The following is a 57,671-nucleotide window of genomic DNA, read 5'->3' on the forward strand; positions in this document are numbered from 1 at the left end:
CCGGCGAATACCTCGCCTTCACCGACACCCGCTCCGACGGGATGCGGCACCTCAAGCGGCTCGCAGACGCCGGCACGAGCTACGTCCACCTGCTGCCCGCCTTCGACATCGGCACCGTCCCCGAGAAGAAGTCCGATCAGCGGAAACCGGCCTGCGACCTGTCCGTGTACGCCCCCGACTCCGAGGAACAGCAGGCCTGCGTCGCCAAGACCGCGGCGCGGGACGGCTTCAACTGGGGCTACGACCCGCTGCACTACACCGTCCCGGAGGGCAGTTACGCCTCCGACCCGAACGGCACCCGGCGCACCGTCGAGTTCCGGCAGATGGTCCAGGGGCTGAACGGCGCGGGCCTGCGGACCGTCATGGACGTCGTCTACAACCACACCGTCGCCTCCGGCCAGGACGACAAGTCCGTACTCGACCGGATCGTGCCCGGCTACTACCAGCGGCTGCTGGACGACGGCACCGTCGCCACCTCCACCTGCTGCGCCAACACCGCTCCCGAGAACACCATGATGGGCAAGCTCGTCGTGGACTCGGTCGTCACCTGGGCCAAGGAGTACAAGGTCGACGGTTTCCGCTTCGACCTCATGGGCCACCACCCGAAGGCCAACATCCTCGCCGTCCGCAAGGCGCTGGACGCGCTGACCCCGGCGAAGGACGGCGTCGACGGGAAGAAGATCATCCTGTACGGGGAGGGCTGGAACTTCGGCGAGATCGCCGACGACGCCCGCTTCGTCCAGGCCACCCAGAAGAACATGGCCGGCACCGGCATCGCCACCTTCTCCGACCGGGCCCGCGACGCCGTCCGCGGCGGCAGCCCCTTCGACGAGGACCCGGGCGTGCAGGGCTTCGCCACCGGCCTCTACACCGACCCCAACACCTCGACCGCCAACGGCACCCGGGCCGAACAGAAGGCCCGGCTGCTCCATTACCAGGACCTGATCAAGGTCGGCCTCACCGGCAACCTCGCCGACTACACCTTCACCGACTCCTCGGGGAAGACCGTCAAGGGGTCCGGCGTCGACTACAACGGCGCCCCCGCCGGATACGCCGCGGTCCCCGGCGACGCCCTCGCCTACGCGGACGCCCACGACAACGAGTCGTTGTACGACGCACTCGCCTTCAAGCTCCCGGCGGGCACCCCGGCCGCGGACCGGGCCCGCATGCAGGTGCTGGCGATGGCGACGGCCACCCTCTCGCAGGGCCCCTCGCTCTCCCAGGCGGGCACCGACCTGCTGCGCTCCAAGTCCCTGGACCGCAACTCGTACGACAGCGGCGACTGGTTCAACGCCCTGCACTGGGACTGCCGCGACGGCAACGGCTTCGGCCGCGGGCTGCCGCCGGCCGCCGACAACGCGTCCAAGTGGTCCTACGCACGGCCGCTGCTGGCGGACGCCGCGCTCAGGCCGGGGTGCGCCCAGATCGACGGCGCATCGGCGGCCTACCGGGACCTGCTCACCATCCGTGCGACGGAGAAGGACTTCGATCTCGCCACCACCGCACAGGTGCAGTCCGCCCTGTCCTTCCCGCTCTCCGGGAAGGACGAGACGCCCGGGGTGATCACCATGCGGCTCGGCAGGCTGGTGGTCGTCCTCAACGCGGCCCCCGGTACCGAGACCCAGCGGATCGCCGGTCTGGCGGGGGAGCGGTACTCCCTGCATCCCGTCCAGGTCGCGGGCGCGGACCCTACCGTGAAGAAGTCCTCCTACGAGCGGAGTTCGGGAAGCTTCACCGTCCCGGGCCGCACAGTGGCGGTGTTTGCGCTGAGCTGAGCCAAAACGGGCTACGTTGGGAGGCAGCAGCCGTCCGGGAGTGCCGCAGTACCGCACTTCCGGGCGCGCCCTCCCACCCCCGGCCGGTCCAGGCCCCCTTTCCGGTACGTCAGGTGTCCTCCCATGCCTGAACCGTACGGAACCAGGGGCCGGGACCGGCCGGTCCATCTGTTTTCGGCGACGGTGACCATGGCGAGCAACATTCCCGAGGAGACAACGAGCTTTGTCGGACGGAAAGCGGAACTTGCCCGGCTCGAACACACCCTCGCCACGCACCGGCTGACCACCCTCACCGGCAGCGGCGGCGTCGGCAAGACCAGGCTCGCCGTCCGTGCGGCCCGGCAGGCGGCGCCCGCACACCGCGACGGAGCCTGGTGGGCGGACCTTTCCCCGCTCCACGACGACGGACTGCTCATCGCGACCGTCTCCGACGCCGTCGGGCTCTCCGACCACACCCGGCGCATGCCCATCGACGCGCTGTGCGAATGGCTCACCGACAAGGAACTGCTGCTGGTCCTCGACTCGTGCGAGCACCTGCGCCCCGCGTGTGCGCATCTGCTCGGCGAGATCCTCACCACGTCACCGGGTCTCACCGTGCTGGCGACCAGCCGGCAGCCCCTGGGCATCAGGGGCGAACGGCTCGTCGAGGTGCGACCGCTGCCCGTCGAGGGCGCCGGTGACGCACTGACCCTGTTCCGGGACCGGGCGGCCTCGGCGGCTCCGCGGCTGGCCCTCGACGCGCCGGGCAACGCCGAGGCGGCCGAGGAGATCTGCCGCCGCCTCGAAGGCATTCCGCTCGCCATCGAACTCGCGGCGGGAGCCCTCGGCCGGGACACCGTCGAGCAGGTGGCCGTGCGGATCGGCTCCCGCTTCGACGTACCGGCCGACGCGTCGATCCGGCAGCCGCGCCACCGCACCCTGCGTACCGCCATCGGCTGGAGCCATGAGCTGTGCACCCCGTTGGAACGGCTGCTCTGGGCGCGGCTGACCGTGCTGCGCGGCGACTTCGACGAGGCCACGGCCCGGGAGGTCTGCGCCGAGGGGCCGCTCACCGCGGACGGTGTGACCGAGGCGCTGAACGGCCTGGTCGCCAAGTCCGTCGTCGGACGGGACGGCGCACGCCACCGGATGCTCGGCGCCATCCGCGAGTACGGACGGATGTGGCTCGCCGAACTCGGCGAGGAACGGGCCGCCGCCGACCGGCACGCCGCCTGTTTCCTCGGCCTGGCCCGCCACGCCCACCAGGGCTGGACCGGCGACGACCAGATCTTCTGGTACCACCGCATCGCCGAGTCGCACGCCGACCTGTGCGCCGCCCTCGACCACCTGCTGGCCCACGACACCGCGACCGCCCAGGAGATGGCGGGCCGGATCGGCTTCTTCTGGTGCTGCTGCGGTCATCTGCCGCAGACCCGTGAGTACGCGCAGCGCGCCCTGGACGTCGGCCCGGCCGAGGGCCCCCACCGCACCCGCGCCCTGTGGGTGCTGGGCATCACCGTCATGCTCCAGGGCGACTACCCGGCCGCCCGGCGCCTGGGCAGGGAGTGCACCCGGTCGGCGGCCCGCGACGGGACCGACGAAGGCATTCTCGCCGCCGCCTATCTGTGCGGGCTCACCCATCTGATGACCGGCCGCCCCGAGGCGGGTCTGCGCCAGGTCGCCCGGGTGCTGCGCATCACCGGCGCCGCCACCCCGCTCGAATCGGCCTACCGGCTGCGCTGCCACCTCATCACGGTCTTCGCGCTGACCAGCCTGGGGCGGCTGGACGAGGCGGTGAAGGCGGCCATGACCCTGCGCTCGGCCTGCGAGGCCCAGGACGAGTGCTGGACCCGCAGCTATGTCGACTATCAACTCGCCCTGATCGCCCTGCTGCGGGGAGACGCCGAATCCTCCGCCTCCTACGCCCGCTCGATGCTCGCGGGCAAGCACCGCATGCGCGACCGCTTCGGCATCGCGCTCGGCCTGGACATCCTGGCCGCGGCGATCGCCGCCCAGGGCGCGGGCGCCCGCGCCGCCCAGGTGTACGGCACGGGGCAGGTCTACTGGCGCATGGTCGGCCACCCACAGCGCGGCACCCCGGAACTGGGCCCGTTGCGCGAGGCGTGCGAACGCCAGGCCCGCGCGGCCGTCGGCGACGCCGCCTACCAGCGCGCCTTCGACCGGGGCCGGACGGACAACGCGGAGGTCGGCCTGGCGGCCGCGCTCCAGGGCGAACTGCTCGGCTGAGGGCCGTCCCGTCCGGGGCTACGGGAGTCGCTGCACGGGAACGGCCGGCACGGCGGGCGCCAGCGCGGAGAGCCGGTTCAGCAGCTCCCCGAACGGCCCGTCCGCCGGTTCCTGTCCGAGGACCCGCAGCACGACGCCCGCCATCTCCGTGTCGTACGCGGCACTCACCGCGGCCAGCGCCGCGAAGTCGTGCACCAGCTGCAACTCCAGCTCCGCGCGCGCGATCCGCCGCCCGTCGAGCCAGATCAGCGCCGTCGACTCGGCCAGCGACACCCACGACCGCACGACCAACTCCAGCCGCGCCGGGGGATCCTCGACCCCCAGATGGGCCAGGATCTGCTCGTACGCCGCCTGTCGCACCCCGTCGATCATCGCGTCGGCCGTCGACGACCCGACCGCGGGTCCGCCCCGCATCAACGCCGAGAACCCGGGCCCGTGCTCCTCGACGAAGTCGAAGAACCTGCCCATCACCCTCAACAGCCGTTCCCCGAGAGGACCTTCGCGCGGCTCCACGAACCGCGCCGCCAGCTCGTCGGCCGCCCGTCGCAGCGCCGCCTCGTACAGGCTCTGCTTTCCCGGGAAGTAGTGGTAGACCAACGGCCGCGAGATCCCGGCAGCGGCCGCGATCTCGTCGATCGACACCTCGTCCGGGGAACGGTGACTGAACAGCTCCAGCGCGACACCGATCAGCTGCTGCCTGCGCTCCTCGACGCCCATCCTGCGCCGCACCCCGGTCGTCATGGTGGACAGCGTACCGAGTGGGGCTGTGGGGGAGGGGTGGCGGGCCGGGGCGGCCCACCGCGCTGGGCGACATCCGGCCATCCGCCGTCACAGGTCCAGTACCAGCCTCTCCCCCCGGCACCGCGACACGCAGATCAGCATCGAATCGTCCCGTTCCGAGTCCGTCAGGAGTTCGTCGCGGTGGTCGATCTCGCCCTCCAGGACGCGCTGTTGGCACGTTCCGCAGAAGCCCTGCTCGCAGGAGTACGAGACGTGACGAAGCTCCTCGCGCACCGCGGCCAGCACCGACTGGTCCGGCGCCACCCGGACCGTGCGGCCGGAGCGCCGCAGTTCGACCTCAAAAGGGCCGGAGTCGGTGGACGACGTGGTCGCCGCCGTGAAGCGTTCCAGATGCAGGGTGCGGCCGGGCGGGAGGGCCGCTGCGACCGCGTCCATCAGCGGCTCCGGGCCGCAGCAGTGGACGGCTGTGCCCTCGACCGTGTTTGCCAGGGCCGCGGCCGTGTCCGGGTGACCCGCCTCGTCGGCGGGGACGATCGTCACCCGGCCGCCCTCCGCGCCCAGTTTCTCGATCTCGTCGAGGAAGGGCATCGAGGCACGGGACCGGCCGCCGTACAGCAGTCGCCACTCGGCGCCCGAGGCGGCCACGGACCGCAGCATCGGCAGGATCGGGGTGATGCCGATGCCGCCGGCGACGAAGAGGTACGCGGGGGCCTCGGCGAGGGGGAAGCGGTTGCGGGGGGCGCGGACCTCGACCTCCATGCCCTCGTGGAAGTCGGTGTGCACCTCGCGGGAGCCGCCCCGGCCGTCCTCGACCAGGCGGGTCGCGATCGTGTACGTGTCGCGGTCGGACGGGTCCCCGCAGAGGGAGTACTGGCGGACCAGGCCGGAGGGAAGGAGGAGATCGAGATGCGCGCCCGGTTGCCAGGCGGGCAGGTCGGAACCCTCCAGGCGGAGCCGGACCACACCCTCGGCGGGGCTGGTCCGCTCCGTGATCAGCAGCCGGCGGGTGGTGGTGGGGCTGCGGTCGGAGTGGCCCGAGACCGGGTTCTCCAGGGCCGGAAGCGGCCAGAGCGGGGAGTTTTGGATGCGCTTGCGCATGGCCCGCTTCGCGAGCAGCGCGGCGCCGGTGACGAGGACGACGGTGCGCAGGCGGGGCAGGGGGAGCGGCATGGTCAGCTGGTTCCCGTCATACGGGCCTCGGCGGCCGTGGCCGCGGGCGACTGGGCGAGATAGTCGACGGCCTGGGCGGTGCTGCCCTCCTGCGAGGGATGGTAGGCCTGGCTCAGGTAACGGGGGATGGAGCGCAGCAGATCACCGGTCGCGGGCAGGGTGCCACGCCTGCCGCTGATGTAGAACTCCTTGAACGAGGCCTTGCCGTGGAGCAGGGTCGGGTCGTTCTCCATGAAGAAACGCGTGCCGCGCTGCCAGAAGAAGAGCAGGGCGGTGAACGCCGTGGCCCAGGTCCGAACCCGCCGCCGGTAGCTGCCGTCGACATGCATGAACACGTCGAACGCGACCGAGCGGTGCTCGACCTCCTCCGCGCCGTGCCAGCGCAGCAGGTCCAGCATCGTCGGATCGGCGCCGCGCCGGTCCAGTTCGTCGGCGTTCAGCACCCAGTCGCCCAGGAAGGCGGTGTAGTGCTCGATCGCGGCGATCGTCGCCACCCGTTCCATCAGCCACCATCTGCGCGCCCGGCCCGGCGGCAGCGTCCGGTCGCCCAGCAGCTTCTCGAAGAACCAGTCGACCTGCGCGGTGTACGGCGTCGGATCGAGACCGAGCTGCTTCAGACGCGGCAGGACGTCGTCGTGCGCCTGGGAGTGCACGGCCTCCTGGCCGATGAACCCGATGACGTCCTGGCGCAGTTGCTCGTCATGGATGTACGGCAGCACCTGCCGGTACACATGGATGAACCATCGCTCCCCGGCGGGCAGCAGCAGGTGGAGCACATTGATGGTGTGCGTGGTGAACGGATCGCCCGGCACCCAGTGCAGGGGGGTCTTCTCCCAGGCGAAGGAGACCTTGCGGGCCATGAGCTGCGTCCGCTCCGACGCGACCGGCGCTGGCTGCGTGTTAGACATGGTGTCAATGTACTGATGGGTAAGCCGCGGGAACAGAGGCGTGCGTGGAAATCTCCGGAGCTCCCGGGGGTTCGGGCCGTCAGCGCAGGGCGCCCGTCCGGCCGCCGTCCGCCAGTGTCCCGTTCAGCCGGGCCCGGTCGCCCGCCCCTGCGGGCACGGCGAGGAACCGGCCGTCGGACCTCCCCTCCACCCCGCCCGACGTGGTCAGCGAGACGAACTGCTCGCTGCCCGCGGCCAGTACGTACCAGTGGCCACCGTGCGACTTCCACAACACCCCGGCCAGCACCCGTGGTTCGCGCGTTCCGCACGCCGGTGAGTCCTCGGCGCGGGCCGCGACCGCTCCGGGCGGCCCGCCCGTCGCCACGGACGGGGCCGACGGGGCCTGGAACTGGGCGAGCACCCGGCTCCCGGCACCCCGCCAGGTCTCCGCCCTGGTGCACAGCCAGCGCGCCGAGCCGTTGCCCTCCGGCAGCGGCTGCTCGGCGTACTGCCAGGAGTTCACCGTTCGCACACCGTGCGAACGGACCGCCGGCAGCAGGCAGGCGGTCCGCGCCCAGCTGTCCCGCTCCGCCCGCCCGTCGACATCGTGCGGTGCCGACGGTGGCCCCGACGTCAGCCGGGCGGGAGTCAGCTCGCCGAGGTCCGTCATCAGACGGGTCGTCGAGCCGTCCCGCAGTTCGATCGCGTCCCAGACGCGACAGCTCCGGGCCATGACCGTGCTCCTCAGCGCGGCGGTCACGCCGTCGGCGGTGCGGTGCAGGGGCCGCGCGCCGCCGCCCGGAGCGAGCAGATCCCGTACGGACACCGCACGCACCCAGGGCGCGGTGAGATAGCGGATCCGGTCGCCCGTACGGCCCGCGACCAGGGCGCCCGCCGAGGCCCTGTCGGCACTGTCGACCCGGGCGAAGTCGAGGGCCGCGCCCGCGGCCGGAGCGGTGTCGCGCGGTTCCGCGTACCGCACGACGCGCAGCCCGTCGTAGAACAGCACCACCGTCGCCCGGCCCACCCCGCCCGCATACAGCAACTGGGGGGCGCCCATCGGCGGCCCCGTGGGAGTGCCCGTGGTCGCCGACACGCGCACCCCGCCGTCCGGTCGCGCCCATGCGGTGAGCGCGCGGCGCAGCAGCCGGAGGTCCCGGGCGCGGTCGCCCCGGGTGGGCCAGGAGGTGAAGTCGGTACGGGGCGAGCGCCGCCAGTACGTCGCCGGCACCCTGCCCAACGCGCCGGGATCCAGGGACTGCGCGGCGGAGACCTGACGGGGGCGCGGCGACCCGGGCGACGTGTCGCGTCCCCAGCCGCCGCCCGGCAGCCCCAGCAGTGCCGCACACACCAGCAGCGCGGCGACGGCCGCCACCGCCGCCCTCGCGCGTCGGCGACGGCGCGGCAGATCCGGCGGGCGGGCCTGGAGCGAACAGGGATCGAACTCCGGGGACGCGAGGAGCGCGTACGGTGCCGACACGCCGTCCGCCTCCGCGAGCGCCGCATGCGGGTGCGCCACCCCGGTGGCGGCCAGCACCCGCCGCACCTCGTCGTCGGCCAGCCGCTCCAGGCCGCGCAGGACATGGGCGGCGCGCCCGGGACCGGACAGTGCCGACAGGGCGTGCTCCAGGGCGAGTTCGTCCGACCCGCCCGAGTGCGGGAACAGCCGCAGCCCCCACACCAGCGGGAGGAACGGCGGCAGCCGGACGCGGTGCCATGGACGGCCCGCCGTCAGCGCCGCACGCAGCACCCGCTCGCGGACCCGGGCGTAGGGCGGGTCCGGCGCCGGGCCGCCGGGCCGACGCGGCAGCGGAACGCCGCCCTCGGCCGCACCGCCTTCCCGGCGCACCGACAACAGCGACCGCTGGGCCAGTGTGTGAGCCGCCAGAACGCGGCGATGGCTGCCGAGCGACGGCGGCAGCACGAGATAGCCGAGCCGGACCAGTCGCGGATAGTGCGCGACGAGCGCGGCCTGCTCCGCCCCGGCGGGGGCGGCTGCGGAAGGTACCTCGGGCAGTGGGCGCACGATCGGCAGAACGAGCGAATCGTGCGATGGTCACCCCGGTGCGTCACGGTGTGCCCCGGAGCATGGGTGCGCGCGGTGTCCGGGCACGGTTCACGAGAGCCGCCATCCACTGAACTCGACCGTGCCGCGCAGCCCGCTCCCGCCGTTCGTCGCGCTCATGAACATCCCCACGTCCTGCAGCGCCGCCGCTCCCGGCACCGAGACCGTGGCCACCGTCCGCCAGGTCACCCCGCCGTCGGTGGAACAGGAACCGGTGCAGGCGCCCCCGGTCCGGGTCAGCCGGAGCAGCACCGGGGCCTTGATCCCGGTGATCCGCTGGTACGCGTCGAGCGTGCCGTCGCCGTTCGTGTCGTACGACAGCACCACACCGTTGGACGGCGTCACCGCCAGATTCAGGAACCCGGCGGAGCCCGGTGTCGCGAGGCCGTCGCGCACCACGATGCCGGACCGTGCCCAGCCCCCGGTGTTCTCCTGCGCGTCGACCCGCACGGTCACGGACGACCCGTCGGCCCACGCCCCCTCCCGGTACGCCGTGCCGAACTGCGCGGTGCCCTTCCACAGGTCCTGGCCCGCGCCGTTGATCGCGTACCGCTCGCCCAGTTGCCCGAAGACCGCCGCGTTGACCGTGTACGTGCGCCAGCCGGCCTCCAGGGGAGCCGCCATGTACACCGCGCCGCGCTGCCGATCGGTCACCCGTTCCTCGCCGCGTGGTCCGTACGCGGTGCGCAGCTCGTACGGCATCGGCACCAGCGGTGCGGTCATCGGCTCGGACGGGGCGGTCACCCGCCAGCCGACCGAGCCCGAACCGCCGGCCGCGACCTCCTCGACGAAGGTGTCGCCCGTCGCACGGGCGTCAAGGCCTGTGAGCGCGAAGTCGATCCGCCCGGTGGGCCGCAGTCCGTTCAGATTGCGGAAGGCGGCCGTCACCGTGCCGGAGCCGCCCGGGGTGAACGCCACCGGATCGGCGAGGACCGTGACGGTCCCCTGGTACGGCGCGGTGGACAGGACGTCGAAGACCCGCCGGGCCGTGCGATGGGCATCGCCCGTCGGCCGCACCGGGAAGCCCGTGCTCCGCCGGGTCCACTCCTCCTCGCCCACGTACCAGTCGAAGGGCTTCGCCGCTCTGCCCTCGTCGAGCGCGTCGGCCAGTTCGTCCAGGTACGCCCGCCACTGCGGGAGATGAACCTCGCTCATCAGCCCCTGCCAGTCGCGGTTGGCGTAGTTGCTGAGATTGTCGGCGGCCGTCCGGTCCGCCCAGGTGGTGATCAGGGTGCGCGCCGTCCGTTCCAGTCGCACCGCCTCCGCCGGGCTCGTCGCCAGCCGTTTGGCGTCCTCCAGCCACGGCCCCAGCAGAAAGGCCCGGTGACAGCCGGACATCGCATCCGTCAGCCGCATCAGCCTCAGCCAGAGAGCGGCGAGCGCGCGGAATCCGTCCCCGTCCCCGTCCGCGTGGGCGGCCCGGAGTCGCGGCAGCAGGGTCCGGGAGCGGTCGGCGAGCGCCTGCCGGGCCAGGTCGGTGAGGTCGTGGCGGTAGGTGTCCGAGTCGCGCAGGGACGGATGCACGTCGAGGAGTGCCGCGAACGCCCGGTCGAATCCGGCCGGGTCGAAGGCGGTGCCGACCGACGCGGTGATGCTCGGGCGACGGGAGAAGAGGGAGTCGACGGGGCGCCCGTCCGTGCTCGTCAGCCGGTACGCCGTGGCGGCCAGTGCGGCGAAGGCCGCCTCGGCGGACCGGTCGCGGCCGCCGTAACGGACCTGTGGGTACTCCCGGAACCAGGCCTCCCGGTCGATCTTCCCGGTCCGCCAGGCCAACTCGCTGAACAGCTCGAACGCGGCCGGATCGCGTTCGGTCGCCTCCGGCATGTACGCCGTACCGGCCAGTGCGCTGCCCGGCTTGTCGCGCCAGGCCGTGAACTTCTCCGTCCAGCGGTCGGTGTTCGCGCCGATCGTCGTACGGCCGCCGAAGTTCGGAATGGTGCCGAAGGCGTAGGGAGCGCCGCCCCAGTCCTTCTCCCGGTCGGTGACCGTGTCCAGATCGGAGAGACCGTCGACGATCAGGATCCGGTCGGTGTCGATCGCCTCCAACAGGGCCGGCCGCGGATTGGCCTGCCAGCCGAGGATGAGCCAGGTCGAGGCGGGGCGCGCGGTCCGCAGGGCCGATTCGACGGCGCGGGCGGCGTCCGGCACGGGGACGTCACCGGCGGTGCCGCCCTCGTGCAGCAGGTCCATCTTGAAGTGGTCCGCCGGGCCGAACAGCTCCTCCTGGTGGCGGTAGAAGGCGGCGGCCACCTCGGCGAAGACGGGTGTGCGCGGGTCGAGCCAGTCGGGGCGGCGCAGCCCGTTCCAGGTGCCCTGCGGGACGACGCGGGCCCCAGGGTTGCGGGCCACGAAGCCGTCCGGAACCGTGCCGAAGTAGCCGGGGAACACCGGTGCCATGCCCAGTTCCCGCATCCGGTCGGCGATGTGCCGGCCGAGTTCGGCACGTCGGCCGATCAGCTCGGGGCCGAGCGGTCCGCCGTAACCGCTCATGTTCTGGAGCAGCCACCACGGCTGGTGGGACGGTGCCGGCAGCCAGGCGCGGGCCTCGGCGTCGGTGTAGCCGAAGTCCTGGAGCAGGCGGTGGTAGACGGCCTCCTGCCCGGCGGTGACCAGGACCTCGTTGCAGCCGTGCAGGGCGAGGACGTCGATCATTCGTTCCCAGCGGGGCCAGTCGGCGTACGGGGCGGTGTAGCCGTCGTGGGTGTCGTTGAGGGCGAACCGGTGCGGCACGGTCGCGGACCGTTCGACGGGAGCGCGGGGGGCGGGGAGCCGGTGGGGGAGGTCGGTGCGGCTGCCGGCCCATGAAACGACCCGGTGGCAGGTGTACTTGAGATACCAGTGCGCCCCGGTGAGGGCGGCGGCCGGGGTGGTGGCGGCGATCTCGATCCGGCCGGTGGCGCCGGTGACCCGGAAGCGGTCGGGGCCGTCGACGCCCGGGAGCGCGCGGATGCGGAACTGGTCCGCGTGGTCCGGCAGCAGACGGCTCAGGGCCTCGCGTGCGGGGGCGAGGCCCCGGGAGGCGCGCGGTGGGGCGGACGGTGCGGCCCGCGCGCCGGCACGGGAGGGTGCGGCGGCACCGATCGCGGCGGCGGCGCCGACGGCTCCGGCGGTGCCCAGCAGCGTACGTCTCGACGGTCGGGAGGAGCTGAAGGGCAGGGAAGGTTCCGGCATGGTCCGCACTCCTCGGTGTTGTTCATGGTGGTGCATGCGACAACAGGGCTGTGCGGTGGGCAACTTAACGACGGGGAAAGGGGCGGGCAACGGGGCGTGCGGCGGTTCGCCCCGATCCAGCCGTTCGGCCGCCGCAACCGGGTGGGAGGGCCGCAGTCACCGCCCCTCCCGTCCCGCCCCGGGGCGGGAGGCCGCCAACGATCAGGCGAAGGCGGCCATTTGGGGATCCGGCGACGCCCCCGTCATCCGGTTGCCCAGCGTCGACATCGTGTACGCACCGATGCCCAGGACCACTTCCAGGGCGTTGCGGGTGGTGTACCCGTGGGCCAGGAACGCCTGGAGCGTCCCGTCGTCCACGGCTCCGGCCGTCGCGATCACGGACAGGGTGAACTGCCTCATCGCCTCCAGTCGTTCGTCCGGGACCACGCGCTGCTCGCGCAGCGCGGCGAGCACCTCGGGGGCGGCGTCGAGGGCGGTGAGCTTCGCGCTGTGCATCGCCACGCAGACGTGGCACTCGTTGCGGACCGCCATCGTCATGATCAGGGCCTCGCGGGAGAGCGGGTCCAGGGTGGTCGACTCGAAGAGTGCGCTGATCTTCAGGAAGCCGTCGAGCAGTTCGGGGGACGAGGCGAGCAGGGCGACCGCGGAGGGCAGGTAGCCCTGTTTCCGCGACACCGCCTCCATGGTGCGGCGGGCGGCGGGCGGGGCGGATTCGAGGGTGTGGACGGGGAACGCGGACGCGGGCATGGGTGACCTCTCGTGGTGGGTTCTCACCGTGGGTGCTCACGTTAAACTCGACAACGTGATTGACGAAAAAGTAAACCAGGTTGTCGAGTTTCGCAATGGCTGAGCCGAGGGCCGGGGCGGCGGCCCGGTCGTCCGCGAGTGCCGGGGCGGGCTTCGAGCTGCCCCTGCTGATGTTCGCCGGGTTCCGGTCGATCATCGATGAGTTGCACCGTGAGCTCGCCGAGCGGGGGCATCCCGACGTGCGGCCCGCGCACGGATTCGCGCTCCAGGCCGTCGGCCGTGACGGGGCGACGGCCAGTGAGGTCGGCCGACGGCTCGGGGTCTCCAAGCAGGCCGCGGGCAAGACCGTCGAGAAGCTGGAGGGGCTCGGCTATGTGGAGCGCGTCGATGACCCCCGCGACGGCCGTCGCAAGCTGGTCCGGCTGACCGCGCGGGGCGTCGACGTCCTGGTCGCGTCGGCCGAGGGCTTCGACCGGCTGCGTGCCGAGTGGGTCCGGGTGCTCGGCGAGGGCCGGGTGCGCGCGCTGGAGGACGATCTGCGCACGATGGCGCCCGCGGGCGTGTTCCGGCTGGACGTGCCGGGGTGGTTCGGTGACTGAGGCGGGCGCCGGTGCCGGGGGTCCGGGCGTGCCGGGCCGGTTCGGTGACCGGGGTGGGCCGGGGTGTCGGACTCCGGTCCGGCTCACGCTTGGACTTTAGGGGCGAGAGATAGGACGTATGTTGTGTACACCCTTCCCGTGAGTCGATCTGTGCGGCAACATGCGCACGTCGACACCCAAGAGATCCGACCAATGCTGGTCGGGAATGGGAGGGAACCATGGCACGACGCACCCGTGTGCTCAGTGCGCTCGCACTGGCGGCGGCCGCCGCGCTCGTCCCCGTACAGGCCATCGCGCAGCAGCCCGTGGACCAGCGGTCGGCGCCACCGGGCACCCCGTGCACCGCGCCCGTGAAGCCCGCCTCGCAGATGACTGTCGAGTCCTGCGACAGCCCGGACCGGATCATCGAGAAGGCCGCGAACATCGTTCCCACCCGCGGCCAACTCGCCTGGCAGCAGCGGGAGGTCACCGCCTTCACGCACTTCGGGATGAACACGTTCACCGGCCGCGAGTGGGGCTCCGGCACGGAGGACGAGAAGCTCTTCGCCCCCACGGCCATCGACGCCGACCAGTGGATGCGCGCCTACAAGGCTGCCGGCGTCGAGCAGGTCATGCTCACCGCCAAGCACCACGACGGCTTCGTGCTCTACCCGAGCCGGTACACCGACCACTCGGTCGCGCTCAGCCCCGGCAGCCCCGATGTCGTGGCCGCGTACGTGAAGGCCGCCCGCAAGGCGGGCCTGAAGGTCGGGCTCTACCTCTCGCCCTCCGACGGCGCCGAACTCCCGCACGCCTGGCACGCGCAGTGGGTCGACACGATCCGCAAGAAGCAGGCCGAGGGCAAGCCGCTCAGCCTGCCCGAGCGCATGGCCCTGGAGGACGGCGACCGCGCCCCGGCCGGTGAGGGCCGCTTCGGAAACGGCAGCGCGGTCACGCGGCGCACCATCCCCACCCTCGTCCCCGGCGACGACCGGGCCGCCGCGGTCGAGCGCGGCAAGCTGCCCACCTTCGAGGTGATGGCCGACGACTACGACGCGTACTACCTCAACCAGCTCTACGAACTCTTCACCCAGTACGGGCCGATCGAGGAACTCTGGCTCGACGGCGCCAACCCCTGGTCCGGCTCCGGCATCACGCAGAAGTACAACGTCAAGCAGTGGTTCGACATGGTCAAGGAGCTTTCGCCGAACACCGTCGTCTTCCAGGGCCCGCAGGGCGTGCGCTGGGTCGGCAACGAGAGCGGCGTCGCCCGTGAGACCGAGTGGAGCGTCACCCCGCACACCACCGACCCGTGGACGGGGCTCGGCAGCCTCCCCAACGACTCGACCGACCCCGACATCGGCTCCCGGGCCAGGATCCTCGACCCGGCCGTCAACTACCTGCAGTGGTACCCGGCCGAGGCCGACGTCTCGATCAGGCCCGGCTGGTTCCACCACCCGAACGAGAAGCCCAAGTCCCCGGCCCAGCTGATGAACCTGTACGAGAAGAGCGTCGGCCGCAACGCCTCCCTGCTGCTCAACGTCCCGCCGAACAAGGACGGCCGGATCGACGACGCCGACGTCGCGTCGCTGACCGCCTTCGGTTCCGACGTACGACGGATCTACGGCACCGACGTGCGCAAGCAGGGCCCGGCCCCGTACACCTTCGACCGGGTCGCCGTCCGTGAGGACGTCCGGCGCGGGCAGCGGGTGGAGAAGTTCGCCGTGGAGGCCCGGATCGACGGGACCTGGCAGCGGATCGCCGAGGGCACGACGATCGGCCACCGCCGCATCCTGCCCCTGGCCGCGCCGGTCACCGCCACCTCGGTACGGGTGAAGGTGCTGGAGTCCCGGGCGGCACCGCATCTGGGCGCGACGACACTGCACCTGACCACGGCGCCGTGACCGCCGGGGCCGCGCACCCCACGGGGGCTGCGCGGCCCACGGCCACGGGCCCGGTTCAGCCCCGGTCGAGATAGGCGAGCACCGCGAGAACGCGGCGGTTGTCGTCGTCGGACGGCGGAAGGCCGAGCTTCCCGAAGATGTTCGAGGTGTGCTTGGCCACCGCCCGTTCCGTGATCACCATCTGCGAGGCGATCGCCGCGTTCGAACGGCCCTGCGCCATCAGCTCCATGACCTCCAGCTCACGCGGGGTCAGCCCGCCCATCGGCTTGTCCTGCGAGCGCCGCGACAGCAGCTGCGAGATCACCTGCGGGTCCATCGCGGTGCCGCCGGCGGCGACCCTGCGCACCGCGTCGATGAACTGGTCGGCGTCGAAGACCCGGTCCTTGAGCAGGTAGCCGATGCCGCCGTCGCCGTCCGCCAGCAACTCGCGCGCGTACAACTGCTCCACGTGCTGCGAGAGCACGAGCACCGGCAGCCCGGGCCTCGCCCGCCGGGCCGCCAGCGCGCACTGCAGGCCCTCGTCCGTGTGCGACGGCGGAAGCCGGACGTCGACGACCGCGACGTCCGGCGCCGACTCGGCCAGGGCCCGGGTCAGTTCGGGCCCGGTCTCCACCGCCGCCGCGATCTCGAAGTCGTACGCCTCCAGCAGCCGGACCAGGCCGTCGCGCAACAGGAAGAGATCTTCGGCTAGGACAACTCGCAAGGGATCTCCATGGTCACCATGGTGGGACCGCCCGCGGGGCTGCTGACGGCCATGATGCCGTCGAATGTACCGAGTCGGCGTTCGATTCCGCTCAGACCCGAGCCGGACCCGACCGCGGCACCGCCGCTGCCGTTGTCCGTGACGGTGACCCGCAGCGTCGCGTCCGAGTGGTGGATGTCCACCCAGACCCGGTCGGCCCCCGAGTGCTTGGCGGTGTTGGTCAGTGTCTCGCTCACCGCGAAGTACGCCGCCGACTCGACCGCGGCGTCCGCCCGTCCGCTCAGCTCCACCCGGACCTCCGAATCGATCGGCAGCCGCAGCGCCAACGCCTTGACCGCGTCGCCCAGTCCGCGCTCGGCGAGGACCGGCGGGTGGATGCCGCGGACCAGATCGCGCAGCTCGGTGAGGGCTTCGGCCGACGACTCGCGAGCCATGGCGAGGAGCTTCTTCGCCTGCTCCGGGTCCTTCTCGATGAGCGCCTCCACGGCGCCCAGGTTCATCCCCATGGCGACCAGCCGGGCCTGCGCCCCGTCGTGCAGGTCCCGCTCGATGCGCCGCAGTTCGGAGGCGGCGGTGTCCACGGCCTCGTGCCGCGTCTCGGTCAGCCGGTCGATGCGCCGGGCCAGCTCCTGTTCCTGGGTGGGAGCCAGCATCGCGCGGGCGATCACGAAGTGCAGCCGCAGCAGCGGTTGGCCGACCAGCAGACCGATCGCGAAGAACACCACACCGAGCGCTGCGGCGGCAAGGCCCGTCGCCTGGCTGTCGACCGGCACGAACGCGTACCAGTAACGGTCGTCGGTGAAGACCCGCCACAACCCGGCCGCCAGGACGAGACCCTCCACCGGGTACACCAGCAGCGCGGAGGCCAGGACCGCCACCACGTAGCCGGCGGTCATGTCGACCAGCAGCCACTGGATGTCACGCCAGGTCGCCGGATCCTTCAGCAACAGCGTGGTCCGCTCCACCTGCCCGGTGAAGCCGGTGCGTACATCCTTCGGGAAAGGACGGTACGGGACCGGGATGCGGACGTCGCACCAGGTGACCGCGAGCAGCCTGCGGCGGTTGGCGTGCTTGCGCACCAGCTCCAGCACGTAGGGGGTGGTGACCAGGCCGATGCCCAGCGGGATGAAGACGATGGAGAGCACGGCCCACACGAAGAGGGTGATCGACCCGAACAGGCTGGCGATCGACACCACGACGCCCCGCCAGGCTGCCAGCATCGCGCCCCGTGTCCGGGTCCGTATCGCGTTCATCTCGGTCCGTCTCCCCTCGCCGGGCCCTCGTGCCGGACCCGTCCGAGGACAGTCTCACCCGGCCGGCTCCCCGGGGGTCAGCCGTTTCGCCACCCGGGCGGGGGTGTACCCAGCACCACCCCGAACCCTTCGCCCTACGGCTCCGTGAGAGGGGGGCCCGACGGCTGGGGCGGCCGGCCGGCCGTTCCTAGATTCATCGGCGTCCGTCAGCGACGCGTCCGGCGTCGGCTGCCATCGACTTCGATCCGACTTCTGGGGGCGAACACGCCATGAGGAGCAACCTCGCGGCACGCATCGGTGGGTGGAGCGCACACCACCGCAAGACCGCCATTCTCGGCTGGCTGCTCTTCGTCGTGCTCGCCACGGCCATCGGCGGGGCATCCGGTCTGGTCGAGATGTCCGACGCGGAGAACGCCGCGGGCGACTCGGCCCGGGCCGAGCGCATTCTCGACGACGCCGGGCTCGGGCAGCCGGCCGGTGAACTGGTCATGGTGTCGACCGCGAAGGCGGACGACTGGCGGGGAGCCGCCCGTGAGGTCGCCGCGGCCCTCGAAAGGACCGGCGAGGTGACGAACGTCGCGGCGCCGATCCCCTCCAAGGACGGCAAGGACGCGCTGATCACCTTCGACATGAAGGGGGACGCGGCGACGGCGCCGGACAGGGTGCAGCCCGTGCTCGATGCCGTGTCCGGCGTCCGGGCGGACCACCCCGGCCTCACCATCCACCAGTTCGGCGAGGCCAGCGCGGGGAAATGGCTCGGCGACCTGCTGTCCGAGGACTTCAGGAAGGCCGAGTTCATCGCCGTGCCCCTGGCCCTGGGCATTCTGCTGGTCGCCTTCGGGGCGGTCGTCGCGGCGCTGCTCCCGGTCGGGCTGGCACTGACCGCCTGCATGGCCGCCTTCGGACTGCTCTCGCTCGCCAGCCACCAACTGCACCTGTTCCAGACCACGTACTCCGTGATGTTCCTGATGGGCTTCGCCGTCGGCGTCGACTACTGCCTCTTCTACCTGCGGCGCGAGCGCGACGAGCGGGCGGCGGGGCGCGATGCCGAAACGGCCCTGCGGATCGCGGCGGCGACCAGCGGCCGGGCCGTGCTCGTCTCCGGACTCACGGTCATGGTCGCGATGGCCGGCATGTTCCTGTCCGGCCTGATGCTGTTCAAGGGCTTCGCGCTCGCCACGATCATCGTGGTCTTCATCGCGATGCTGGGCTCGGTGACGGTGCTTCCCGCACTGCTGTCCTGGCTCGGCGACCGGACCGACGCCGGACGGGTGCCGTTCCTCGGGGGCCGGGGAAACCGGCGCGCGCGCACCAGCGGCGGATTCGCCGGCACGGTGCTGAAACCGGTCCTGTCGCGGCCGAAGACCTTCGCGGCGGCCTCGGTCGTCGTACTGCTCGCCCTCGCCGCGCCCGCCCTGGGCATGAAGACCGAACAGCTTGGCCTGGAGAAGCAGTTCGGCTCCGACTCGCAGCTCTCGGTCGCCTACCGGCAGATCGACGAGAACTTCCCCGGCGGCCCCGCCCCGGCACGCGTCGTGGTCAAGGCCGACCACATCGGGACACCCGCGCTGCGCAAGGCGTTCGGCGGCTTCGACAAGGTCACCGTCCACACGGCGCAGAACGTCGCCGAGATCGAGGTACCGCTCCCCGGCGGCGAGGCGGACCTCTCCGAGCTGCGCGAGAAGCGGTTGCCCGCCGCGTTCGACGGGACGGGGGCGCAGGTGTACGTGACCGGGGAGACCGCCGGGTCCGTGGACTTCAACGACCAGCTGAAGCGCGGCATCGTCCCGGTCTTCGCCTTCATCACGGCCGTGACCTTCCTGCTGATGCTGTTCTGCTTCCGCTCGTACGTCATCGCCGTGACCTCGATCGTGCTCAACCTGCTCTCCGTGGCCGCCGCGTACGGAGTGATGGTCGCCGTCTTCCAGCACGGCTGGGGGGCCTCGCTGATCGGGTCGGAGGGGGTCGGCGCGGTCGAGGCCTGGATACCGCTGTTCGTCCTGGTCGTCCTGTTCGGACTCTCCATGGACTACCACGTGTTCGTGGTCTCCCGGATCCGTGAGGCCCGTGACCGCGGTCTGTGCACCCGGGCCGCCATCGACGAGGGCATCCGGCGGACGGCGGGCGCGGTGACCGGTGCCGCCATGATCATGGTCGCGGTGTTCGCGGTCTTCGGGACGCTGTCGATGCAGGACATGCAGCAGATGGGCGTCGGCCTCGCCGTCGCGGTACTGCTGGACGCCACGATCGTGCGGATGGTCCTGCTGCCCTCCGTGATGGCCCTGCTGGGGGAGCGGAACTGGCGCAACTCGGGCGGGCCGGCCCGGCTGCCGGACCCGGAGCACGGCGAGCCGGGGACGGACACGCCCGAGGCACTGGCGACGTCGGGGACGCACGGCTGACCGACGGCCCCGGCCTGCTCACCATCGGCCGGGGCGGCTGCGGCAGGTACCTCCGGCAGTGTTCGCACGTTCAACAGAAAGGAGCGAACAACAGGCAGGAGCCAAGGGTGCGATGGTCACCTCGGCGCATGTGTGCCGCCTGGACCGGGGCCGCCCCGGTCCAGGCGGCACTGTGGACACCACCCGCCCGCTCGACCGGTGCGCCATACCCGCAAAAACTCGGCGGAAGGGCACCGTTCCTTGGCCCCGATCGGGACAATTCGACAACTCTCCGCAGGTGGAGCAGCATGGCTAAGCGGGAGGTGTAAAGATCGCTGGCCCTCAGCAATGGCGGCGCGGCCGGTCGACGGGCGCCGGGTAAACCGACCCCTACGCGATCCCAAAGCCATGAGTTCCTATGATCTCGCTTTCTCTGCGCCGCCCACCAGGCTCGGGCCGTCCGTGAGCATCTCTCTTCTCGGCGGTTTCGACATCGTGGTCGGCGATGAACCGGTGACCGTCCCGGTCGGCTCGAAGCGACTTCTGGCGTTCATCGCGCTCAACTACCGGGCCGCTGTCCCTCGGGCTCTGGTCGCCGGGAGTCTTTGGCCCGAAGCATCCGAGCAAGGCGCGAACACGAACCTGCGGTCGGCACTGTCCCGCCTGCAGGGCCTCGGGAAGCAGGCACTGAACATCTGCCCCGCCGAGTTGCGCCTCGCGCGGGAGGTCACCGTCGATCTGTACCGAGCCCGGTCGTTGGCCCAGCGCATACTCGATCCCCGTGCCCCGGCCGAGGAGCTCGACCTCAACGCGGCGACCGTCGACCAACTCTCCGTCGATCTGCTGCCCGGCTGGTACGACGAGTGGATGCTGCCGGAGGCGGAACAATGGCGGCAACTTCGACTCCACGCCCTTGAGGCCCTGACGGGAGTCTTCATCGACACGAAGGAGTTCGCCGGGGCCGTGACGGCAGCCCATGCGGCCGTCCAAGCGGATCCGCTGCGGGAGAGCAGCCAGGCTTCGCTGATCCGCGCCCACCTGGCGGAGGACAATCGGTCCGAGGCGCTGTGCGACTTCGAACGCTACGAGCAGCACCTCCACGAGGAGTTGGGGCTTCGGCCCACACCGCGTTTGCGTCGGCTCGTGTCCGAACTGCAGCGGACGCGCCCGGGCGACGGATCCCTGTAGCCGTGACTGCGTGAGGGGCTGTGCACGTCGGCGTACGAGCCGACGTGCACAGCCGCGTACTTGAACGGGGTCTTGTGAGATCTTCGTGCTGAGGTCGACAGCGCTCTGCGTTCACGCCAGGAGGATGCGCTCGCGAGGGAGCGGGAGGCCGGTGCGGCCGCAGCCCCGGCGCTTGAGGATCCTGGCTCAAGGCACCCGGCCTCCGCACTGGCCGGAGCCCCAGGTACGGGACCGCCCCGCCCCGGCGGTGATCGCTTCGAAGTGGCCGCGCGAACCACCGGCTGTAGGTGCTGCGGTCATGGCGCACGGCCTGCCCCTCGACCTGTTCGGCGAACGTCCGCCGTACACAGCCGGGGCGGTCTCGGTACAGGCGCCGTACCGACAGGCCGATCACCACCGGACGGCCACCGACCGCGAGATCAGCCACCGTCCGGGCGTACCGGCTGTTCACCCGCGACGAGACGCAGTCGCAGTCCGGACAGGCCGGCTCCATGTGATCGCCGGTACGGGCGGTGATACGAACCGGGCCGCCCACCACGGGCACCGCTGCACCGACGCCGCACTCAGGCGCGGATGCGCGATTCCGAGAAGGTCATCACGCCTGTCGGCCATTCCAGGTGCTGTGACGGAGCGGCACCGGTGTGCAGGAGTTGTCGGCCGTCCCCACGAAAATCTTGCAAGACCCATTGAGTTCGTCGTGGCGTGGAGTTTGGCTGCAGGGAAAACGGCCGAACCCGATCTGGGAGCCCGCGTGGGGAAGTGGTGCAGAGGCCCGGCCGGACAGGGCGAGTGCCTGGCTGCTCCGGATCACGCGAAGCGAGATTTCGTCGCTGAGGAACCCGATGTCGTCCCGGGTGGGTGACACGACGGAGAGCGTCGCGGCTGTGAGGCGTTCGACGCAGCTCTCGGGTCACGTACGTCCACCGTCACACCTTCCCCGGTCGGCCGGGACCCGGGCCGAGGCCCGGGTCGGGACAACGTGAGTACCGGACCGGCCTCGCCGCGGAGCTGGTTGCATCGGAACGACTCCACAGTTCGAGTGGACGGACCTATCACGGAAGCGGCGAACCCGCCACTGCCCAGTGGCGGGTTCGCGTTGTCGGGTCTGGTCGGTATGTGGCGTGGTCAGCGCGCGACAGAGGTCACGTCTGTGCGCCTTGCTGGAGGACGTTGCCGTTGCCGCCGGTCTGTGCGCCTTGCTGGAGGACGTTGCCGTTCCCGCCGGTCTGCGCGCCTTGCTGGAGGACGTTTCCGTTGCCGGGGCCGGTCTGTGCGCCTTGCTGGAGGACGTTGCCGTTGCCGCCGGTCTGTGCGCCTTGCTGGAGGACGTTGCCGTTCCCGCCGGTCTGCGCGCCTTGCTGGAGGACGTTTCCGTTGCCGGGGCCGGTCTGTGCGCCTTGCTGGAGGACGTTGCCGCCTCCGCGCCCGGTCTGTGCGCCCTGCTGGAGGACGTTGCCGTTGCCGCCGGTCTGTGCGCCCTGCTGGAGGACGTTGCCGTTGCCGCCGGTCTGTGCGCCTTGCTGGAGGACGTTGCCGCCTCCACGGCCGGTCTGTGCGCCCTGCTGGAGGACGTTTCCGCCTCCGCGCCCGGTCTGTGCGCCCTGCTGGAGGACGTTGCCGCCTCCACGGCCGGTCTGTGCGCCCTGCTGGAGGACGTTGCTGTTGCCGCGCCCGGTCTGTGCGCCTTGCTGGAGGACGTTGCCGCCTCCACGGCCGGTCTGTGCGCCCTGCTGGAGGACGTTTCCGCCTCCACGGCCGGTCTGTGCGCCCTGCTGGAGGACGTTGCCGCCTCCACGGCCGGTCTGCGCGCCCTGCTGGAGCACGTTTCCGGAGCAGAACTGTGGCTGGAAGCGGGAGCAGACCGCGGACGGAGCCTTTGGCTGGGCCTGGGGCGCCGCTGCGGCGCTCGTCGCGCCTACGCCGCCGACGACTGCCGCGGCCAAGCACGACGCGCCGATCATGCGGGGAATTCCTTGCCGAATGCTTCTCATCATGGTGGATTCCTTGCGTGTGTAAGCGGGTTTGCGCTTGCCCTGCACCAGCCAGCGTGGGGTGCCGGGCATCACCGCGGCGTGACGTCGGCGTGACCGGGCTCGGCTGAGGCAGCCAGTGGGCACGCCCCGCAGGCGACCACTGGCGCCCCAGCCCTGGCCAAGGCTTTCCCTGCGGACGGCTGTCCGAGGGCAGGAATCCGACCGAGCGTTGTGCTTGGCTGCGTACGGTGACGGGCCTCAGGGGGCGTACTTGTAGCCGACGCGCCGCACCGTCTGGATCGTCCGGCGGTGCTCGGTGCCCAGCTTGCGGCGCAGCCGGGCGACATGGACGTCCACGGTGCGTCCATCGCCCACATGCCCGTAGCCCCAGACCGTGGTCACCAACTGATCGCGGGTGTGCACCCGGTGCGGGTGCGCGACGAGGTGGGCGAGCAGCTCGAACTCCAGGAAGGTGAGGTCGAGCGTGTTCCCGTCGACCGCGGCGACGCGCTGTACGGGGTCGATGCGCACCGGACCCGCGACCGGCTCCTCCACCGGTGACGGCACCACGTACTGGGCGGCCGCGGCGGTGGCCGCGGTGACGGCCGACTGCTGGTCGGCCGGTACGAGCACCAGGTAGCCGATCATCGGCGGGCGGCCCGGCAGTGCCGGAAGGGTGTGCTGGGGGGCGGGCAGCCAGGTGGCACCCGGCGGCAGGAAATCGGCCACATCGGCCAACTGGACGACCTCGTCGGGGGCGACGGCGCGCAGCCGGTGGCGGTTGGGGGAGAGCGGGCGGGCGGAGGCGGTGGCCGCAGCGGTCGCCGGAGGCGCCGCGGTGGCAGCGGCGGAGAAGGTATCGGTGTTCGCCATGGGGGTCAGCTCTTTCGCGCGAAGGAGTCGTCGAGGGACGGACTTACTGGCGCGCGGACCGAAGGCCGGGGTGAGCGGCTTTAGAGGGCCTGCGCGTTCAACGCGCGGCAACACACCCGGTCGAAGTCGTGATGCTGACGGGACGGCCAGAACGGTTCGAGGTCGCTGCGACCTGTCGAGGTGTACTGGATGCTGGCCATGGCCCCATTGAACCAGAGAACGTGACGGCGCAGCAGGCTTCTCTCAGCCGTCGATACGGACCCTCGGCGTTATGTTCCTCACCTGCCCCGGGGGCGGGCCCGCGGGGCAGGTGAGGAACTGAGGGGGGCGTCCGACCGGCCGGACGCCCCCCTCAGTGCTGACGACGGTCGAGGATCAGACCTGGTCGGCCTTCTCCAGCGCGGTGCAGCAGGTGTCGACGATCAGCCGCGTGACGACGTACGGGTCGACGTTGGCGTTCGGGCGGCGGTCCTCGATGTAGCCCTTCCGGTCCTGCTCGACCTGCCACGGGATGCGGACCGAGGCGCCCCGGTCGGAGACGCCGTAGCTGTACTCGTTCCACGGGGCGGTCTCGTGCAGACCGGTCAGACGGTCGTCGATGCCCGCGCCGTAGTTCTTGACGTGGTCCATCGGCTTCGAGCCCTCGCCCAGCGACTCGCATGCGGTGATGATCGCGGCATAGCCCTCAGGTCCTTCGCGCATCGCCTTGGTGGAGAAGTTGGTGTGCGCACCCGCTCCGTTCCAGTCGCCCTTGACCGGCTTCGGGGCGAGGGTCGCGGAGACGCCGAAGTCCTCGGCGGTGCGGTACAGCAGCCAGCGGGCGACCCACAGCTGGTCGGAGACCTCCAGCGGGGACAGCGGGCCGACCTGGAACTCCCATTGGCCGGGCATCACTTCGGCGTTGATGCCGGAGATGCCGAGGCCCGCCTTCAGGCAGTTGTCAAGGTGCTTCTCGACGATGTCGCGGCCGAAGATCTCGTCGGCACCGACCCCGCAGTAGTAGCCGCCCTGAGCGGCCGGGAAGCCGCCCTCGGGGAAGCCGAGCGGGCGGTGGCCGTCGAAGAAGGTGTACTCCTGCTCGATGCCGAAGATCGGCTGCTGGCCGGCGAACCGCTCGGCCGACGGACGGAGCTCGGCACGGGTGTTGGACTCGTGCGGCGTCATGTCGATGTCGAAGACCTCGCACAGGACGAGGATGTCGTCGCCGCCGCGGATCGGGTCCGGACACGTGAAGACCGGCTTCAGCACCCGGTCGGAGGCGTGGCCCTCGGCCTGGTTGGTGCTCGAACCGTCGAAGCCCCAGATCGGCAGCTCCGCCACGTCCTGCGACGGACTCCCGGCCATGATCTTCGTCTTCGAACGGAGCTTGGCGGTCGGCTCGGTGCCGTCGATCCAGATGTACTCAGCCTTGAACGTCACGGAAGCCATCCTTCGCGGGTGTTGCGGTGCTGCGGTCCGGTCTCTGCAGCGCAGCTTCGCAAGACGCGATTTCCCGTCCGTTGCCCGAACGTGAACCCCGTGTTACCGAGGTTTTGCGCTACGCGCGGGCTCTGAGCAGCGTCTCGAAACCGGCGGCGCGGATCCGGCGCACCAGTTCCTCCTCGCTGGTGCCCAGTGCCTCGGCCGCCCGCGCGAGCCGCCAGTCGGCGTCCGAGAGCCGGTGCAGCAGATGCCCGCGCCTGATCTGGGCCTCGGACAGCCGGAACGTCTTCAGATACGCGATCTGCCCCTTGTGGTCGGTGATCGTCTCGCCGATGTGGCGGCCCTCCCCGTTACGGAGGAACGGCGGCAGGAACCGCCACAGTGTGAACGAACCCATCCGGTACACCCGCTCGAAGGTGTACGGGGTGTCCAGCAGCTCACGCGCGAACAGCGTGTCGTGCGCCTCGGCCCACTCCCGTTCCTGCGCCAGAGCCGCCGCCCGCAGACCGGCGAGCGTTCCCGGCCGCGGACCGTCGGGAACGCTCGCCGTGAACTCCGGGACCGGCGCGCCGTACAGCGCGTACTGGTGGACCAGCTCCCCGTACAGATCCTCGATCAGCGAAGGATGCAGCAGACGGTAGTCGTCCGGATGCGGCGTCACGAAGGCGGCGGCGAGCGCGTCGGCCGCGTACACCATCACCCCGCACTGGCCGGGATGGATCTCGAAGGCCCGCAGCGCGTCACCGAGCCCGCGCACCGACCACCCGAGGTACGCGTCCTCGGCGCGCGGCGAGAGCCCGTCGCGCAGCGCCTGGCGCGACCACTCCTCCCAGGCGACGACGGGGCCACCGAAGTGCAGGGCGAGATAGCCCTCCAGCGCGAGGTGCAACGGCAGGAAGCGCAGCCGGTCACCCGGCTGCCGCTTGGCCATCCGGTGGTGGTGTCGCTGGAGCCGGGCGGTCCGGGGCGGCGGGTTCCCGGCCGGGGCGCCCGGCCCGGCGCCGAGCTGCGTACCGTACGCGGCGGACTGCGCGCCCTCGCCGGACCAGTCGGCGACGAAGCCGTGCGGGATGTACGAGGTGTAGCGCGTGCGCGGACCGACGTCCACGACGCCGTCCTCGTACCCCGTGTGGAGCACCCGGTGCAGGCGGAGTCCCTCGACCGGCACCTCACGCACCAGCGGCACCAGCCGGATGCCGCCCCACACCTGCGCGGGGCGGGCGGCGAGCCCGGACAGTTCGAGCCTGTTCACGCCGCGACCCCCCTGTGCTCACCGGTGAAGCGTGCGACCTGACGGTCCAGATAGGCGTACAGGGCCGCCGTTCCCGTACGCCCCTCGGCGAACTGCGCGATCTCCACCAGAGCGGGCAGGTCCTCCGCGTCCCGGATGCCGGCGGTGGGGACGCCCGGTGCGAGGTGCCGCACGTCGAATCCGTCCGCGTCGTATACGGGGTTCACATGCACCACCGCCGTGCGCCGGTCCGGGTCGAGCCGGGTCCGCCACACCCGCAGCACCTCGCCCGCGAGTCCGGGCGGCGCGTTGTCCCAGCCGTCCGAGACGATGACCAGCCGGTCCGGACCGTGCTCCAGGGCGTCCAGTACCCGGATGCCGAGCGGGGTCGGTCCCCAGGGCCTGACCAGCAGCGGATCGGTGCCGCCCGAGGTCCACAGCGCGGTGTACGTCCCCGGCGCGGCCAGCGCCTCCAGCAGGAAGTGGCAGGCCAGCGCCACGGCGAGCGGACGGCGCCGCTTCTCGCCCGATCCGGACGACGAGTAGCTGTCGTCCAGTACGGCGGCGACCCGGCCCCAGCTGCCGGTGTGCGGTCCCGCCGCACGGCGGGCGGCGGCCCGCAGGGCACGGGTCAGCTCCTCGCGGTGGAGCCGGCGCGCCCCGGAACCGAGCGACAGGACGTACAGGGCGAGCCGGGTCAGCGGCATCACGGTCAGGTCGACGCCCTGAGGCAACGGAGCCCCGTCCCCGGCGGTGCGCTGCCCGAGGCTCCGCAGCCGCTCCAGCCGGGTCATCCTCGGCGCCGCCCGCTCGAGGAACACCTCGCGTTTCATCCCGTGCCGGGCGGCGAAGCCCTCCGCGACGGTGAAGGGCAGCTCGTCGACGGCCCGCTGCTCGTAGTGGGCGCGCCGCCACGCGTCGAGCAGCCGGTGCCGGTAGCGCGGCCGACGCCCGGGCCGGAACAGGAAGTCCCCCGTCTCGTCCGGCTCGTCGAACCGAAGGTGGACATGGCGCGCGGCGGTCTTCAGACCGGAGCGGTACTTCACCGCGTCGTGCGCCCTGTCCGGCCGGGCGGCCAGCCAGTCGCGCATGATCGCGCGGGTCCGCCGGTTGTTCACCTTCGCCCCGCGCAGCGCCCGGAACAGCCGGTAGACGCGCTGCGGCGGCAGCTTCGCCAGCCGGGCGGCGATCAGCAGGCCCTCGGTGCGCTTCTCCTCGGCGGTCGCGTCGGCGGCGGTCTCCAGCAGCCCCTGGACGATGCGCGCGGCGTTGTGGTCGTTGATGTCGAGGGCGAGCGCGGCGGCGTACACGCGGCGGTAGTTGACCCGTACGTACTCATGGAGGAAGTCCAGCGAGAGTTGCTGCTGGTACGCGGTCGTTCGGAACTCGCGCTGTCCGGTCGCGGTGATCGCCGCGTTGACGAAGAGGAGCACGTCCTCGGCGGCGACGAGGCCGGAACCGGCCCCGGCGCGCGCGGTCTCGCCGCTGGTCGTCATGGTTTCCCCCGTGATGTCGCGCGCCCCGGTGCGAAGGGGCGGAACGCCGGCCGGGGAATGGGGGCGCGAGCAGCGAAATCAGTGCTTCAGAGGCAAGTCCCGGAAGTCGCGCCGGAGTCCCGCGGCCGGCACCGCAAACGTAGTCAGGAAGTCCACTCCGCGCCACTTCAATACGGGAGCGGTCCGGCGAACCCGGCAGACTTGCCCCATGACGACACTTCCCCCGACCTCGATGCGTATCGGCCTCGTCGGTGCGGGCCCCTGGGCCCGGAACACCCAGGCCCCCGCCCTCGCGGCCCACCCCGGCGTCGCACTGAGCGGCGTGTGGGGCCGACGGCCCGAAGCCGCGAACGCGCTGGCCGCCGCCCACGGCACCACGCCGTACACCGGCGAGGCGGGCATCGACGAGCTCTTCGCGGCGAGCGACGCGATCGCGTTCGCCGTGCCGCCGGACGTCCAGGCCCCGCTCGCCGCCCGCGCCGCCGCCACCGGCCGCCATCTGCTGCTGGACAAACCGGTCGCGACCACTGTGGCGGCGGCCCGCGAGGTCGCCCGGGCCGCGGAACACACGGGGGCCGCGTCCATCGTCTTCTGCACCCTGCGCTTCGCGGCCGAGACAGCCGACTGGATCACCGAACAGGCTGCCGTGGACGGCTGGTTCACCGCCCGTGCCGAGTGGATCGGGGCACTGTTCGCCCCCGGCGCGACCAGCGAGTACGCGGCCTCGCCCTGGCGCCGCGAGAAGGGCGGTCTGTGGGACGTCGGCCCGCACGTCCTGTCGGTCCTGATCCCGATCCTGGGCGACGTCACACGACTGACCGCGGCCCGCGGTCCGTCCGACACCACGCACCTGATCCTCCGCCACACCTCCGGCGCCTCCAGCACGGTGACGCTCGCGCTGGGCGCTCCGGTCGGTGCGGTGGGTGCGGAGATCGAGCTCAGGGGCGAAGAAGGAACCGTCGCACTGCCGCGGTGGAGCGATCCGGTCGGCTCCTTCCGGTCAGCGGTGGACGCCCTGATCGAATCGGTGCGCACGGGGGAGCCGCACCCCTGCGACGTACGGTTCGGCCTGCGTCTGACGGAGCTGCTGGCCGAGGCGGAGGAGCAGGCGGGGACGTAGCGGGAGCGGGGCATGGGGCGGCGGCGCGCGTGTCCCTGCGCACGGGGGACTATCCGTCCGCTCCGGCCGCCCCGTCAGTTCCCCGCCCGGACGGGGGAGGTGGTGCGACGGCCCGGTGAGCGGTGTGCAGGAAGCGCCGGACCGCGACCGTCTCGCTCTCGTCGAATGTGCGCAGCACTGCCACCGTGTCGTCGATCAGCGGACCGAAGAAGGACCGGCCCAGCTCCACGGCACGTGGCGTCACGCTCAGCAGGACCCGTCGCCGGTCCCGCGGGTCACGGGCGCGGTCGAGGTGGCCCAGACGTTCCAGGCGGTCGATGAGTGACGTCGTGCCCGCGGAGTTGAGTCCGAGTTGTGCACCGAGCCACCCGGCCGTCGCGTCCGTGCCCGCCCGCGCGGCGTCCAGCAGGCAGATCAGGGCCCGCACATCGGTGGGATGCATGCCGTGCCGGGTCGCGAACTCGGCCTGACGCAGAGCGAATTCGACCGTCACCTTGCGCAGCAGATGGACGATCTCCAGCTCGGGTCCCTGGTCGGTCACCGAGTCGCCGCCTTTCTCCGATCACCTTTATTGTCTCGCTGAGCGAGATAATATCGACGGCATCCGACCGGGGAGGCACCCCATGACCACCACCACGCCGTTCCTCGCCGCGTACGACGAGGTCCTGGCGGCCAAGTGGCCGACGGGCACCCGCAGCACCCGGGTCCCCACCCCGTACGGCACCACCCACGTCAACAGTTACGGCTCCGAGGATGCCCCGCCCCTGGTGCTGCTCGCCGGCGGCGGTTGTACCTCCACCGTCTGGTACGCCCAGGCCGCCCATCTGGGCCGTACCCATCGAGTCCATGCCGTCGACCTCGTCGGTGACCCGGGCCGAAGCGTCGCGGGGGAGCGCCCGATCCGTACGGTGGAGGACCTGACGACGTGGCTCGACGCGGTGCTGGACGGCCTGAACGCCGACGGAAGCGCACTGTGCGGGCATTCGTACGGGGCCTGGATCGCCCTCCACCATGCGCTGCACGCGCCGCCCCACCGCGTCCGGAAGCTGATCCTCCTCGACCCGACCCAGTGCTTCGCCGGCTTCCGCCCCGGCTATCTGCTGCACGCGCTGCCGATGCTGCTCCGCCCCGGTGCGGAACGGACACGTGCCTTCCTGGACTGGGAGACGGGCCGTGCCGAACTCGACCCGGCGTGGCTGCGCCTGCGCTGCGCGGCAGCCGGCTTCCCGTCCGCCCGCCCCGTCACCGGACCCCGCCCCGCACCAGGAGCCCTGGGCGGACTGGCCGTGCCGACCCTGATCCTGCTCGCCGAACGCAGCCGGGCCCATGACGCGGTCCGTGTCGCCGCCACCGCGGCCCGGCTGCTCCCGCACGCGCGGACGGCGGTGATCCCCGGCGCGACACACCACAGCCTGCCGCTGCACGAGCCGGCGGCCACGGAACTGAACAGCAGGATGGAGGACTTCCTGAGGGCGGAGAGCCCGCGATGACCCGGCCGCACCCGCCCCGCGACGAGGTCAGCGCCTCATGGCGTCCCGTACCGCCTCGTCCGTGCGTGCCACGACGGCGCTCCCGTCGTCGGCCGTGATGATCGGCCGCTGGATCAGCTCGGGGTGCCCGGCGAGCGCCGAGATCCACCGCTCTCGTGAACCGGCTTCGCGCGGCCACTCCTTGAGTCCGAGCTCCTTCGCCTGCGCCTCCTGGGTCCGCGTGATGTCCCACGGCTCCAGGCCGAGCCGGTCGAGCACCGCCCGGATCTCGTCCGGCGAAGGGACGTCCTCCAGGTAGCGGCGGACGGTGTACTCGGCCCCCTCCGCGTCGAGCAGTTCCATCGCGCCGCGGCACTTCGAACAGGCGGGATTGATCCAGATCTCCATGGGGCCAACGGTACGGGAATGACGTTCCGAAACCCCTGCCGGCCAGCGACGATTGTCAGTGGTGGGCCGTAAAATGGAGGGAGTTCGTGAGGGTTCCACGACCGCGCCAGGAGGTTGCCCATGGCCGTTGCCGTAGTCACGACCGAGCCGCTCCACAAGCCGCTGCGCAAGAAGCCGCTCCCTGCGGGCCGACCCCGCGAGTGGTACGTCACCCACAACCGCCGTCTGAAGGCCATGCGCCTGGCGATCGCCCTGCTCGACACGGGCGTCTACTACCCGTCGACCGCGACCAACGACAAAATACACACGATCGCCGAACGCATCGGCATCCACCCGCCGTCCGACACGACCTGCCGCATGGTCCGAGCCCTGATCCGGTACGGCCGCTGACGATCGACTCCTCGTACACCCGAAGCCTGTGCCCTCGGGACACCCCGGGGGCACAGGCGCGTGCGACCGCACCGGCCGTCACGACGCAGACTCCGGGACGCAGCCGCTCCAGGGGGTGGCCGTCGTCCGAGTGCGACTGCCGTTGCGGCCCTCACCCGTCCGGCGCACACGGCGTGCGGCCCCGCCCACCGTCCCTTTGACTGAGGGGATGGGCCGGTGCCGAGAGGCGCGATGACGAGGAAGGCCGCGCGAGCGCTGCTCGGCCGCCAGGGGACACGGAACAGTCCTCGGGCTCCGGGCACGCCGGGTTCGCGGTCTGCGGGGAGTCCGGCGGTGGCCGGTGAAGGCGGTCTCAGCCGGCTGGTGGCTGGAGCGACTGTCCGGTGCCGCTGGAGGAATCCCCGGGAGACGGATCCGGCGGGGGAGACGGCAAAACATTTACGACGGCCGGAGTCGGGGGATTCGAAGGCGTGGGCACTTGAATGAGGAAGGGGAAGAAAACAATCCGGCTGCCCGTATTCAGAGCCCGCTGCGAAACCCGGTAGCAAACGGTCCCGCTCGGATTGTCAATTGCTCTGTAGCACTTGAGTGGTGACGACGCGACCTGGGAATTCTTCGGTGAGGCAACGGATTCACTCGCCGATGTGCCCAATATGCCGGCCGCCAAGAAGAAGGAGGCGGCCGCTGCGGCACCTATATTCCGCATGGTTGTCTTATTCATGTTCATCAGCCCAAAGGCTCGGAGTGAACTGGAATGTCCCCATCGGTGCGCTGAGGCTTCAGCGGCCCCAGCGCCATGGGTCGATGGGGACGATTCTCGTAGAACCGGTACCAAGGGTTGCCCCGTAATTCCTGGTGCATCGGCACGCAGCGTCGGACGCGATGCATCGCGAGCCGGAGTGACGTCCGCTTGCTGGACGCGCGCGGGCCGCTCCGGCAATGGGGCGAGGTGCCGTAGCTGCCGTCGTGCGCCCGCCAGGGACTACGGGACAGCCCTTGGGCGTCGACAATCATCGTATCGTTCGATCCGGTCTGCTGCTGGCCCGTTGTGTTCAGCCGGGTCGTAATTCTCCGGATTGCGCCCCGTGCGGCACTCGTTCCAGTCGTCGCAGTGCCTTCGCGTACATTTTCTCATGCTTCTCCTGCTCTTCCGGTTGTTTTCACGCGCATCCGCATACCGGTGCCCGGTGAACGGTCGCCGGAGTCAACTCCTCAGTCATGGCTGGTTGAATCCGGGAAAAGCTTTCGGCGCGACATTTTCAAAGAGGGCGCGCAAGCTGTACGAGGAGGGATTCCGGGATTCCACTCGGAGTTGCTGCTGCCGGTTCCTTCACTGCGTCAGCGTCACGCCGGAGTCACGCCGTGGCTGTGGTCCGCCGCTCACGATGGTGACTGGGACAGCAAGCAAAGTGCCGAAAAGGAGAAAACCGTGAGAGGAAACGTCGTCCTGAGTTCCGCCGCGACAGTCGCGCTGGTCGGAGGGTTGGCTGCGACCACTGTCGTACCTGCTTCCGCTGCCCCGACCCAGACGTGTCGGGTGGTGGCAAGTACCTTGACGGGAGAGAACTTCGCCCCCAACGGGACGTTCACCGTCTCCCCCGGGGGAATGGTGCTGCGCCCTTCTCCTGACGGTCGTGTCGGACCGATCGCCGTAACGGGCGCGGGCAGCTTCTCCGTAGGCCCTGTGGCCTGTACCGGAGGAGGATCGGCGACATCGACATCCTCATCGGCAGGATCAGGTGCGGCCGCTGCTGCTGCTGCCGGAACGAACGCGGCACAAGCGGCGAGAAGCAGAGGCGCTTCCCCGCAAGAGGCGAGGGCACAGGGCGTGGCTGCGGCGCAGGCCACGGGGAGAAGCCTCGGCCTCTCGCAGACGGTGATAAACCAGGTCGTCAATCAGACGACCAACAACCTGAACCAAATCATCGGTTCCACCATCGGTGGCTCCGTCATCGCGGGGAGCGGCAATACGGTCGGCGGCGGTAACACCGTCGGTGGCGGGACGACTGCGCCGACCACGGGTGGTGGCACGACTGCGCCGACGACCGGTGGCGGCACGACTGCGCCGACCACGGGTGGTGGCACGACTGCGCCGACGACCGGTGGCGGGACGACTGCGCCGACCACGGGTGGCGGGACGACTGCGCCGACCACGGGTGGTGGGACGACTGCGCCGACGACCGGTGGTGGGACGACTGCGCCGACGACCGGTGGTGGCACGACTGCGCCGACCACGGGTGGTGGCACGACTGCGCCGACGACCGGTGGCGGGACGACTGCGCCGACCACGGGTGGTGGCACGACTGCGCCCAGCACCACGACGGGGAGCATGTGATCCGGCACCAGACCCGGCGAGCAACCGGTGACAGCACAGGCTCGGTCATTCCCTCGTGGTGTCCTGTGTCCGATGGTTGATCGTCAGCCTCGATCGGTCATGAGCCCTCATCGTTTCGTGATGAGGGCTCATGAACCTGTGTGGTGCGCCCGCCCCGGACCGGGGCCCGGTCGGCGGCCCGGTTCCCTCGCCTCTCGTGCGGGTTCTCACGGCGAAGGCCGCCACCCCTAGAAGCCGCCCAGAGGGGGTGGCGGCCTTCGTGGAGAATCGGCCCCTTACAGGTCGAAGTACAGCTCGAACTCGTGCGGGTGCGGGCGCAGCTGGATCGGGGCGATCTCGTTGGTGCGCTTGTAGTCGATCCACGTCTCGATCAGGTCGGAGGTGAAGACGCCGCCGGCCTGCAGGTACTCGTTGTCCGCCTCCAGCGCCTCCAGAACGGCCGGGAGGGACGTCGGGACCTGCTGGACGTTCGCGTGCTCCTCGGGAGCCAGCTCGTAGAGGTCCTTGTCGATCGGCTCGGCGGGCTCGATCTTGTTCTTGATGCCGTCGAGGCCCGCCATCAGCAGGGCGGAGAAGGCGAGGTACGGGTTCGACGACGGGTCCGGGGCGCGGAACTCGACGCGCTTGGCCTTCGGGTTGGAGCCCGTGATCGGGATACGCATCGCGGCGGAGCGGTTGCGCTGCGAGTACACCATGTTGACCGGGGCCTCGAAGCCGGGAACCAGGCGGTGGTACGAGTTCACCGTCGGGTTGGTGAAGGCCAGCAGCGACGGGGCGTGCTTGAGGATGCCGCCGATGTAGTAGCGGGCGATGTCCGAGAGTCCCGCGTAACCCTGCTCGTCGTAGAAGAGCGGGTTGCCACCGGCCCACAGGGACTGGTGGACGTGCATGCCCGAGCCGTTGTCGCCGAAGATCGGCTTCGGCATGAAGGTCGCGGTCTTGCCGTTGCGCCAGGCGACGTTCTTCACGATGTACTTGAAGAGCATCAGGTCGTCGGCCGCGGCGAGCAGGGTGTTGAACTTGTAGTTGATCTCGGCCTGGCCGGCGGTGCCGACCTCGTGGTGCTGGCGCTCGATCTGGAGTCCGCTCCGCTCCAGCTCCAGGGACATCTCGGCGCGCAGGTCGGCGAAGTGGTCGACCGGCGGGACCGGGAAGTAGCCGCCCTTGTAACGAACCTTGTACCCACGGTTGTTCTCGACCGCACCGGTGTTCCAGGCGCCGGCCTCGGAGTCGATGTGGTAGAAGCTCTCGTTCGCCGACGTCTGGAAGCGGACGTTGTCGAAGACGTAGAACTCGGCCTCGGGGCCGAAGTACGCGGTGTCGGCGATGCCGGTGGAGGCGAGGTACGCCTCGGCCTTCTTGGCCACGTTCCGCGGGTCACGGCTGTACTGCTCGCCGGTGATCGGGTCGTGGATGAAGAAGTTGATGTTGATGGTCTTGTCGCGGCGGAAGGGGTCGACACGGGCGGTCGACAGGTCTGCGCGCAGTGCCATGTCGGACTCGTGGATGGCCTGGAAGCCGCGGATCGACGAGCCGTCGAAGGCAAGCTCGTCGGCCGGGTCGAAGGTCGCCGCCGGGACGGTGACGTGCTGCATCACACCGGGCAGGTCACAGAACCGGACATCGATGAACTTGACGTCTTCGTCGGCGATGAACTTCTTCGCGTCGTCGGCGTTCTGGAACATCCAACTCCTCCTACTCCCGGCCCGGGAGGGACGGGGTTGTAGCTCGTGGTGCGGCCAGTGCGGTGGCACACGCTGGACCCGACCATAGGCAGACCGGATTTCTCAAGCATGACCCATTTGTTTCGCAGAAGTTAACCGAGCCGGGTGTGAGCGGCACCTCGTGGCCGGTTCCGCGCCCCTTCCGAGGGGCGCCGCGGAGGCCGTCGGGAGGGGCCCGCCCGGGGGGCGGCACGGGCGGGCGCAGTACCGTGGTCGGGTGGACAACAGGCAAGCAATCGGATCGTGGCTCTCAGGGCCGCGCGCGGCCGCCGAGGAAATGGGGGCCGACTTCGGCTACCGGGGCAAGCGGCTCGGTCTGCCCGAGCACGGCCCGGGATCCGTGGCGCCGCTCGGACGGCGCTTCGGCGCGGTCTTCATCGACTGGGCCCTGTGCCTGGTGGTCGCATACGGGCTGCTCGCTCGCGGTGACCAGCAGGCGGCCGGGAACTGGGCGCTCGGCGTCTTTCTCGTACTGAGTGTGCTCACCGTAGGCACCATCGGCTGCACGCCCGGCAAGCGCCTCCTGGGCATCAGGGTCGTCGCCGAGAACGGCGGCCGGCTCACCTTCGGCCGAGTGGTCGTCCGGAGCGTGCTGCTGTGCATCGTGATCCCGGCCCTGGTCTGGGACCGCGACGGCCGCGGCCTGCACGACCGGCTGGCCCGAGCCGTTCAGGTCCGTATGTGAGCCACTGAGGACGGAAGGCCGAGGAAGCGGACGCCGAGGACGGAACAGGGAAGGGGGCGGGGGGGGGGGGGGGGGGGGGGGGGGCGCCCCCCCCCCCCCCCCCCCCCCCCCGGCGGGGGGGGGGGGGGGGCCCCCCGGGGGGCCCCCCCCCCCCCGCCCCCTTCACACGTGCAGCGGCCGTGTGCGGGTACAGCAGAACAGCAGGAACAGCGGGTACGACGGAGGCGTCAGCGCATCTTCCCGCCGCGCGGCATCCGCGTGCCCTTCGGCATCGGGCCCTTGGGCAGCGGCATGTTGCTCATCAGGTCGCCCATCGCGCGCAGCCGGTCGTTGGCGGCCGTCACCTGCGGGCCGGCCAGTACGCGCGGCAGCTTCAGCATCTTGGTGCGCACCTTCTTGAGCGGCACCTGGCCCTCGTCGTTGCCGACGATGATGTCGTGCACCGGTACGTCGACCAGGATGCGCGCCATCTTCTTCTTCTCGGCCGCGAGCAGCACCTTCACCCGGTTCGGGTTGCCCTCGCCGACCAGCACGATGCCCGCCTTGCCCACGGCGCGGTGGACGACGTCCTGGCTGCGGTTCATCGCGACCGCGGGGGTCGTGGTCCAGCCACGGCCGACCCGGTCCAGCACCGCCGCCGCCGCGCCCGGCTGTCCTTCCATCTGCCCGAAGGCCGCGCGCTCGGCACGCCGTCCGAAGACGATCGCCATCGCGAGGAGGGCCAGCACGAAGCCCAGGATGCCCAGGTAGACCGGGTGGTCGATCAGGAAGCCGACCGCGAGAAGGACACCGAAGGTGACGATTCCCACACCTGCGACGACAAGACCGATCTTGGAGTCGGTCCGCCGGGTCATCTTGTAGGTCAGGGCGATCTGCTTGAGCCGCCCCGCGTTCTCGGCGCTGTCCGCGCCTTCAGTGTTTGCCTTCCTCGCCATGTACAGAAGTTTACGTGGCTCAAGAACGGTGGTCGGCCGCGGCCTCCAGTACGTACTCGGTCTCGACCCGGTCCTTGGCCCGGCGCCGGTCCTCCAGGACGGCGGTCCAGGCGTTGCGGCGGGCGGTGCGCTGGCCGCTGCTCAGCAGCAGCGACTCGACGGCACGGAGAGCATCGGTGACGGAAGGGATGGCGGTGGCGCGTACCGGCACGGCCTGCATCGTGGAAATCTCCTCGGAGCGGATGTGCGGACTGAGTGGCGTGGACTCAGCTGCCCGGGTTGAGCTACCCGGGACTGCGTTGCGCGAAGTGGGTGGCGTGCGTCGGGTGCGGGAAGCGGTGGTGGCAGCGGTCCGTGGAACCACTGCACCGGAGCACCCAGCGTCACTGCTCGGTGTTACCAGCGCATGACCGGTCGGTCAAACACCAATGAAACCTTGATCCGGGCTCAGCGCACGTCGAAGCGGCCCATACGCGCCTTTGACCTGCGGGGCGCGTACGGGCCGCGTCGCATAGCTGTTACTGAGCGGTAGCCTCTTGTGCTCGGATTCACACGGCGGGCGCCGCCGCGACGGCGCCGCGACGCTCGATCGCCTGCTGGAAAAGACGGCCCGCGCGGTAGGAGGAACGGACCAGCGGCCCGGACATCACGCCGGAGTAGCCGATCTCGTCGGCCTCCTCCTTCAGCTCCACGAACTCCTGCGGCTTCACCCAGCGCTCGACCGGGTGGTGACGCACGGACGGCCGCAGGTACTGCGTGATCGTGATCAGCTCGCAGCCCGCGTCGTACAGGTCCTGGAGCGCCTCGCTGACTTCCTCGCGGGTCTCGCCCATGCCGAGGATCAGGTTGGACTTGGTCACCAGGCCGGCCTCGCGGGCCCGCGTGATGACCTCCAGGGAACGCTCGTAACGGAAGCCGGGGCGGATCCGCTTGAAGATCCGCGGCACCGTCTCGACGTTGTGCGCGAGCACCTCGGGGCGGGCGGAGAAGACCTCGGCGAGCTGCTCGGGAACCGCGTTGAAGTCGGGGATCAGCAGCTCGACCTTGGTGCGGCCGGCCTCTCGCTCCGCGGTCAGCGCGTGGATCTGGCGCACCGTCTCCGCGTAGAGCCAGGCGCCGCCGTCCTCCAGGTCGTCGCGTGCGACGCCGGTGATGGTGGCGTAGTTCAGGTCCATCGTGACCACGGACTCGCCGACCCTGCGGGGCTCGTCCCGGTCCAGCGCCTGCGGCTTGCCCGTGTCGATCTGGCAGAAGTCGCAACGCCGGGTGCACTGGTCGCCGCCGATGAGGAACGTGGCCTCGCGGTCCTCCCAGCACTCGAAGATGTTGGGGCAGCCGGCCTCCTGGCACACCGTGTGCAGACCCTCGCTCTTCACGAGCTTCTGCAGCTGGTTGTACTCGGGGCCCATCTTCGCCCGGGTTTTGATCCACTCGGGCTTGCGCTCGATGGGGGTCTGGCTGTTCCGGACCTCAAGGCGCAGCATCTTGCGCCCGTCGGGTGCGACAGCGGACACTCCGGCACTCCCCTTTGCTTTCACTGCATTGGATTCTTCGGCGAACACCAGGGTACGCCCGTGGTTCAAGCGGTCTTACGTCCGGCCAACCTGTGGCCGGCAGGTCCTATTCCCGGCATGATCGGAACGAGACCTCCCGGGGCTGTCACGCCGTGGTCACGGCATCCGTCGGTCGTTCGATGGTGCGCGGGGCGAGTTGCGCGTTCTCCAGGACGTCCCTGAGGTGCTTCTCGACGACCGGGAGCACCTCCTTGATCCCGATGTCGCGGCCCAGCTCGTACGCGAGCGACGTGACGCCCGCGTCCCGGATCCCGCACGGCACGATGCGGTCGAACCAGGTGTTGTCCGGGTTCACGTTGAACGAGAAGCCGTGCATGGTCACGCCCTTCGCGACCCGGATGCCGATCGCGGCCAGCTTGCGGTCCTCGCGCCGCTGACCGGCGTTGGACGGGGCGTACTCGGGGCCGTTCAGCCGCGCGTCGAACTCCTCGTCGTGCAGCCGGGGGTCGAAGTCGAGGGAGAGGCCGCCGATCGCCGGACGCTCCTCGACCGGGTCGCCGAGCACCCAGACCCCGCTGCGGCCCTCGACCCGGGAGGTCTCCAGACCGAATTCGGCGGCGGTACGGATCAGGGCGTCCTCCAGCCGGCGGACGTGCGCGACGACGTCGACCGGGCGGGGCAGCTTCTGGATCGGGTAGCCGACCAGCTGCCCGGGACCGTGCCAGGTGATCTTGCCGCCGCGGTCCACATCGATGACGGGGGTGCCGTCCAGCGGGCGCTCACTGTCGGTCGTGCGCCGCCCCGCCGTGTAGACGGGCGGGTGTTCCAACAGCAGACAGGTGTCCGGGACGGCGTCCTCGAATCTGGCCGCGTGCACCTCGCGCTGCTTCTGCCAGGCCTCCTGGTAGTCGACGGCTTCCTCGCCGAATCCCAGCCGGACGAACCGAAGCTCGCTCACGACAGCTGCCTCCCTACTCGCGGTGACTGGAGCCGGGGTGCCCGGAGCCACGCCACCCTGCACTCAATCGGCCCCAAGCCACTGTACGACCGGTCACCGAACGGCGGCCCAGCAGGTCGATCCCGTCAGTGCCACCACCCAATCCTCACACGATCGGATGAAAGTGAAGCGATGGTGGCTGTGGCCGCCGCAGAGGCCGCTAAATTCGCGCCGTTCCATTAGGGCTGCCCGCCCGGCCCCGAAGGCAGGAGACCGTACAGCTGATGTCGGAACGACCTCCGCAGCGCACCCCGAACCGCCGACTCGCCTCGCTCATCACCGAGGCCGGTTTCTCCCATGCCGGTCTCGCCCGAAGAGTGGACCAACTCGGCCTGGAACACGGTCTCGACCTGCGGTACGACAAGACCTCCGTGACCCGTTGGCTGCGCGGTCAGCAGCCGCGCGGCACCACTCCCGCGCTGATCGCCGAGGTCTTCACCCGGCGCCTCGGACGCCGCCTCTCCGCACAGGATCTGGGCCTCGACGCGTGCGCTCCCGTCTACGCGGGGCTGGAGTTCGCGGCCACGCCCGCCGAGGCGGTCGACATCGTCAGCGGGTTGTGGCGGAAGGACTCCGGCAGCCATGCGGAGCTGCGCAAGATCGCCTTCACCCCGGCCGGACTCGTCGTCCCCAGCAGGGACTGGCTGATCGGCCGGGCCGATGAGTGGGTGGGAAGGGGGAGCGCGTCCGCGCCCTCGGTGCCGGACGGGGCGGACGGCGCCCGTGCGGCCGGTGGGCCGGGCAGGACCGCCGGGACCGTCGGGATCGCGGGGACTGCCGAGGTGGGCGCTCCGAGGCGGGGCGGCGGCCCCGGCGGGACGCGCGGGGCGCCGGGGTCGCACGGGGCGTACGGTTCGCACTGGCCCGGCGGCGGGCACGGCGGGACGGGTGCCGCGGCGGCCGGCGGCCGCAACGCCGCGGCCCGTGGGCCCGTGCCGTCCCGGCCCTCCGGACCGTCGGCCCCACCCGGATCCCACGCCCCCTCGGCAGGCCCCCTCTCCCCGGGAGCGGGGCTGCCGGGCGCGCCCGGAGTCCCCCGGCAGCGGCAGTCCGACCGGGGGCCCGGCCAGCGGGTCAGCGGCGGTGACGTCGCCGCACTGCGTTCGGTCGGGGAGCTCTTCCGCGCCCTCGACAACGCCTACGGCGGAGGCCACGCCCGGCAGGCCCTCGTCCGGTACCTGGAGCACGAGACGGAGCCGATGCTGCGCGGGACGTACGGGGAGGCCACCGGACGCCGGCTCTTCTCCGCCGCCGCCGATCTGACCCGGCTGGCGGGCTGGACCTCGTACGACATCGCGGCCCACGGCCTGGCGCAGCGCTACTTCGTCCAGGCGCTGCGGCTCGCCCAGGCCGCCGGTGACCGCGCGTACGGCAGCTACGTCCTGGTCACCATGAGCCGGCAGGCGGTCTATCTCGGGCACGGCAGGGAGGCCGTACAGCTGGCGCGCGTCGCTCAGCAGGGCATCGGTTCGTCGGCGCCGCCCGTCGTCCAGGCGCTGCTGCACGCCGTCGAGGCACGCGGACACGGGGTGCTCGGCGAGGCCAGGCCCTGCACCGCCTCGTTGGCGCGGGCGGAACGCGCGCTGGAGAGTGCCCGCACCGGGGACGAGATGCCGCACTGGGCACGGTATTTCGACGAGGCCCAGCTCGCCGACGAATTCGGACACTGCCACCGGGACCTGCAGCAGCACCGGGCCGCGGCGCAGCACGCGGAGCGCTCCCTCGAGCTCCGTGCCCCGGCGTACGCCCGCAGCCGGCTGTTCTGCCGGGTGGTGCTGGCCTGCGCGCGGCTCGGGCTCGGCGAGCTCGACCAGGCGTGTGTGCTCGGCGCCGAGGCCGCGCAGCAGGCGGCGGAGATGCGGTCGGTACGGGCGACGGAGTACGTACGGGACTTCGAGCGCCGCCTTGAGCCGTTCCGGGACGCGGCAGCGGTGCGGGGGTACCGCGAGCGGGTCGCCGCGCTGGGATGAGCCCGGGGCGGCCGCAGGACGGGTCCGGCGCACTGGCGCCGGACCCGCTCGCCGATCCGGCCCGGTCCGAACGAAAGGCCCTATGCCGCATCGGTCAGCATCGCCCCGCTGCCGTACCCCGGTCGTACGCCCAGGTCGGTGAGGATCGCGTCGGCCGCGCGGCGTCCGGAGAACAGGGCGCCCTGGACCGAGCTCGTGTCGCGGTGGTCGCCGCACACGTACAGCCCGGCGAGGAGCCGGACCGGGCGGCGCGGATCGTGCGGGGCCGGCATCGCGGGGACGGCCTCGGGATCGTGGTGGGCGGCCAGCAGTTCCCAGTCGTCCGTAGGAGTGCCGTACAGGGCGGCGAGATGGGAGCGGACCGTGCGGTCCAGGTCGGACGGCGGGGTGCCGAGCACCGTCGAGCTGATCAGGGTCCGGCCGCGCGGGGCGCGCGAGGGGTCGACCGCGCTCATCACCGCGGTGTGCGCGACCGGGCCGGAACGGTCGGCGTCCAGCAGCAGCGAGGCGCCGGTCGCCGGGGGAACGGGGGCGGTGTGGTGAAGGACCGTCACGGGGTGGAAGGAAGGCATCCGCAGTCCGGGCAGCAGCTCGGTCGCGGCACCGGCGCCGGTCGCCAACAGCAGGGAACGGCAGCCCAGTTCGCCGTGCTCCTTGGTGCGGACCGAGGTGATGTCGGCGGCGGTGACATGCACGCCCGTCCGCACGGTGCCGGGCGGCAGGGCGGCGGCGAGCAGCTCGGGCAGCTCGCCCGAGCCGCCCTCGGGTACGCAGAGCCTGCCGCGTGCGTAGCCGCGCAGGGCGAGATCGGCGCACCGGCTGGACGTGGTGAGGTCCGGATCGCTGAGAAGTGCGGAGAGCAGTGGGCGCAGAAAGCCGTTGACGGTACGGGAGGGCAGGCCGCGGTGGGACAGCGCGGCGAGCGCGGTCCGTTCGGGCCGGGCCAGGATGCGGGTGGCCGGCGTGGCGGCGAGCCGGGTCAGGGCGGCGCCCAGCCTGGCCTGGTCGATCGGGCCGCCCATCGGCGGGCGGGGGGCGCTTGCCAGGGCGCGCGCCACCTTGAATGCGCCCCGCGCGCCCCGTACATCGCCCGTCCGGTACTGACGGCCCTCGCTGTGGACGAGCACGCCCGGCGCGAAGGTGCGCAGCGCGAGACCCGCGAGGGCGGGTGTCCGGCGCAGTTCCGGGTACGAGGTGCTGAGCAGCGGGCCGATGTGGTCGAGCCGGAAGCCGTCCACGTCGGCCGTGGTCATCCGGCCGCCGACCCGGGGGCCGGCCTCCAGGACGCTGACACTTACCCCTGCGCTGATCAGTTGGTGAGCGGCTGACAGGCCGGCGATCCCGGCCCCGATGATGACGACGTCCGCGTGATGTGCCGAGCTGAGCACGTGCCCCTCCCCGAGTCGGCGCAACTACTGGGAGGCTCTTGCCCCCGACAGGCCCCCGGAATGCCCGAGTTCGCAAGGAGGCTAGGAGGGTGTCCGGCGCGGGCGCAGTCGCGCGCGGCCGGGGCACCGTTGCACACGGGGTCGCATGTCCGTCCGATTCCGGGGTGGATGTGCGGGCCCCGAATCCGAGGGATGCGGTCCCCCGGACGCCGGCGTCGTCCCGGTGCGCTCAGCGCAGCGCCGCGCGGATCGCCGCGTCGATTCCGGGGAAGGCGAACACGAAACCCGAGTCCAGCAGCTTGCCCGGCAGTACCCGCTGGCTCCCCAGCACGTCCTGGGCGAAGTCCCCGAGGGCGATCCGCAGGGCGGGTGCCGGAGCGGTCAGCAGCGTGGGGCGGTGGAGCACCCGCCCCATCGCGGCCGTCACCTCCGCGTTGGTGACGGGGGCGGGGCCGGTCAGATTCACCGGGCCCGTCAGCGACTCCGTGTCCAGGATGTGCCGCAGCGCCGCGACCTCGTCGTGCAGCGCGATGAAGCTCCAGTACTGACGTCCGTTGCCCAGCCGACCGCCGAGCCCCGCGCGGAACAGCGGGAAGAGCCGGCCCCAGGCACCGCCCTCACGGCCGACGACCAGACCGGTGCGCGCGTGCGCGATCCGGATGCCCGCCTCGTGGGCGGCGGCCGTGGCCGCCTCCCACTCCACGCACACGGACGGCAGGAAGCCCTCGCCGGCCGGTGCGCTCTCGTCGACCGCCCGGTCCCCGGTGTCGCCGTAGTAACCGATGGCCGACCCGGACAACAGCACCTTCGGCGGTACGTCCAGTGAGGCGACGGCCTCGGCGATCGCCGTCGTCCCGAGGACCCGGCTGTCCCGGATCTCCCGCTTGTACGCCGGTGTCCAGCGGTGGTCGCCGACCCCGGCCCCGGCGAGATGGACGACCGCGTCGCAGCCCACCAGGCCCGCCACGTCGACGTAACCCCGCCCGGGATCCCATTCCACCTCGTCGCCGGCCCGCGCCGGACGCCGCACCAGGCGTACGACCTCGTGTCCGTCGGTCCGCAGCGAGCGCACCAGCGCCGCTCCGATGAGTCCGGATGCTCCGGTGACAGCGATACGGGAGTGCAGCATGGGCCCATCCTGCCGCAGCGGCCCCCGTGTGCCCCGTTCGCCGGGCCGACGGCCTGCCGAGTCGGCGGAGCCCGAAACAGGGCTGACCGGGAGAAGGGTGGCGTGGCACAGTGGCGCGCATGCCCGAGAACCCCGTGAGCCCGGTCCGCCTCCGTCCCGCTGCTCCGTCCGACGAAGCCGCTCTCGGCGAACTCGACCGCTCCACCTGGTCGACGCTGCACGCCGTGACCCCACGGCCCCAGCCGCCGTACGAACCGTTCTTCGACGACCGGCACAGGCCCGAGGACTTCCTCGTGGCCGAGGCGGAGAACGAGGCGGGCGAGGTGTGCCTCGCCGGGTACACCAGACTGGTCCCGCCGACCCCGCTGGCCTGCAACGCGCACGTCCGGCAGATACAGGGCCTCGCCGTGGCCGACTGGGCGCGCGGGCGCGGTGTCGCCAGGGCCCTGCTGCGAGCGGCGTTCACGGCGGCGCGCGGCGACGGGGCGAACCGGATGACGCTGCGGGTGCTCGGGCACAACGCGCCCGCGCGGGCCCTGTACGAGTCGGAGGGGTTCGTCGTCGAGGGCGTGCTGCCCGGTGAGTTCTTCCTGAACGGGCGTTACGTCGACGACGTCATGATGGGCCGTTCGCTCGCCCCGTGACCCCGCGTCTCCCGCTCATTCCTTGAACAGCCGCATGCCGCCCATGAGTTCATGGAGGCAGCGCACCGCCAGATCGGCGGGCGAGCCGGGCCCGTCGGCCGGTGCCTCCGTCCTCGCCCAGGCCTCCAGTGCGACACGTACCGCGTCCGTGGCGGCGGCTGCGGCGAGCCGGACCTCCAACGGGTCCGCCGCGTCGCCCGCCAGCCGGGCCAGCACCGGCAGCAGTCGTTCCTCCGAATCCTGATTGACCCGGTACCAGACGGCACGCAGCGCCGGGTCCTCCACCGCCGCCCGCAGCAGCCCGCGCGTCCAGCCGAGCTGCTCGGCGGCGTGTGCGTCGGGCACCCGGAGCGCCTCGGTGACGGCCTGTTCCAGGACCTCGGCGAGTGCCTCCCCCGGCTCGGCCGCCTCCAGCAGCGCCCGCCAGCGCTCGGCGCCGCCGGAGAGCAGCGGGCCCACCGCGTCCTGCTTGGAACGGAAGTACCGGTAGAAGGTGCGCAGCGCGACGCCCGCCCGGCGCGCGATGTCCTCCGCCGTGGTGCCGTCGGGGCCGCGCTCGGCGAAGAGCGCGGCGGCGGCGCGCGCGATGTCCAGCTGGGTCGCGGCCTTGCGGCGCTCGGTGAGGGACGGCTGACTCGGCTTGGGGCTCATTCCCAGGAGATTACCTCGGCGGAGAAGGAGTGTGCGTGAAATGCCGTCGTGGCAAAACGTGCCACACAGGCGTACGGTGGACATCGATCGAGGCGCTATCGAGACAGCCTCGGGACAGCAGTCACCGGGATCGGGAGAGAACAGACATGAACCGCTATGAAGGCCGCCGCGCACTCGTCACCGGTGGTGGCTCCGGCATCGGCCAGGCCACCGTCCACCGCGTCCTCGCCGAGGGCGGCCGTGTCGTCGCGGCCGACGTCAACGAGGCCGGGCTGAAGGCCACCCATGAGGCGGCCGTGGCGAACGGCGTGGCCGACCGCCTCACCACCCTCGTCCTCGACATCTCGGACGAGGCTGCGGTCCAGGCGGGCGTCGCCTCCGCCGTGGCCACCCTCGGAGGCCTGGACGTACTCGTCAACGCGGCCGGAATCCTGCGCTCCGAGCACACGCACAAGACGTCGCTGGAGTTCTTCAACAAGATCCTCGCGGTCAACCTCACGGGTACGTTCCTGGTGATCCGCGAGGCGATACCGGCCCTGCTGGAGGGCGACCAGCCGGTCGTGGTGAACTTCTCCTCCACCTCGGCGAGCTTCGCGCACCCCTACATGGCGGCGTACGCGGCGAGCAAGGGCGGCATCCAGTCGATGACGCACGCGCTGGCGAGCGAGTACAGCAAGCAGGGGGTACGGTTCGTCGCCGTCGCGCCCGGCTCGATCTCCTCCGACATGACCAGCGGCAAGGGGCCGGGACTGCCCGCCGACGCCGACATGTCGCTCTTCGTGAAGCTGGCGCCGGCCCTCGGGGCGGGCTTCGCCAGCCCGGACACCGTCGCGGGCGTCGTCGCGATGCTCGGATCGCAGGACGGGGCGTTCATCACGGGTACGGAGATCCGGATCGACGGCGGAACCCACTTCTGACCGGGCGGCAGGGCCCCGGACCCGGTCAGCCGGCCCCGAACCGCGCCCAGAGCGCGGGGAAGCGTTCCGCCAGGACCGCCTCGTCCTCCAGGTCGAAGGGCGTGCCCTCCGGCTCGGCGGTCTGGGGCGGCAGGCCGAGGTCCGGGGTGACCACGCCGGTGAGCTGTTCGTACGCCTCGTCGGCGGCGTAGCCGAGATCCTCGGCGTCCCCGTCGACCTCCTCGTCGAAGTCGTCGAGGAGATCGGCGAGGCCGTCCGGATCGTGCACGGCGCCCTCGAAGACCTCCCGGCCCTGACCGATCAGCCAGCAGCGGAAGAAGTCGAAGGCGTCGTCGCCCGCGCCGCCGAGCAGCACGGCGGCGGCCCCCCACAGCTCCCAGCGGTAGGCGCGGTGGTACCGGGCCTCGAAGTGCCGGGCGAAATCCAGCACGGCTTCTGGATCGAGCCGGATCAGCCGTTCGACGAGCAGGTCCGCCTGGTCCTCGGGGTCGCCCTCGGCGGCCTCGCGGGTGCTGTCGACGATCTCCCAGAACTCCGTCTCGTCCATCACGGGTCAAGCATCGGTCCTGGCGACGGGCGATGCACGCAGACGCGGCGGGAAGAAGCCCTCAGCTGTAGAGGTCGCGCAGGCGTTCGGCGGCCACGCGCAGACGGTCCCGCAGGGCGGGCGGTTCGATGACTTCCAACTCCGGCCCCAGCCCCAGCAGTTGGCTGTACGCGATGTCGAGGGACTCGACCGGCAGGACGACCGTGAGCCACCCCCGCGCATCGGGTGGACCGGCCGCGTCCAGCGCTTCGCGGACCGCCGAACGGTCCAGGGCGTACGGCAGTCGGCGTACACCCTCCTGCGACACCCGTACCGTCACCTCGGTGCGCAGGAGCGAGCGGGCGAACTGGGCGGCCCGCTCGTCCCAGAAGCCCCGCAGATCGAACTGCTCGTCACGCGCGAACCGCTCGTCCGACACCGCGACGGCCGAGAACCGGTCGATCCGGTACACCCGGAAGTCGTCGGCCACGCGGGCGCAGAGGTACCAGACCCCGGCCTTCAGCACGAGCCCGTACGGGGCCAGCTCGCGCTCCACCTCGTGGTCCCGGCCGCTGCGGCGGTAGCGGGCATGGACGATCCGGTCGTCCCAGACCGCCTCCGCGACGGCGGGCAGCAGTTCGGGGGTGACCGGCTCCTGGTACCAGCCGGGGGCGTCCAGGTGGAAGCGCCGGGCGGCACTGTCCGAGGCGCCGCGCAGGGAAGGGAGCAGGGCCGCCGACACCTTGAGCCGGGCGGCGGACGCGGCGTCCTCCAGGCCCATCTCGCGCAGCGCGGACGGCAGTCCGGAGAGGAAGAGCGCCTCGGCCTCGTCGCGGGCGAGTCCGGTCAGCCGTGTGCGGTACCCCCCGACGAGCCGGTAGCCCCCGGCCCGGCCCCGGTCCGCGTACACCGGTACACCGGCTTCGGAGAGTGCCTGCGCGTCGCGGGTGACGGTCCGCTCGGACACCTCCAGCTCCTGCGCGAGTTCGGCGGCGGTCATGGCGGGGCGGGACTGCAGGAGCAGCACCATTTTGATGAGACGGGCAGCACGCATGGGGCCAGTGTGGCCGTGGTGAGCGGGTTGCGAGCCCGAGTCCCCGTCACGCGGTGGCCTCGGCCGCGGGCCGGGCACGAGGACGTCCCCGACCGCCGGACGGGCTCGTGGGCCGAGCCCGTCCGGCGGTCGGGGACGGAGCGGCGGCCGGGCGTCCCCGGCCGCCTTCGCGTGTCAGAGCCCGTAGCGCTCCCGGGCCTCCTTGACCGCGGACGCGGTCACCTCGCCGCGGCGGGCCAGCTGGGCCAGGGCCGCGACCGTGATCGACTGGGCGTCGACGCCGAAGTGGCGGCGGGACGCTTCGCGGGTGTCGGAGAGGCCGAAGCCGTCCGTGCCGAGCGAGGACCAGTCCTGCTCCACCCACTGGCTGATCTGGTCCGGGACCTGGCGCATCCAGTCGCTGACCGCGAGGACCGGTCCCGGCGCACCCTCCAGCGCCCGGGTCACGTACGGCACCCGCTGCTCGCCGCGGAGCAGCGCCTCGTCGCACTCCAGCGCCTCGCGACGCAGCTCGCCCCACGAGGTGGCGGACCAGACATCGGCCGTGACACCCCAGTCCGCGGCCAGCAGCTCCTGCGCCTCCAGGGCCCAGTGGATCGCCGTACCGGAGGCCAGCAGCTGGACGCGCGGCGCCTCCGCCGCCGTGGGCGTGCCCTCCTTGAAGCGGTAGAGGCCCTTGACGATGCCCTCTTCGACGCCTTCCGGCATCGCGGGCTGCGGCTTCGGCTCGTTGTAGACCGTCAGGTAGTAGAAGACGTTCTCGGCCTCGGGGCCGTACATCCGGCGCAGACCGTCCTTGACGATCACCGCGATCTCGTACGCGAACGCCGGGTCGTAGTTGAGCGCGGCCGGGTTCGTCGAGGCGATCAGGTGGGAGTGACCGTCCGCGTGCTGCAGGCCCTCGCCCGTCAGCGTCGTACGGCCCGCGGTGGCGCCGACCACGAAGCCGCGGCCGAGCTGGTCGCCGAGCTGCCAGAACTGGTCGCCCGTGCGCTGCCAGCCGAACATCGAGTAGAAGATGTAGAAGGGGATCATCGGCTCGCCGTGCGTCGCGTACGACGTGGACGCGGCGATGAAGTCGGCCATCGCGCCGGCCTCGGTGATGCCCTCGTTGAGGACCTGGCCGTCCTTGGCTTCCTTGTAGTACATCAGCTGGTCGCGGTCGACCGGGTCGTAGGTCTGTCCCAGCGGCGAGTAGATGCCGGCCGACGGGAACAGCGCCTCCATGCCGAAGGTGCGCGCCTCGTCGGGGACGATCGGAACCCAGCGCCTGCCGGTCTCCTTGTCCCGCATCAGGTCCTTGGCCAGGCGTACGAACGCCATCGTGGTGGCCAGCTCCTGCTTGCCGGAGCCCTTCTTCAGCGCCGCGAACGCGCGCTCGTCGGGCTCGGGCAGCGCCACCGCGTGGACCCGGCGGGCCGGGGCGGGACCGCCGAGGGCGGCACGGCGCTCCTGGAGGTAGCGGACCTCGGGGGAGTCCGCGCCCGGGTGGCCGTACGGCACCAGGCCGTCGTCGAGCTTCGAGTCCGGGATCGGCAGGTCCAGCAGGTCCCGCATGGCGCGGAACTCCTTGCCGGAGAGCTTCTTCATCTGGTGGTTGGCGTTGCGCGACTCGAAGCCGGGGCCGAGCGTGTAGCCCTTCACCGTCTGGGCGAGGATCACGGTCGGCGCGCCCTTGTGCTCGACGGCCGCCTTGTACGCCGCGTACACCTTGCGGGCCTCGTGGCCGCCGCGCGAGGTGTGGAAGCACTCGGCGATCTTCGCGTCGGTGAGCAGCTTCGCCAGCTCGGCGAGCGCGGGCTCGGCGCCGAAGAAGTGCTCGCGGATGTACGCGACGTCGCGGGTGGCGTACGTCTGGAACTGCGCGTCCGGGACCTCCCGGAGCCGGCGGACCAGCGCACCGGTGGTGTCCAGCTGGAACAGCTCGTCCCAGGCGGTGCCCCAGAGCGTCTTGACGACGTTCCAGCCGGCACCGCGGAACGCGCCCTCCAGCTCCTGGACCACGCGGAAGTTGGCGCGGACCGGGCCGTCGAGTCGCTGCAGGTTGCAGTTGATGACGAAGGTCAGGTTGTCGAGCCGCTCGCGCGCCGCGAGGGCGAGGGCCGCCGTCGACTCGGGCTCGTCCATCTCGCCGTCGCCGAGGAAGGCCCAGACGTGCGAGTTCGACGTGTCCTTGATGTTGCGGTTGGCCAGGTAGCGGTTGAAGCGCGCCTGGTAGATCGCCGAGAGCGGGCCGAGGCCCATCGACACGGTGGGGAACTCCCACAGCCAGGGCAGCCGCCGCGGGTGCGGGTAGGACGGCAGGCCGTCGCCGCCCGCCTCCTGGCGGAAGTTGTCGAGCTGCTGCTCGCTGAGCCGGCCGTCGAGGAAGGCGCGGGCGTAGATGCCGGGGGAGGCGTGGCCCTGGATGTAGAGCTGGTCGCCGGAGCCGTCCCCCTCCTTGCCGCGGAAGAAGTGGTTGAAGCCGGTCTCGTACAGCCAGGCCGCCGAGGCGAAGGTGGCGATGTGGCCGCCGACGCCGAGCCGGGAGCCGCGGGTGACCATCGCGGCCGCGTTCCAGCGGTTCCAGGCGGTGATCCGGGACTCCATCTCCAGGTCGCCGTCGAACGCGGGCTCGGCGGCGGTCGGGATGGAGTTGACGTAATCGGTCTCCAGCAGCTTGGGCAGCGCGAGACCGGCGCCCTCGGCGTGCTGGAGCGAGCGACGCATCAGGTATGCGGCGCGGTGCGGGCCCGCGGCCTTGGTGACGGCATCCAGGGAGGCCGCCCATTCGGCGGTCTCCTCGGGGTCGCGGTCCGGGAGCTGGTCGAGCTCGCTCGGAAGCTTTCCTACGGGGTCGGTCATGATCGCCGCCTTCCGGAGTGGAGGGGGGTGGAGAAAGGCCCTGACTGGCAGGACAGGGCGATGGGGCCGGTGGGCCCGCGGACTGAACTGTAAGCCGTCGATCGATGATCGATCAAAGGATGAACGGCAAAACTTCTCGATATGAAGAAAAGTGGCATTCGGTGCCGCGGGACGGGGCACGGAGTGACGGGATTTTGCTGGCAAAAGGGGCGCTCACCTGCACGGGCGAGCAACCCTCTCGACAGATGCGTCGGCCCTTCGACCGTGCCCCTCAGGCGCGCGGCGCACAGCCGAGCACATGCGCCTTGACCAGTACTCCGATGTCCGGATCCTTGCGCAGGAACGCCTCGATGAGCGCCTCGTGCTCCTCCGCGTACGACTTCTGCACGGTACCCAGCCACCGGATCGACAGGGCGGTGAACACCTCGATGCCCAGCCCCTCCCAGGTGTGCAGCAGCACGGCGTTCCCGGCGGCCCGCACCATCTCGCGGTGGAATCCCACGGTGTGCCGGACCTGGGCCTCGCCGTCGGCCAGCCGGTCCGCCTCGTAGAGCGCCGCCACGTGCGGTGCGAGGCGCGAGCAGTCCTCGCCGAGGGCCGGAGCCGCCAGCTCCGCCGCGATCTGCTCCAGGCCGGCCCGTACCGGGTAGCTCTCCTCCAGGTCGGCCGCCGTGAGATTGCGGACCCGTACGCCCTTGTTGGGCGCCGACTCGATCAGCCGGAGCGTCTCCAGCTCCCGCAGGGCCTCGCGCACGGGCGTCTGGCTGACCTCCAGCTCGGTGGCGATCCGGCGCTCCACGATCCGCTCACCGGGCTTCCAGCGCCCGCTGACGATCCCGTCCACGATGTGCTCGCGGATCTGTTCGCGCAGCGAGTGGACGACGGGCGGGGTCATGAGGGGCTCCTTCGGGGCAAACCGGTGCTGTCCGCACCATCACGGCTGCCGGGGCGACCGGTGGTGTCTAGACAATACGGCGGCGCCCCCGTCCGGAAGTGTTCCGGACGGGGGCGCCACTGGTGAGGCTGGTTACAGCCGTGGTGTTCAGAGGCCGAGCTCGACCTCGAACTCACCGGCCTCCAGGATCGCCTTGACCGCGGTCAGGTAGCGGGCGGCGTCGGCGCCGTCCACCAGACGGTGGTCGTAGGAGAGCGAGAGGTACGTCATGTCGCGGACACCGATGACGGTGCCCTCGGCGGTCTCGATGACGGCCGGACGCTTGACGGTGGCACCGATGCCCAGGATGGCCGCCTGGTTCGGCGGCACGATGACCGTGTCGAACAGGGCACCGCGCGAACCGGTGTTGCTGATGGTGAAGGTGGCACCGGACATGTCGTCCGGCGTCAGGCCGCCACCGCGGGCCTTGCCGGCCAGCTCGGCGGTCTTCTTCGAGATGCCGGCGATGTTCAGGTCGCCCGCACCCTTGATGACCGGAGTCATCAGACCCTTCTCGGCGTCCACGGCGATGCCGATGTTCTCCGAGTCGAAGTACGTGATGGTGCCTTCGTCCTCGTTGATCCGGGCGTTGATGACCGGGTGGGCCTTCAGCGCCTGGGCGGCGGCCTTGACGTAGAACGGCATCGGCGAGAGCTTGACGCCCTCACGGGCCGCGAAGGCGTCCTTCGCCTGGTTGCGCAGCTTCATCAGCTTGGTGACGTCGACCTCGACGACCGAGGTCAGCTGGGCCTGCGAGTGCAGCGCCTTCATCATGTTGTCGCCGATGACCTTGCGCATGCGGGTCATCTTGACCGTCTGACCGCGCAGCGGGGACACCTCCAGCTTCGGCGCCTTGCCGGCTGCCGGGGCAGCCGTGGCGGCCGGAGCCGGAGCCGGAGCAGCGGCGGCCTTGGCGGCCTCCGCGGCGGCGACGACGTCCTGCTTGCGGATACGGCCACCGACGCCGGTGCCCTTGACCGCGCCCAGGTCGACGCCGCTCTCGGCGGCGAGCTTGCGGACCAGCGGCGTGACGTACGCGCCGTCGTCACCGGAGGTCGCGGCCGGAGCGGCCGGGGCGACCGGAGCCGGGGCGGCGACGGGCGCCGGAGCGGCCGGGGCCACCGGAGCCGGAGCGGCGACCGGGGCGGCGGGCGCCACCGGGGCCGGAGCCGGAGCCGGAGCGGGGGCGGCCGGAGCCGGTGCCGGAGCGGCCGGAGCCGGGGCGGCGGCGGGTGCCGGTGCGGCCGGTGCCGGGGCGGCCGCCGGAGCGGCACCCGGGGCACCGATGACGGCGAGCTTCGCGCCGACCTCGGCGGTCTCGTCCTCGGCGACGACGATCTCCAGCAGCACACCGGAAACCGGGGCCGGGATCTCGGTGTCGACCTTGTCCGTGGAGACCTCCAGGAGGGGCTCGTCCTCCGTGACCTCCTCGCCGACCTCCTTCAGCCAGCGGGTGACGGTGCCCTCGGTGACGCTCTCGCCGAGCGCCGGAAGGGTGACGTCGGTACCGGCGGCGCCACCGGCCGGTGCGGCGGCGGCCGGTGCGGCGGCCACGGGGGCCGGGGCTGCGGGAGCCTCGGCGGCGGGGGCCGGGGCCGGGACGGCGGCGGGCTCGGCGGCCGGAGCCGCGGCGGCAGCCGGCGCGCCCGTGCCGTCGTCGATGACGGCCAGCTCGGCGCCGACCTCGACGGTCTCGTCCTCGGCGACCTTGATGGCGGAGAGGATGCCGGACGCCGGGGCCGGGATCTCGGTGTCGACCTTGTCGGTCGAAACCTCGAGCAGCGGCTCGTCGGCCTCGACGCGCTCGCCCTCGGCCTTCAGCCAGCGGGTGACAGTGCCCTCGGTGACGCTCTCGCCGAGCGCCGGAAGGGTTACGGAAACCGACATGGTTTCAGTTGCTCCTTACGAAAGTGCGGAAGTAGGTCGGTCGTCGCGCCCGGTCGACTGAATCAGTCGTGGGAGTGCAGCGGCTTGCCGGCGAGGGCCAGGTGGGCCTCGCCCATCGCCTCGTTCTGCGTCGGGTGGGCGTGGATGAGCTGCGCGACCTCGGCGGGCAGCGCCTCCCAGTTGTAGATCAGCTGGGCTTCGCCGACCTGCTCGCCCATACGGTCACCGACCATGTGGACGCCTACCACGGCACCGTCCTTGACCTGGACGAGCTTGATCTCGCCCGCGGTCTTGAGGATCTTGCTCTTGCCGTTGCCCGCGAGGTTGTACTTCAGAGCGACGACCTTGTCCGCGCCGTAGAGCTCCTTGGCCTTGGCCTCGGTGATGCCGACGGAGGCGACCTCGGGGTGGCAGTACGTCACCCGCGGGACACCGTCGTAGTCGATCGGAACGGTCTTCAGACCGGCCAGCCGCTCCGCCACCAGGATGCCCTCGGCGAAGCCGACGTGCGCGAGCTGGAGCGTCGGGGCCAGGTCGCCCACGGCCGAGATGGTGGGCACGTTGGTCTGCATGTACTCGTCGACGAGGACGTAGCCGCGGTCCATCGCGACGCCGGCCTCCTCGTAGCCCAGGCCCTGCGAGACCGGGCCGCGGCCGATGGCGACCAGCAGCACCTCGGCCTCGAAGGTCTTGCCGTCGGCGAGGGTCACGCGGACGCCGTCCTGCGTGTACTCGGCGCTCTGGAAGAACGTACCGAGGTTGAACTTGATGCCGCGCTTGCGGAAGGCGCGCTCAAGAAGCTTCGAGCTGTTCTCGTCCTCGACCGGGACGAGGTGCTTCAGACCCTCGATGATCGTGACATCGGTGCCGAAGGACGTCCACGCCGAGGCGAACTCGACGCCGATGACGCCGCCGCCCAGCACGATGGCGGACTTCGGGACGCGGTCCAGCTTCAGCGCGTGGTCCGAGGAGATGATGCGGTTGCCGTCGATCTCCAGGCCCGGCAGCGACTTCGGCACGGAGCCGGTCGCGAGCAGCACGTGGCGGCCCTGGACGCGCTGGCCGTTCACATCCACCGAGGTGGGGGAGGAGAGCCGTCCCTCACCCTCGATGTAGGTGACCTTGCGCGAGGCGATGAGACCCTGCAGACCCTTGTACAGGCCCGAGATCACGTCGTCCTTGTACTTGTGCACGGCCTCGATGTCGATGCCCTCGAAGGTGGCCTTGACACCGAACTGGTCGGCCTCGCGCGCCTGGTCGGCGATCTCGCCGGCGTGCAGCAGGGCCTTCGTGGGGATGCAGCCGTTGTGCAGGCAGGTGCCGCCGACCTTGCCCTTCTCGATCAGAGCGACGTCCAGGCCCAGCTGCGCTCCGCGCAGGGCCGCGGCGTAACCGCCGCTACCACCGCCGAGGATCACTAGGTCGAAAACGGTGCTGGCGTCGTTCGCCACGTCACGTCCTCCATGCATGTGCGCCGTACGCCGGGCCCCGTCGCTGGGGGATGACCGGCCGGTCGGCTGGTGTTCGGCCGCTTTTGTTATTCGGCCCTGTGGTGGGGGCCCTGTCCTGCCGAGAACCCATCTTCGCACTTGTTGACGGTGGGCGGGACGCGGGGCCCGGGTCTGAGACGGATGATCAACCGTCTCGGGTGGTTACCGCTGCGTAGAGACATTTGGATTTCGTTGAGAGCGAAACCTGCCGGATCCGTGCAGCGATGCCGACCGGAGAACACGTACGGCCCCGGACGTATGCCCGGGGCCGTAGGTCGCTGCTGCCTCAGCCGAGGTCGCCGGCAGCCGTGCGCTCGGCCAGCTTCACCAGCGTGCGGACGGCGGAACCGGTGCCGCCCTTCGGCGTGTAGCCGTACGGCGCGCCCTCGTGGAAGGCCGGGCCCGCGATGTCCAGGTGCGCCCAGGCGATGCCCTCGCCCACGAACTCCTTCAGGAACAGACCGGCGACCAGGCCGCCGCCCATCCGCTCGCCCATGTTGGCGATGTCGGCGGTCGGGGAGTCCATGCCCTTGCGCAGGTCGGCGGGGAGCGGCATCGGCCAGGAGGCCTCGCCGACCTCCTCGGCGATCTCGTGGATGGAGGTACGGAAGGCGTCGTCGTTCGCCATGATGCCGAAGGTGCGGTTGCCCAGCGCCAGCACCATGGCGCCGGTCAGGGTCGCCACGTCGACGATCGCGTCCGGGTTCTCCTCCGAGGCGCGGGTCAGCGCGTCGGCGAGGACGAGCCGGCCCTCGGCGTCCGTGTTCAGCACCTCGACGGTCTTGCCGCTGTACATGCGCAGCACGTCACCGGGGCGGGTGGCGTTGCCCGACGGCATGTTCTCGGCCAGTGCCAGCCAGCCGGTGACATTGACCTGGAGGCCCAGACGGGCGGCCGCGACGACGCTCGCGAACACGGCGGCGGCGCCGCTCATGTCGCACTTCATCGTCTCGTTGTGACCGGCCGGCTTCAGCGAGATGCCGCCCGAGTCGTAGGTGATGCCCTTGCCGACCAGGGCCAGGGTCTTCTCCGCCTTCGGGTGCGTGTAGGCGAGCTTCACCAGGCGCGGGCCGTGGGTCGAGCCCTGGCCGACGCCCAGCAGACCGCCGAAGCCGCCCTTGACGAGCGCCTTCTCGTCGAGGACCTGCACCTTGATGCCGTGCTCCTTGCCCGCGGCGGTGGCCACGGCGGCGAAGGACTCGGGGTACAGGTCGTTCGGCGGGGTGTTGATCAGGTCGCGGGCGCGGTTGATCTCCTCGACGACCGCGACGGCACGCTCGGCGGCCGCCTTGAACGCCTTGTCACGCGGCTTGGTGCCGAGCAGGGCGACCTCGCCGAGCGGCAGCTTCGCGCCGTTGCCGTTCTTCTTGCCCTTGGGCGCCAGCTTGTTCTCGCCGCCCTGGTACGCGGTGAAGGCGTACGCACCGAGGAGCGCGCCCTCGGCGATCGCCTCGGCGTCCTCGGCGGACGCGACGGGCAGCGCGAAGCCGGCCTTCTTCGAGCCGCTCAGGGCACGGGCGGCCGAACCCGCGGCCCGGCGCAGTGCCTCGGCGTCGTACGCCGCGTCCTTCTCCGGGACGGAGCCGAGGCCGGCCGCGATGACGACCGGGACCTTGAGGCCGTCGGGCGCGGGGAGCTTGGTCACCTCGCCCTCGGCACCCGCGGCGCCCAGGGCCTCCAGGACGGTGGCGAGCTTTCCGCCGAACGCCTTGTCCACGGCCTCGGCACCCGGCGCGAGGACCAGGTTCCCAGACTTGGACCCAGCGCCCTTGGCGACGCCGACGACGAGTGCGTCGGCGCGCAGCGTCGCCGCACCGGCAGTGCTGAGAGTGAGAGCAGTCACGGTGGTGAAATCTCGCTTCCGTTGAGTTCGTTGTCGGTCGAGGGGTGGGTCGACCGTGCCCGGCGCATCGTAGACGCCGCCGCAATGTGCCGGGAATGAGCCTACGCGCGCCTTTGCTGCGGGATCACGGCGGCGGGCCGTCCGCGGCCCGTCGTGGCGCCGCGGCCGGGACCGCGGGCGGCGGGAGCGGGGGCCGTGCGGCACGAACGCGCCGTGGAAGTAGGGTCGTTGTCGGTGAGACCGACCCATGGGGGGAGAACCATGCGCGCCCATGGGGCTGCACGCGTGACACGACCGGGACCGGCGTTGCCGGTCGCCGTGCCGATTCTGCTGGCTGTGCTGGTCCTGCTGACCGGCTGCACCTCGGCGCCGGAGAGCGGCGCGAAGGACCACTGGCGGCCGAAGGCCGGCATCGGCTGGCAGTGGCAGCTCTCCGGCCGGCTGGACCCCACCGTGGACGTCCCGGTGTACGACATCGACGGCTTCGAGCACAAGGCCTCGGCCGTCTCCGACCTGCACCGCCGGGGCCGCAAGGTGATCTGCTACCTCTCCACCGGTGCCTGGGAGGAATTCCGCCCGGACGCCGGGAAGTTCCCCGCCTCGGTCCGGGGCAAGGGCAACGGATGGGAGGGGGAGCGCTGGCTCGACATCCGCCGCACGGACGTCCTGGAGCCGCTGATGGAGGAACGGATCGCGATGTGCGCGAAGAAGGGCTTCGACGCGGTGGAGCCCGACAACATGGACGGTTACCGCAACCGCACGGGTTTCCCGCTGACCGCCGCCGACCAGCTGCGCTACAACCGGCTCATCGCGCGCATCGCACACCGCCACGGACTCGCCGTCGGCCTGAAGAACGACCTCGGCCAGATCCCGGAGCTGGAGCCGGACTTCGACTTCGCGGTCAACGAACAGTGCGCGCAGTACGACGAGTGCGAGGCGCTCACCCCGTTCGTGAAGGCGGACAAGGCCGTCTTCCACGTGGAGTACGAGCTGCCGGTCTCCCGGTTCTGCGCCGGGTCGAAGCGGCTGGGGC

45 protein-coding genes and 1 pseudogene (2 of these 46 cut by a window edge) are annotated in these 57,671 nt (G+C 71.4%); 14 read left to right on the forward strand and 32 right to left on the reverse strand.

Translation table 11 applies throughout. The features are described from left to right. A protein-coding gene (gene pulA, locus ACIRP2_RS04220; RefSeq protein ID WP_404246350.1) for a pullulanase-type alpha-1,6-glucosidase crosses the window boundary here: on the forward strand, positions 1-1,775 show its end. 3,538 nt of this gene lie to the left of the window's left edge; only the last 1,775 of its 5,313 coding nucleotides appear in the window; its start codon lies beyond the left edge, outside the window; it ends in the stop codon at positions 1,773-1,775. A gap of 189 nt (positions 1,776-1,964) precedes the next feature. Continuing rightward, a complete protein-coding gene (locus ACIRP2_RS04225; RefSeq protein WP_404247169.1) occupies positions 1,965-4,001 on the forward strand; it encodes an ATP-binding protein in 2,037 nt (678 codons plus the stop codon). Positions 4,002-4,019: 18 nt separating this feature from the next. Here ACIRP2_RS04225 and ACIRP2_RS04230 read toward each other — a convergent pair whose 3' ends face one another. The 6 genes from ACIRP2_RS04230 to ACIRP2_RS04255 all read right to left on the reverse strand — a co-directional run bounded on the left by ACIRP2_RS04230 (position 4,020) and on the right by ACIRP2_RS04255 (position 12,782). Beyond that, positions 4,020-4,742, reverse strand: a complete 723-nt coding sequence (locus tag ACIRP2_RS04230) for a TetR/AcrR family transcriptional regulator (protein ID WP_404246352.1) — start codon at positions 4,740-4,742, stop codon at positions 4,020-4,022. 87 nt (positions 4,743-4,829) lie between these two features. Then, positions 4,830-5,912 carry a PDR/VanB family oxidoreductase gene (locus ACIRP2_RS04235; RefSeq protein WP_404246354.1) on the reverse strand — a complete coding sequence of 361 codons (1,083 nt, stop codon included), beginning with the start codon at positions 5,910-5,912 and terminating at the stop codon, positions 4,830-4,832. 2 nt (positions 5,913-5,914) lie between these two features. Then, positions 5,915-6,820, reverse strand: coding sequence for a metal-dependent hydrolase (locus tag ACIRP2_RS04240; RefSeq protein ID WP_404246356.1), 906 nt, complete (start codon positions 6,818-6,820; stop codon positions 5,915-5,917). A 79-nt stretch (positions 6,821-6,899) separates the two neighbouring features. Further along, a complete protein-coding gene (locus tag ACIRP2_RS04245; RefSeq protein WP_404246358.1) occupies positions 6,900-8,825 on the reverse strand; it encodes a hypothetical protein in 1,926 nt (641 codons plus the stop codon). A gap of 90 nt (positions 8,826-8,915) precedes the next feature. Beyond that, the gene (locus tag ACIRP2_RS04250) at positions 8,916-12,035 is read right to left on the reverse strand and encodes an alpha-N-acetylglucosaminidase (protein WP_404246360.1); all 3,120 of its coding nucleotides are present in this window, start codon (positions 12,033-12,035) and stop codon (positions 8,916-8,918) included. Between the two features lie 201 nt (positions 12,036-12,236). Continuing rightward, positions 12,237-12,782: a carboxymuconolactone decarboxylase family protein gene (locus tag ACIRP2_RS04255; RefSeq protein ID WP_404246363.1), complete on the reverse strand. Its 546-nt coding sequence runs from the start codon at positions 12,780-12,782 to the stop codon at positions 12,237-12,239. A 95-nt stretch (positions 12,783-12,877) separates the two neighbouring features. On the opposite strand from ACIRP2_RS04255, the gene ACIRP2_RS04260 reads away from it, so the two are divergent. Continuing rightward, positions 12,878-13,381 (forward strand): MarR family winged helix-turn-helix transcriptional regulator, encoded by a 504-nt coding sequence (locus ACIRP2_RS04260; protein ID WP_404246365.1) that lies wholly within the window; start codon positions 12,878-12,880, stop codon positions 13,379-13,381. A 218-nt stretch (positions 13,382-13,599) separates the two neighbouring features. After that, on the forward strand, positions 13,600-15,264 hold the full coding sequence (locus ACIRP2_RS04265) for an alpha-L-fucosidase (RefSeq protein ID WP_404246367.1): 1,665 nt from the start codon (positions 13,600-13,602) through the stop codon (positions 15,262-15,264). A 55-nt stretch (positions 15,265-15,319) separates the two neighbouring features. On the opposite strand, the gene ACIRP2_RS04270 is transcribed toward ACIRP2_RS04265, so the two are convergent. Then, positions 15,320-15,967 carry a LuxR C-terminal-related transcriptional regulator gene (locus ACIRP2_RS04270; RefSeq protein WP_404246370.1) on the reverse strand — a complete coding sequence of 216 codons (648 nt, stop codon included), beginning with the start codon at positions 15,965-15,967 and terminating at the stop codon, positions 15,320-15,322. Next, on the reverse strand, positions 15,952-17,220 hold the full coding sequence (locus ACIRP2_RS04275; protein WP_404246372.1) for a sensor histidine kinase: 1,269 nt from the start codon (positions 17,218-17,220) through the stop codon (positions 15,952-15,954). The genes ACIRP2_RS04270 and ACIRP2_RS04275 overlap by 16 nt, the downstream gene beginning before the upstream one ends. A 269-nt stretch (positions 17,221-17,489) precedes the next feature. On the opposite strand from ACIRP2_RS04275, the gene ACIRP2_RS04280 reads away from it, so the two are divergent. Together ACIRP2_RS04280 and ACIRP2_RS04285 are read left to right on the forward strand one after the other, a co-directional pair. Further along, complete coding sequence (locus tag ACIRP2_RS04280) at positions 17,490-19,622, forward strand: MMPL family transporter (protein WP_404246374.1); 2,133 nt, start codon at positions 17,490-17,492, stop codon at positions 19,620-19,622. 441 nt (positions 19,623-20,063) lie between these two features. After that, a complete protein-coding gene (locus tag ACIRP2_RS04285) occupies positions 20,064-20,789 on the forward strand; it encodes a BTAD domain-containing putative transcriptional regulator (RefSeq protein WP_404246376.1) in 726 nt (241 codons plus the stop codon). A gap of 379 nt (positions 20,790-21,168) precedes the next feature. Here the strand turns inward: ACIRP2_RS04285 and ACIRP2_RS04290 are convergent. The 6 genes and pseudogenes from ACIRP2_RS04290 to ACIRP2_RS04315 all read right to left on the reverse strand — a co-directional run. Continuing rightward, a pseudogene (locus ACIRP2_RS04290) lies at positions 21,169-21,282 on the reverse strand (transposase family protein); the annotation flags it as partial. 649 nt (positions 21,283-21,931) lie between these two features. Beyond that, positions 21,932-22,750 (reverse strand): hypothetical protein, encoded by an 819-nt coding sequence (locus ACIRP2_RS04295; protein ID WP_404246378.1) that lies wholly within the window; start codon positions 22,748-22,750, stop codon positions 21,932-21,934. A gap of 270 nt (positions 22,751-23,020) precedes the next feature. Further along, positions 23,021-23,635, reverse strand: a complete 615-nt coding sequence (locus ACIRP2_RS04300) for a winged helix-turn-helix domain-containing protein (protein WP_404246380.1) — start codon at positions 23,633-23,635, stop codon at positions 23,021-23,023. Between the two features lie 375 nt (positions 23,636-24,010). Further along, positions 24,011-25,054, reverse strand: coding sequence for a glutamine synthetase (gene glnII, locus ACIRP2_RS04305; protein WP_404246382.1), 1,044 nt, complete (start codon positions 25,052-25,054; stop codon positions 24,011-24,013). A gap of 118 nt (positions 25,055-25,172) precedes the next feature. Beyond that, complete coding sequence (locus ACIRP2_RS04310) at positions 25,173-26,309, reverse strand: ARPP-2 domain-containing protein (protein ID WP_404246384.1); 1,137 nt, start codon at positions 26,307-26,309, stop codon at positions 25,173-25,175. Then, positions 26,306-27,784 (reverse strand): hypothetical protein, encoded by a 1,479-nt coding sequence (locus ACIRP2_RS04315; RefSeq protein ID WP_404246387.1) that lies wholly within the window; start codon positions 27,782-27,784, stop codon positions 26,306-26,308. Before ACIRP2_RS04315 ends, ACIRP2_RS04310 begins: the two co-directional genes overlap by 4 nt. A gap of 208 nt (positions 27,785-27,992) precedes the next feature. Here ACIRP2_RS04315 and ACIRP2_RS04320 point away from each other — a divergent pair, with 208 nt between their 5' ends. Further along, positions 27,993-28,904: a Gfo/Idh/MocA family protein gene (locus ACIRP2_RS04320; protein ID WP_404246389.1), complete on the forward strand. Its 912-nt coding sequence runs from the start codon at positions 27,993-27,995 to the stop codon at positions 28,902-28,904. Positions 28,905-28,953: 49 nt separating this feature from the next. Here ACIRP2_RS04320 and ACIRP2_RS04325 read toward each other — a convergent pair whose 3' ends face one another. Beyond that, positions 28,954-29,445, reverse strand: coding sequence for a MarR family transcriptional regulator (locus ACIRP2_RS04325; RefSeq protein ID WP_404246392.1), 492 nt, complete (start codon positions 29,443-29,445; stop codon positions 28,954-28,956). Positions 29,446-29,527: 82 nt separating this feature from the next. On the opposite strand from ACIRP2_RS04325, the gene ACIRP2_RS04330 reads away from it, so the two are divergent. Next, on the forward strand, positions 29,528-30,394 hold the full coding sequence (locus ACIRP2_RS04330) for an alpha/beta fold hydrolase (RefSeq protein WP_404246394.1): 867 nt from the start codon (positions 29,528-29,530) through the stop codon (positions 30,392-30,394). Positions 30,395-30,421: 27 nt separating this feature from the next. Here ACIRP2_RS04330 and ACIRP2_RS04335 read toward each other — a convergent pair whose 3' ends face one another. Then, a complete protein-coding gene (locus ACIRP2_RS04335) occupies positions 30,422-30,781 on the reverse strand; it encodes an arsenate reductase family protein (RefSeq protein WP_404246396.1) in 360 nt (119 codons plus the stop codon). Positions 30,782-30,901: 120 nt separating this feature from the next. Between ACIRP2_RS04335 and ACIRP2_RS04340 the strand changes: the two genes are divergently transcribed. Then, positions 30,902-31,171: a hypothetical protein gene (locus ACIRP2_RS04340; protein WP_376222640.1), complete on the forward strand. Its 270-nt coding sequence runs from the start codon at positions 30,902-30,904 to the stop codon at positions 31,169-31,171. A 1,896-nt stretch (positions 31,172-33,067) separates the two neighbouring features. On the opposite strand, the gene ACIRP2_RS04345 is transcribed toward ACIRP2_RS04340, so the two are convergent. Both ACIRP2_RS04345 and glnA read right to left on the reverse strand, forming a co-directional pair. Beyond that, positions 33,068-33,490 carry a hypothetical protein gene (locus ACIRP2_RS04345; RefSeq protein ID WP_404246398.1) on the reverse strand — a complete coding sequence of 141 codons (423 nt, stop codon included), beginning with the start codon at positions 33,488-33,490 and terminating at the stop codon, positions 33,068-33,070. Positions 33,491-33,781: 291 nt separating this feature from the next. Further along, a complete protein-coding gene (gene glnA, locus ACIRP2_RS04350) occupies positions 33,782-35,191 on the reverse strand; it encodes a type I glutamate--ammonia ligase (protein ID WP_351082790.1) in 1,410 nt (469 codons plus the stop codon). Positions 35,192-35,447: 256 nt separating this feature from the next. Between glnA and ACIRP2_RS04355 the strand changes: the two genes are divergently transcribed. Beyond that, positions 35,448-35,915: an RDD family protein gene (locus ACIRP2_RS04355; RefSeq protein ID WP_404246400.1), complete on the forward strand. Its 468-nt coding sequence runs from the start codon at positions 35,448-35,450 to the stop codon at positions 35,913-35,915. 227 nt (positions 35,916-36,142) lie between these two features. On the opposite strand, the gene ACIRP2_RS04360 is transcribed toward ACIRP2_RS04355, so the two are convergent. From ACIRP2_RS04360 to lipB, 4 genes are all read right to left on the reverse strand, one after another. Next, positions 36,143-36,850, reverse strand: a complete 708-nt coding sequence (locus tag ACIRP2_RS04360; protein WP_404246402.1) for a DUF4191 domain-containing protein — start codon at positions 36,848-36,850, stop codon at positions 36,143-36,145. A 19-nt stretch (positions 36,851-36,869) separates the two neighbouring features. Beyond that, the gene (locus tag ACIRP2_RS04365; protein WP_114244165.1) at positions 36,870-37,070 is read right to left on the reverse strand and encodes a hypothetical protein; all 201 of its coding nucleotides are present in this window, start codon (positions 37,068-37,070) and stop codon (positions 36,870-36,872) included. Positions 37,071-37,398: 328 nt separating this feature from the next. After that, positions 37,399-38,364 (reverse strand): lipoyl synthase, encoded by a 966-nt coding sequence (gene lipA / locus ACIRP2_RS04370; RefSeq protein WP_351083238.1) that lies wholly within the window; start codon positions 38,362-38,364, stop codon positions 37,399-37,401. 145 nt (positions 38,365-38,509) lie between these two features. Continuing rightward, a complete protein-coding gene (gene lipB / locus ACIRP2_RS04375; protein ID WP_404246405.1) occupies positions 38,510-39,322 on the reverse strand; it encodes a lipoyl(octanoyl) transferase LipB in 813 nt (270 codons plus the stop codon). Positions 39,323-39,585: 263 nt separating this feature from the next. Here lipB and ACIRP2_RS04380 point away from each other — a divergent pair, with 263 nt between their 5' ends. After that, positions 39,586-41,331 (forward strand): regulator, encoded by a 1,746-nt coding sequence (locus tag ACIRP2_RS04380; protein ID WP_404246407.1) that lies wholly within the window; start codon positions 39,586-39,588, stop codon positions 41,329-41,331. A gap of 80 nt (positions 41,332-41,411) precedes the next feature. Here ACIRP2_RS04380 and ACIRP2_RS04385 read toward each other — a convergent pair whose 3' ends face one another. Both ACIRP2_RS04385 and ACIRP2_RS04390 read right to left on the reverse strand, forming a co-directional pair. After that, positions 41,412-42,719 (reverse strand): FAD-dependent oxidoreductase, encoded by a 1,308-nt coding sequence (locus tag ACIRP2_RS04385; protein ID WP_404246409.1) that lies wholly within the window; start codon positions 42,717-42,719, stop codon positions 41,412-41,414. A gap of 229 nt (positions 42,720-42,948) precedes the next feature. Further along, positions 42,949-43,848 (reverse strand): TIGR01777 family oxidoreductase, encoded by a 900-nt coding sequence (locus ACIRP2_RS04390; protein ID WP_404246411.1) that lies wholly within the window; start codon positions 43,846-43,848, stop codon positions 42,949-42,951. 119 nt (positions 43,849-43,967) lie between these two features. Here ACIRP2_RS04390 and ACIRP2_RS04395 point away from each other — a divergent pair, with 119 nt between their 5' ends. Next, the gene (locus ACIRP2_RS04395; protein ID WP_404246413.1) at positions 43,968-44,492 is read left to right on the forward strand and encodes a GNAT family N-acetyltransferase; all 525 of its coding nucleotides are present in this window, start codon (positions 43,968-43,970) and stop codon (positions 44,490-44,492) included. A gap of 15 nt (positions 44,493-44,507) precedes the next feature. On the opposite strand, the gene ACIRP2_RS04400 is transcribed toward ACIRP2_RS04395, so the two are convergent. After that, complete coding sequence (locus ACIRP2_RS04400) at positions 44,508-45,143, reverse strand: TetR/AcrR family transcriptional regulator (RefSeq protein ID WP_404246416.1); 636 nt, start codon at positions 45,141-45,143, stop codon at positions 44,508-44,510. 146 nt (positions 45,144-45,289) lie between these two features. Between ACIRP2_RS04400 and ACIRP2_RS04405 the strand changes: the two genes are divergently transcribed. After that, on the forward strand, positions 45,290-46,060 hold the full coding sequence (locus tag ACIRP2_RS04405) for an SDR family NAD(P)-dependent oxidoreductase (RefSeq protein WP_404246418.1): 771 nt from the start codon (positions 45,290-45,292) through the stop codon (positions 46,058-46,060). A 25-nt stretch (positions 46,061-46,085) separates the two neighbouring features. Here ACIRP2_RS04405 and ACIRP2_RS04410 read toward each other — a convergent pair whose 3' ends face one another. From ACIRP2_RS04410 to ACIRP2_RS04440, 7 genes are all read right to left on the reverse strand, one after another. Further along, positions 46,086-46,607 (reverse strand): DUF4240 domain-containing protein, encoded by a 522-nt coding sequence (locus tag ACIRP2_RS04410; protein WP_404247171.1) that lies wholly within the window; start codon positions 46,605-46,607, stop codon positions 46,086-46,088. A 61-nt stretch (positions 46,608-46,668) separates the two neighbouring features. After that, positions 46,669-47,640: a helix-turn-helix transcriptional regulator gene (locus tag ACIRP2_RS04415; protein ID WP_404246420.1), complete on the reverse strand. Its 972-nt coding sequence runs from the start codon at positions 47,638-47,640 to the stop codon at positions 46,669-46,671. 174 nt (positions 47,641-47,814) lie between these two features. Continuing rightward, entirely contained in the window at positions 47,815-50,484 is a 2,670-nt protein-coding gene (aceE, locus tag ACIRP2_RS04420; RefSeq protein ID WP_404246422.1) for a pyruvate dehydrogenase (acetyl-transferring), homodimeric type, read from the reverse strand. A gap of 271 nt (positions 50,485-50,755) precedes the next feature. Continuing rightward, the gene (locus ACIRP2_RS04425; RefSeq protein ID WP_351083259.1) at positions 50,756-51,379 is read right to left on the reverse strand and encodes a GntR family transcriptional regulator; all 624 of its coding nucleotides are present in this window, start codon (positions 51,377-51,379) and stop codon (positions 50,756-50,758) included. Between the two features lie 147 nt (positions 51,380-51,526). Beyond that, a complete protein-coding gene (sucB, locus tag ACIRP2_RS04430) occupies positions 51,527-53,305 on the reverse strand; it encodes a 2-oxoglutarate dehydrogenase, E2 component, dihydrolipoamide succinyltransferase (protein ID WP_404246424.1) in 1,779 nt (592 codons plus the stop codon). Positions 53,306-53,367: 62 nt separating this feature from the next. Further along, positions 53,368-54,756 (reverse strand): dihydrolipoyl dehydrogenase, encoded by a 1,389-nt coding sequence (gene lpdA, locus ACIRP2_RS04435; protein WP_093893552.1) that lies wholly within the window; start codon positions 54,754-54,756, stop codon positions 53,368-53,370. Between the two features lie 325 nt (positions 54,757-55,081). Continuing rightward, complete coding sequence (locus ACIRP2_RS04440) at positions 55,082-56,638, reverse strand: leucyl aminopeptidase (protein WP_404246426.1); 1,557 nt, start codon at positions 56,636-56,638, stop codon at positions 55,082-55,084. A gap of 261 nt (positions 56,639-56,899) precedes the next feature. Between ACIRP2_RS04440 and ACIRP2_RS04445 the strand changes: the two genes are divergently transcribed. Continuing rightward, positions 56,900-57,671, forward strand: the 5' portion of a protein-coding gene (locus tag ACIRP2_RS04445; protein WP_404246428.1) for an endo alpha-1,4 polygalactosaminidase. The gene runs 68 nt beyond the window's last position; only the first 772 of its 840 coding nucleotides appear in the window; it begins with the start codon at positions 56,900-56,902; the stop codon falls past the right edge of the window.

This window comes from Streptomyces sp. NPDC101194 (assembly GCF_044767885.1).
In the GTDB taxonomy this organism is placed as follows: domain Bacteria; phylum Actinomycetota; class Actinomycetes; order Streptomycetales; family Streptomycetaceae; genus Streptomyces.

Coding starts and splice junctions, on each gene's coding strand:
- ACIRP2_RS04225 (WP_404247169.1), top strand. CDS start 1,965: ATGGCGAGCAACATTCCCGAGGAGACAACGAGCTTTGTCGGACGGAAA.
- ACIRP2_RS04230 (WP_404246352.1), bottom strand. CDS start 4,742: ATGACGACCGGGGTGCGGCGCAGGATGGGCGTCGAGGAGCGCAGGCAG.
- ACIRP2_RS04235 (WP_404246354.1), bottom strand. CDS start 5,912: ATGCCGCTCCCCCTGCCCCGCCTGCGCACCGTCGTCCTCGTCACCGGC.
- ACIRP2_RS04240 (WP_404246356.1), bottom strand. CDS start 6,820: ATGTCTAACACGCAGCCAGCGCCGGTCGCGTCGGAGCGGACGCAGCTC.
- ACIRP2_RS04250 (WP_404246360.1), bottom strand. CDS start 12,035: ATGCCGGAACCTTCCCTGCCCTTCAGCTCCTCCCGACCGTCGAGACGT.
- ACIRP2_RS04255 (WP_404246363.1), bottom strand. CDS start 12,782: ATGCCCGCGTCCGCGTTCCCCGTCCACACCCTCGAATCCGCCCCGCCC.
- ACIRP2_RS04260 (WP_404246365.1), top strand. CDS start 12,878: ATGGCTGAGCCGAGGGCCGGGGCGGCGGCCCGGTCGTCCGCGAGTGCC.
- ACIRP2_RS04265 (WP_404246367.1), top strand. CDS start 13,600: ATGGCACGACGCACCCGTGTGCTCAGTGCGCTCGCACTGGCGGCGGCC.
- ACIRP2_RS04275 (WP_404246372.1), bottom strand. CDS start 17,220: ATGAACGCGATACGGACCCGGACACGGGGCGCGATGCTGGCAGCCTGG.
- ACIRP2_RS04280 (WP_404246374.1), top strand. CDS start 17,490: ATGAGGAGCAACCTCGCGGCACGCATCGGTGGGTGGAGCGCACACCAC.
- ACIRP2_RS04295 (WP_404246378.1), bottom strand. CDS start 22,750: ATGATCGGCGCGTCGTGCTTGGCCGCGGCAGTCGTCGGCGGCGTAGGC.
- ACIRP2_RS04300 (WP_404246380.1), bottom strand. CDS start 23,635: ATGGCGAACACCGATACCTTCTCCGCCGCTGCCACCGCGGCGCCTCCG.
- ACIRP2_RS04315 (WP_404246387.1), bottom strand. CDS start 27,784: ATGACGACCAGCGGCGAGACCGCGCGCGCCGGGGCCGGTTCCGGCCTC.
- ACIRP2_RS04320 (WP_404246389.1), top strand. CDS start 27,993: ATGACGACACTTCCCCCGACCTCGATGCGTATCGGCCTCGTCGGTGCG.
- ACIRP2_RS04330 (WP_404246394.1), top strand. CDS start 29,528: ATGACCACCACCACGCCGTTCCTCGCCGCGTACGACGAGGTCCTGGCG.
- ACIRP2_RS04335 (WP_404246396.1), bottom strand. CDS start 30,781: ATGGAGATCTGGATCAATCCCGCCTGTTCGAAGTGCCGCGGCGCGATG.
- ACIRP2_RS04340 (WP_376222640.1), top strand. CDS start 30,902: ATGGCCGTTGCCGTAGTCACGACCGAGCCGCTCCACAAGCCGCTGCGC.
- glnA (WP_351082790.1), bottom strand. CDS start 35,191: ATGTTCCAGAACGCCGACGACGCGAAGAAGTTCATCGCCGACGAAGAC.
- ACIRP2_RS04360 (WP_404246402.1), bottom strand. CDS start 36,850: ATGGCGAGGAAGGCAAACACTGAAGGCGCGGACAGCGCCGAGAACGCG.
- ACIRP2_RS04365 (WP_114244165.1), bottom strand. CDS start 37,070: ATGCAGGCCGTGCCGGTACGCGCCACCGCCATCCCTTCCGTCACCGAT.
- ACIRP2_RS04380 (WP_404246407.1), top strand. CDS start 39,586: ATGTCGGAACGACCTCCGCAGCGCACCCCGAACCGCCGACTCGCCTCG.
- ACIRP2_RS04390 (WP_404246411.1), bottom strand. CDS start 43,848: ATGCTGCACTCCCGTATCGCTGTCACCGGAGCATCCGGACTCATCGGA.
- ACIRP2_RS04395 (WP_404246413.1), top strand. CDS start 43,968: ATGCCCGAGAACCCCGTGAGCCCGGTCCGCCTCCGTCCCGCTGCTCCG.
- ACIRP2_RS04400 (WP_404246416.1), bottom strand. CDS start 45,143: ATGAGCCCCAAGCCGAGTCAGCCGTCCCTCACCGAGCGCCGCAAGGCC.
- ACIRP2_RS04405 (WP_404246418.1), top strand. CDS start 45,290: ATGAACCGCTATGAAGGCCGCCGCGCACTCGTCACCGGTGGTGGCTCC.
- ACIRP2_RS04410 (WP_404247171.1), bottom strand. CDS start 46,607: ATGGACGAGACGGAGTTCTGGGAGATCGTCGACAGCACCCGCGAGGCC.
- ACIRP2_RS04415 (WP_404246420.1), bottom strand. CDS start 47,640: ATGCGTGCTGCCCGTCTCATCAAAATGGTGCTGCTCCTGCAGTCCCGC.
- aceE (WP_404246422.1), bottom strand. CDS start 50,484: ATGACCGACCCCGTAGGAAAGCTTCCGAGCGAGCTCGACCAGCTCCCG.
- ACIRP2_RS04425 (WP_351083259.1), bottom strand. CDS start 51,379: ATGACCCCGCCCGTCGTCCACTCGCTGCGCGAACAGATCCGCGAGCAC.
- sucB (WP_404246424.1), bottom strand. CDS start 53,305: ATGTCGGTTTCCGTAACCCTTCCGGCGCTCGGCGAGAGCGTCACCGAG.